At 60.8% G+C, this 57,671-nt stretch carries 37 protein-coding genes (2 of these 37 cut by a window edge); 16 read left to right on the top strand and 21 right to left on the bottom strand.

Annotation, left to right across the window (positions count from 1 at the left end):
• The 3 genes from AC3RLQ_RS08420 to AC3RLQ_RS08410 form a co-directional block, all read left to right on the top strand.
• Positions 1-229: the 3' end of an aspartate aminotransferase family protein gene (locus AC3RLQ_RS08420; RefSeq protein ID WP_493036127.1), read on the top strand. It extends 1,145 nt beyond the left edge of the window; the window shows 229 of its 1,374 coding nt (coding positions 1,146-1,374); the start codon falls outside the window, past its left edge; it ends in the stop codon at positions 227-229.
• 440 nt (positions 230-669) lie between these two features.
• A complete protein-coding gene (locus tag AC3RLQ_RS08415) occupies positions 670-882 on the top strand; it encodes an addiction module protein (RefSeq protein ID WP_493036125.1) in 213 nt (70 codons plus the stop codon).
• Entirely contained in the window at positions 866-1,198 is a 333-nt protein-coding gene (locus AC3RLQ_RS08410; protein WP_493036123.1) for a hypothetical protein, read from the top strand. Before AC3RLQ_RS08415 ends, AC3RLQ_RS08410 begins: the two co-directional genes overlap by 17 nt.
• Before the next feature lie 110 nt (positions 1,199-1,308).
• On the opposite strand, the gene AC3RLQ_RS08405 is transcribed toward AC3RLQ_RS08410, so the two are convergent.
• Together AC3RLQ_RS08405 and AC3RLQ_RS08400 are read right to left on the bottom strand one after the other, a co-directional pair.
• Positions 1,309-10,335, bottom strand: coding sequence for an RCC1 domain-containing protein (locus AC3RLQ_RS08405; protein ID WP_493036121.1), 9,027 nt, complete (start codon positions 10,333-10,335; stop codon positions 1,309-1,311).
• 86 nt (positions 10,336-10,421) lie between these two features.
• The gene (locus AC3RLQ_RS08400; RefSeq protein ID WP_493036119.1) at positions 10,422-11,027 is read right to left on the bottom strand and encodes a hypothetical protein; all 606 of its coding nucleotides are present in this window, start codon (positions 11,025-11,027) and stop codon (positions 10,422-10,424) included.
• 81 nt (positions 11,028-11,108) lie between these two features.
• Here AC3RLQ_RS08400 and AC3RLQ_RS08395 point away from each other — a divergent pair, with 81 nt between their 5' ends.
• A complete protein-coding gene (locus tag AC3RLQ_RS08395) occupies positions 11,109-13,757 on the top strand; it encodes a PSD1 and planctomycete cytochrome C domain-containing protein (protein ID WP_493036117.1) in 2,649 nt (882 codons plus the stop codon).
• 288 nt (positions 13,758-14,045) lie between these two features.
• On the opposite strand, the gene AC3RLQ_RS08390 is transcribed toward AC3RLQ_RS08395, so the two are convergent.
• Positions 14,046-14,759, bottom strand: coding sequence for a hypothetical protein (locus AC3RLQ_RS08390; RefSeq protein ID WP_493036115.1), 714 nt, complete (start codon positions 14,757-14,759; stop codon positions 14,046-14,048).
• Positions 14,760-14,968: 209 nt separating this feature from the next.
• Here AC3RLQ_RS08390 and AC3RLQ_RS08385 point away from each other — a divergent pair, with 209 nt between their 5' ends.
• The 5 genes from AC3RLQ_RS08385 to AC3RLQ_RS08365 all read left to right on the top strand — a co-directional run bounded on the left by AC3RLQ_RS08385 (position 14,969) and on the right by AC3RLQ_RS08365 (position 21,418).
• Positions 14,969-15,241 carry a WXG100 family type VII secretion target gene (locus tag AC3RLQ_RS08385; RefSeq protein ID WP_422318081.1) on the top strand — a complete coding sequence of 91 codons (273 nt, stop codon included), beginning with the start codon at positions 14,969-14,971 and terminating at the stop codon, positions 15,239-15,241.
• Positions 15,242-15,279: 38 nt separating this feature from the next.
• Positions 15,280-15,777 (top strand): hypothetical protein, encoded by a 498-nt coding sequence (locus tag AC3RLQ_RS08380; protein WP_493036113.1) that lies wholly within the window; start codon positions 15,280-15,282, stop codon positions 15,775-15,777.
• 145 nt (positions 15,778-15,922) lie between these two features.
• Positions 15,923-16,123, top strand: coding sequence for a hypothetical protein (locus AC3RLQ_RS08375; RefSeq protein ID WP_395734273.1), 201 nt, complete (start codon positions 15,923-15,925; stop codon positions 16,121-16,123).
• Positions 16,107-19,754 carry an FtsK/SpoIIIE domain-containing protein gene (locus AC3RLQ_RS08370; protein ID WP_493036111.1) on the top strand — a complete coding sequence of 1,216 codons (3,648 nt, stop codon included), beginning with the start codon at positions 16,107-16,109 and terminating at the stop codon, positions 19,752-19,754. Before AC3RLQ_RS08375 ends, AC3RLQ_RS08370 begins: the two co-directional genes overlap by 17 nt.
• Positions 19,755-20,674: 920 nt before the next feature.
• Positions 20,675-21,418, top strand: coding sequence for a hypothetical protein (locus AC3RLQ_RS08365; protein ID WP_493036109.1), 744 nt, complete (start codon positions 20,675-20,677; stop codon positions 21,416-21,418).
• A gap of 113 nt (positions 21,419-21,531) precedes the next feature.
• Here the strand turns inward: AC3RLQ_RS08365 and AC3RLQ_RS08360 are convergent, their stop codons facing one another.
• The 3 genes from AC3RLQ_RS08360 to AC3RLQ_RS08350 form a co-directional block, all read right to left on the bottom strand.
• The gene (locus AC3RLQ_RS08360; protein WP_493036107.1) at positions 21,532-24,477 is read right to left on the bottom strand and encodes a hybrid sensor histidine kinase/response regulator; all 2,946 of its coding nucleotides are present in this window, start codon (positions 24,475-24,477) and stop codon (positions 21,532-21,534) included.
• 381 nt (positions 24,478-24,858) lie between these two features.
• A complete protein-coding gene (locus AC3RLQ_RS08355; RefSeq protein ID WP_493036105.1) occupies positions 24,859-25,950 on the bottom strand; it encodes a PA0069 family radical SAM protein in 1,092 nt (363 codons plus the stop codon).
• A gap of 64 nt (positions 25,951-26,014) precedes the next feature.
• Positions 26,015-26,821: a ParA family protein gene (locus AC3RLQ_RS08350; protein ID WP_493036102.1), complete on the bottom strand. Its 807-nt coding sequence runs from the start codon at positions 26,819-26,821 to the stop codon at positions 26,015-26,017.
• Between the two features lie 52 nt (positions 26,822-26,873).
• Here AC3RLQ_RS08350 and AC3RLQ_RS08345 point away from each other — a divergent pair, with 52 nt between their 5' ends.
• Entirely contained in the window at positions 26,874-30,065 is a 3,192-nt protein-coding gene (locus AC3RLQ_RS08345) for a DEAD/DEAH box helicase (RefSeq protein WP_493036100.1), read from the top strand.
• A gap of 247 nt (positions 30,066-30,312) precedes the next feature.
• Positions 30,313-31,449: a transposase gene (locus AC3RLQ_RS08340; RefSeq protein ID WP_493036098.1), complete on the top strand. Its 1,137-nt coding sequence runs from the start codon at positions 30,313-30,315 to the stop codon at positions 31,447-31,449.
• Positions 31,450-31,565: 116 nt separating this feature from the next.
• Here the strand turns inward: AC3RLQ_RS08340 and AC3RLQ_RS08335 are convergent, their stop codons facing one another.
• From AC3RLQ_RS08335 to AC3RLQ_RS08315, 5 genes are all read right to left on the bottom strand, one after another.
• Entirely contained in the window at positions 31,566-32,468 is a 903-nt protein-coding gene (locus AC3RLQ_RS08335) for an alpha/beta hydrolase family protein (RefSeq protein WP_493036096.1), read from the bottom strand.
• Positions 32,469-32,577: 109 nt separating this feature from the next.
• The gene (locus AC3RLQ_RS08330; RefSeq protein ID WP_493036094.1) at positions 32,578-34,467 is read right to left on the bottom strand and encodes a potassium transporter Kup; all 1,890 of its coding nucleotides are present in this window, start codon (positions 34,465-34,467) and stop codon (positions 32,578-32,580) included.
• Positions 34,468-34,753: 286 nt separating this feature from the next.
• Positions 34,754-36,850 (bottom strand): LamG domain-containing protein, encoded by a 2,097-nt coding sequence (locus tag AC3RLQ_RS08325; RefSeq protein ID WP_493036092.1) that lies wholly within the window; start codon positions 36,848-36,850, stop codon positions 34,754-34,756.
• Positions 36,851-37,087: 237 nt separating this feature from the next.
• Positions 37,088-37,873, bottom strand: a complete 786-nt coding sequence (locus tag AC3RLQ_RS08320) for a sialate O-acetylesterase (protein ID WP_493036090.1) — start codon at positions 37,871-37,873, stop codon at positions 37,088-37,090.
• A gap of 185 nt (positions 37,874-38,058) precedes the next feature.
• A complete protein-coding gene (locus AC3RLQ_RS08315; protein ID WP_493036088.1) occupies positions 38,059-38,889 on the bottom strand; it encodes an alpha/beta hydrolase in 831 nt (276 codons plus the stop codon).
• A gap of 123 nt (positions 38,890-39,012) precedes the next feature.
• Between AC3RLQ_RS08315 and AC3RLQ_RS08310 the strand changes: the two genes are divergently transcribed.
• Entirely contained in the window at positions 39,013-40,251 is a 1,239-nt protein-coding gene (locus AC3RLQ_RS08310) for an NAD(P)/FAD-dependent oxidoreductase (protein ID WP_493036086.1), read from the top strand.
• 451 nt (positions 40,252-40,702) lie between these two features.
• Here the strand turns inward: AC3RLQ_RS08310 and AC3RLQ_RS08305 are convergent, their stop codons facing one another.
• Together AC3RLQ_RS08305 and AC3RLQ_RS08300 are read right to left on the bottom strand one after the other, a co-directional pair.
• Positions 40,703-41,839 (bottom strand): hypothetical protein, encoded by a 1,137-nt coding sequence (locus AC3RLQ_RS08305; protein WP_493036085.1) that lies wholly within the window; start codon positions 41,837-41,839, stop codon positions 40,703-40,705.
• Positions 41,840-41,998: 159 nt separating this feature from the next.
• Complete coding sequence (locus tag AC3RLQ_RS08300) at positions 41,999-42,706, bottom strand: hypothetical protein (RefSeq protein ID WP_493036084.1); 708 nt, start codon at positions 42,704-42,706, stop codon at positions 41,999-42,001.
• A 316-nt stretch (positions 42,707-43,022) separates the two neighbouring features.
• Between AC3RLQ_RS08300 and fusA the strand changes: the two genes are divergently transcribed.
• Together fusA and AC3RLQ_RS08290 are read left to right on the top strand one after the other, a co-directional pair.
• Positions 43,023-45,092: an elongation factor G gene (gene fusA / locus AC3RLQ_RS08295; RefSeq protein ID WP_493036083.1), complete on the top strand. Its 2,070-nt coding sequence runs from the start codon at positions 43,023-43,025 to the stop codon at positions 45,090-45,092.
• Positions 45,093-45,343: 251 nt separating this feature from the next.
• Entirely contained in the window at positions 45,344-45,817 is a 474-nt protein-coding gene (locus tag AC3RLQ_RS08290; RefSeq protein WP_493036082.1) for a nucleotidyltransferase, read from the top strand.
• Between the two features lie 89 nt (positions 45,818-45,906).
• Here the strand turns inward: AC3RLQ_RS08290 and gnd are convergent, their stop codons facing one another.
• Positions 45,907-47,349, bottom strand: a complete 1,443-nt coding sequence (gnd, locus tag AC3RLQ_RS08285) for a decarboxylating NADP(+)-dependent phosphogluconate dehydrogenase (RefSeq protein WP_493036080.1) — start codon at positions 47,347-47,349, stop codon at positions 45,907-45,909.
• A 283-nt stretch (positions 47,350-47,632) separates the two neighbouring features.
• Here gnd and AC3RLQ_RS08280 point away from each other — a divergent pair, with 283 nt between their 5' ends.
• Positions 47,633-48,754, top strand: a complete 1,122-nt coding sequence (locus AC3RLQ_RS08280; protein ID WP_493036078.1) for an amidohydrolase family protein — start codon at positions 47,633-47,635, stop codon at positions 48,752-48,754.
• Positions 48,755-48,804: 50 nt separating this feature from the next.
• On the opposite strand, the gene AC3RLQ_RS08275 is transcribed toward AC3RLQ_RS08280, so the two are convergent.
• The 3 genes from AC3RLQ_RS08275 to AC3RLQ_RS08265 form a co-directional block, all read right to left on the bottom strand.
• The gene (locus tag AC3RLQ_RS08275) at positions 48,805-48,990 is read right to left on the bottom strand and encodes a hypothetical protein (protein WP_493036076.1); all 186 of its coding nucleotides are present in this window, start codon (positions 48,988-48,990) and stop codon (positions 48,805-48,807) included.
• A gap of 75 nt (positions 48,991-49,065) precedes the next feature.
• Positions 49,066-50,358: an outer membrane protein assembly factor BamB family protein gene (locus AC3RLQ_RS08270; RefSeq protein WP_493036074.1), complete on the bottom strand. Its 1,293-nt coding sequence runs from the start codon at positions 50,356-50,358 to the stop codon at positions 49,066-49,068.
• Between the two features lie 72 nt (positions 50,359-50,430).
• Positions 50,431-51,705, bottom strand: a complete 1,275-nt coding sequence (locus tag AC3RLQ_RS08265) for a coiled-coil domain-containing protein (RefSeq protein ID WP_493036072.1) — start codon at positions 51,703-51,705, stop codon at positions 50,431-50,433.
• Between the two features lie 133 nt (positions 51,706-51,838).
• Between AC3RLQ_RS08265 and serA the strand changes: the two genes are divergently transcribed.
• Positions 51,839-53,446 (top strand): phosphoglycerate dehydrogenase, encoded by a 1,608-nt coding sequence (gene serA, locus AC3RLQ_RS08260; protein ID WP_493036070.1) that lies wholly within the window; start codon positions 51,839-51,841, stop codon positions 53,444-53,446.
• A 437-nt stretch (positions 53,447-53,883) separates the two neighbouring features.
• On the opposite strand, the gene AC3RLQ_RS08255 is transcribed toward serA, so the two are convergent.
• The 4 genes from AC3RLQ_RS08255 to AC3RLQ_RS08240 form a co-directional block, all read right to left on the bottom strand.
• The gene (locus AC3RLQ_RS08255) at positions 53,884-55,440 is read right to left on the bottom strand and encodes a hypothetical protein (RefSeq protein ID WP_493036068.1); all 1,557 of its coding nucleotides are present in this window, start codon (positions 55,438-55,440) and stop codon (positions 53,884-53,886) included.
• 218 nt (positions 55,441-55,658) lie between these two features.
• Positions 55,659-56,213 carry a hypothetical protein gene (locus tag AC3RLQ_RS08250; protein WP_493036066.1) on the bottom strand — a complete coding sequence of 185 codons (555 nt, stop codon included), beginning with the start codon at positions 56,211-56,213 and terminating at the stop codon, positions 55,659-55,661.
• Positions 56,214-56,301: 88 nt separating this feature from the next.
• Complete coding sequence (locus AC3RLQ_RS08245; protein WP_493036064.1) at positions 56,302-56,664, bottom strand: DUF1493 family protein; 363 nt, start codon at positions 56,662-56,664, stop codon at positions 56,302-56,304.
• Between the two features lie 9 nt (positions 56,665-56,673).
• Positions 56,674-57,671: the final stretch of an alpha/beta hydrolase family protein gene (locus tag AC3RLQ_RS08240; RefSeq protein WP_493036062.1), read on the bottom strand. Its footprint extends 1,021 nt past the window's final position; the window shows 998 of its 2,019 coding nt (coding positions 1,022-2,019); its start codon lies beyond the right edge, outside the window — the gene reads right to left on this strand; its stop codon occupies positions 56,674-56,676.

Here is a 57,671-nt window from a genome sequence, read left to right as displayed (position 1 = left end):
CGTCGCCGGCATGCAGATCATCCACCCGGACAAAAAGGAGCCGAACCACGATCTCGCCCATCGCATCATCGAGCTCTGCTACCAGCGCGGCCTCCTCCTCTTCGCACCAGTGGGCGCCTGGGGACAGACCGTCAAAATCTGCCCGCCGCTCACCGTCACCGAAGAAGCCCTCATCGAAGCCTGCGACGTGCTGGATGGCGCTGTGGATGATGCTGTGGCCGGGAAGTAGGGCAGGGAAGTCAGTCATCGCTATGAGCTGCGCCATCGGGTCATGCCGGGCGCAGCTCTTTGCTTTGAATACCTCATGGCTGGGAGCGCCGATATTTTATCGGCTCCGGGCGAGCGTCCCTGCATCTTCATCACGGAAAGAAGCTCACACGAAACACGGCGCACGTCCGTGCTGCGGCGCCATACCCAGAGCCGGTTAAAAACCGGCGCTCCCAGCACAGAGTGCCGTGCCATTTGAACATTGAAGGGCCATGCGTTTCTACCGCAGAGGAGCAAAGGAGCAGAGATTGAATCCATTCTCTGCTCCCTCTGCCTCTTTGCCCCTCTGCGGCAAACTCGAACGTTCAAACCGCACCCGATGGGAAATGAGCCCGCCATAGCACCGAACAACAGGTGCAGTGGTGTCTTGACCCTTCCTGGCTCTCGGGATATTCTCGCACCATGCCTGCCGCACCCAAACCTCTCCGAGTTCGCGCTCTCCAACTGCCTGCGAAAAAACGCATGAGCCTGGCAACGCTGCTCCTGGAGAGCTTTGATGACGAACCTGGACTTGACCGCGCCTTGCTGACCGAATTGAAGCAACGCGCCGCCGATCTCCGCAGTGGCAAGGTGAAGGGGCTAAGCACCGAAGCTGCCTATGGCTTTTCGCTATAAGCTGACGCACCACCCCGCTGCTGCTGCGGACTTTCAATGCGCAAAGGATTACTTTGCGGAAATTGATGAGGATCTTGCGGGATTGTTCCAAACGGATTTTCGTGTCGCACTGCGCGGGATCGCGACAGGACGACTTGTCAGTCATCTTTATGCTGCAGGCAATGAGGTTCGCTGGGTGAAGCTCAAACGGTTTTCACACAAAATATTCTTTGTATCTGAAGGCGAAGACGAGCGCTTCATTCTGGATGTGGTCAGTGGTCGAAGGCATCCCACCCGTATTCGGTTCATGCTGAAGGGGCGTCGGAAATCGAAATAGCTTGATCAACATCACTCCCGCAACGTCCCCACACGGTTAAACTTCGCCAGCCCCAGCGCCTTCACCGCCGCCGCCGTGCAGCGCTCAAGAGCCTCGCATCTGCTCGTTCCTCATGGGGCCGTCACCGACAGCCTGGTGAACTTGGCCGTCGTGCCATTGATTGGGATCACCGCTTTGACCTGCTGCGTCGTGCCGTCGTCGCTCAGCACGGTTTGCGTCACGCCGGTGCTGCTCCAGCTTCCCGCCGCCAGCGTGTCGCTCCATTCCACGATGAATGCAGCGCCAGAATTGGCAGCCGCCGTGCTGCGTGAATAGTTGAACTCAAAGTTCGCGCCATTGCGCGCCGTCGTGAAGGGCGCTGTGCTCCGTATGGTGGGATCGAGCAGGCAGGCCCACTCGACCAAGTTGGGGATGCCGTCGTTGTCAAAATCCGCAGCGTCTGCCATGGCTCCGGTGGTGGCCGTGGTGCCAAAGTAAGTCTGCCGCCAGCTTTGGAGGCTGGTGGGTCGTGTCACCGTCACCACATAGGTCTTCGTCGTGCTGCCATCTTGGGCGGTGACCATCGTGGTGATGGAGTTGTCGCCAAAATTCAGCGCGATGGGACTGCTGGCGCTGCCAGAGGCCACGGCTGCACCGCCGACTGTAATCACGGCATGGCTCTCGGCCACCGTGGGTGTCAGCGAGAGGGTGCTCGTGGTGCTGGGCACGCTCATCGTGTAGCTGGTGGTGCCGCTGGCAAAAACAGGGTTCAAGGCACCGCTGTCCACGGTCAGGCTGGCCAGATCAGCATTGCTGCTCAGTGTGGTGAAGCTCAGGTCCCCGCCGCTGCCGCTCCCTGCTGCGTTCACGCCCGTGGCGCGGAAGTGATAAGTCGTGCCGGGATCGAGGCCCGTCACCATCATGCTCACCGCCGTGGCGCTCGCACCCGTCACGGTGGCAGGCGTGGCAGTCACCGTCGTGCCATAAGCCGTGGTGGGGCCGTACTCAAAAGAGACCGTGGTGCTGTTGTTATTGGCAGTCACCGTGCCATTCAGCGTCACACTCGTGGCGGTGATGGACGCTGCCGCGAGGCTTGAGACTTTCGGCACCGGAGGTGCTGCTGCCAAGGCCAGCGTATGCAGGTCAGCGGAACTGCCGAAGAAACCGGTAAACACCTCGGCAGAGGTGAGTCTGGTGCGGTTCACCTCCACGGCCACCAGGTCGTTGTTCGTGGTATTGTCACCGACTTGTCCGCTGCTGTTCAGCCCCCAGCTTGTCAAAGTGTTGTCGGAGGTCTGAGCCAGACTGTGGAAGGCCCCCGCCGCGATGGCAGTCACTGTTTTGCCAAACAGGGCCGAAACGCCACTGGCCGTGTTCACTGGCGTCGGTGCCAGACGGTTGGTCGTGCTGTTGTCGCCTATCTGACCTGAGGCATTGTTTCCCCACGCCGCGAGGCTGCCATCGCTGCAAAGAACCAGACTGTGAGAAAAGCCGGCGGCGAGGCCTGCCACGGTTTTGCCAGCGAGGGATGAAGTCCCGCTCACAGTGTTCACTGCCACTGGGAAGCTGCGGCTGGTAATGCTGTTGTCACCGACTTGACCTGAGGTATTGAGGCCCCACGCGGCCAGCGTGCCGTCAGAGCAGAGTGCCATGCTATGACCGCCACCTGCGGCTATGGCCACCACGGTTTTGCCAAAGAGTATCGAGACGCCGCTCGTGGTGTTCACGGGCACGGGGGTGGTGCGGGTGGCTGTGCCGCCTACGCCCAGCTGGCCATTGTTGTTGTAGCCCCAGGAAGCCAGACTGCCGTCAGAGCACAGCGCCAGGTTATGGGAGTACCCCGCCGACACCGCCACCACCGTCTTGCCAAACAGAAATGAGCCGGACGAGTTGCTTACCTGCACGGGCAAAAACAGCAGGTTCCCCGTGGTGCCATTGCCGAGCTGGCCCAGGCCTCCGCTGCCCCATGCAGCCACCGTGCCATCCGAGCATAAGGCCAGGCTGTGGATAGACCCTGCTGAAATGGCGATCACTCTTTTTCCGAACAACGCGGATCCGCTGGTCGTGTTCACCAGCACCGGCAGAGTGCGCTGAGTGCTTGTGCCATCACCGAGCTGGCCAGAGCCATTGTTACCCCAGGCTGCCAGAGTGCCGTCAGCGCACAGAGCCAGCGTGTGTGATCCCCCCACTGCTATCGACACGATGACCTTGCCAGCCAGCACGCCTCCGGCATACGCGATCACCGGCAGATTGCGTTGGGTGGTGGTCAGGTCTCCCAGTTGCCCGTTGGTGTTCGAGCCCCAGGCGAAAGGCCGGCTGTTTGCCCACACCAGCACCAGATCATTGCCAGTGCCCCCATAGTAGTTGGCCACAAAGTTGTAAGTGATGCCATTGTAGCTCAGCGTCACGGACTGTCCTTGGGACAGATTGCCAAACGTTCCGCTGATGAAGCCCAGTCCCGTGTTGTTCACCACGGTCAGATTAGTGCCCGTAGCGGGCGTGTAGTTGAGCGCAAAATTCACCGTGCCACCTGTCGCGGTAAAGCCGTTGCTGGTCAGCGGCACATCGGTGGCGCTGGAGTAGGCAGCGGTCAGCGGGCGGGAGACCGCCAGCGTGTACGTCCGCGTGCTCACGCCATCAGCTGCGGTGATCACGAGGGCGATCGTGTTGCTGCCATAGTTGAGTGAGATCGGACTGCTGGCAGAGCCTGAGGAAACACTCTGCCCGTTGATCTTCACCGTGGCACTGCTGTCCGTCCAGCCCGGGGTGAGACTCAGGGTGGCCGATGCGCTCGGAACCGTCGCCGTGTAAGCCGTCGTCATGCTTGCAAAGGCAGGGCTCAGCGTGCCGCTGCTCAGGCCCAGGCTGGCAAGGGTGGGCCCAAAGGCGCGCATCACGGTCAGTGTGTAGGTCTGGACCGTGATGCCGTCCTGCGCCGTGACGACGATGCTGACGGTGTTGCTGCCTTCCGCCAGGCTGATGCTCGCACTGGCACTGCCCGAGCTGACCGCCACTCCATTCACTTTGACCTTCGCGTTTGGTTCCGCCACCGTCGGCGTCACTTTGATGGAGGTGGTGAGGTAGGGGACATCGGTTGTGTAACTGAGCGTGCCTGAAACGAGGGCAGGGGACAGCGTTCCCACGCTGGGCACAAGGCCGGCCAGGTCCGCATTGTTGCTCAGAGTCGTGAAGGTCAGGTCATTGCCATTGATCGTGCCGGCGCTGTTCACTCCATTCACGCGGTAATGGTAGGTCGTGCCAGGCTGAAGTCCTGTCAGAGTGGCGCTCACGGAGGTGGGGATGCTATCGCTGACCTGCGCGGGTGTGGCTGCCGCCGTATTTCCGTAGGTGGTCGTGATGCCATATTCAAAGGAAACGGCCATGCTGGTGTCTGCCGCCACCACAGTGCCGTTCAATGTGGCGCTGGTGCCGCTGATGGCCGCAGCCGTCTGAGTGCCCACGGCGGGATAGGCCGGTGCCGCCACCACTGCCAGACTCCACTCATACGCTTCGGAACTGCTGGGCAGAATGGAAAATTGCTGGCCTGCGACCAGAGCGCCGGTGCTGACCAGCACGGGTGCATTGCGCTGCGTCGTGGTGCTGTCTCCCAGTTCACCAAAAGAGTTGTCACCCCAGGCAGCCAGGGTGCCGTCAGAGCACTGCACCATGCTGTGATTCTGGCTCGTGATCAGGTCTACAACGGTCTTGCCATAGAGTGCTGAGACTCCGCTGGCGGTGTTTACGGCGACGGGCACATTGCGCTGTGAAGTGCTGTTGTCCCCCAGCTGGCCCTGACTGTTGTTCCCCCAGCCTGCCACGGTGCCGTCACTGCACAGGACGGTGTTGTGATTGGGGCCCGCTGACACCGCCACCACGGTCTTGCCATAGAGGGCTGAGACGCCGCTGGTGGTATTCACTGCCACAGGCACCTTGCGCGTCGTGGATGTGTTGTCTCCCAGCTGCGTAAAACCATTGTATCCCCAGGTCGTCACTGTCCCGTCGGAGCACAAGGCCATGCTGTGATAACTTCCTCCCGCCACCGCCACCACAGACTTGCCATACAGCGCGGACACGCCGCTGTCCGCATTCACGGCCATGGGCACGAAGCGGGCCGTCGTTGTGTTGTCTCCCAGCTGACCGTAAAAATTGTGCCCCCAGGAAGCCACAGTGCCGTCCGAGCAAACCGCCAGCGCGTGCAGCCCGCCTGCCGCCAATGACACCACGGATTTGCCATACAGGGCGGAGACGCCGCTGTCGGTGTTCACTGCCACGGGCACGTTGCGCTGCGTCGTGCTGCCGTCCCCCAGCTGACCGGAGCTGTTGCTGCCCCACGTGGCCACTGTGCCATCAGAGCAGAGTACCAGGTTCCAGTTGCCGCCAGCCACCACGGACACGACCGTCTTGCCATACAAGGCCGAGATGCCACTGGCGGCGTTGACTGCCACCGGGACAAGGCTTGCCGTTGTGCTGTTGTTGCCGAGCTGGCCGCTGGTGTTGTCTCCCCATGCGGCCACCGTGCCGTCAGAGCACAGCGCCAGGGCATGATTATAACCTTCGCTGACAGCGATCACCGTCTTGCCTGTCAGCACCCCGGCTGCTGAAACCGGCATGGGCAGGGACCGGCTGGTCTTAGTGCCGTCACCCAGCTCACCTTCGTTGTTATAACCCCAGGCAAAGACGCGGTTGTTGGCCCACACCAGCACCAGATCATTGCCCGTGCCGCCATAGTAGTTCGCCACATAGTTGTAAGTCACCCCGTTGTAGCTCAGTGCCACCACCTGCCCCTGCGCCAGATTGTCGAACGTCCCTTGGATGAAAGGCAGCCCGGTATTGTTCACCACCGTCAGGTTCGTGCCGGTGGCCGGGGCGTAATTGAGGGCGAAGTTTACCGTGCTGCCCGTGGCGGTGAATCCATTGACGTTCACCGGCACCTTCCCGGCAGAGGGGAACGTGGCAGCAAGACTGGCTGACAGAGTGCGGTACACACTCAGGAGATAGATCTGCGTCGTCACACCATCTTCGGCTGTGACAACGGTGCGGATCGTGTTGTCGCCATAACCCAAGCTCACGGTTGCTGCACTCCCGGAAGCTACGCTCATGCCATTGACTGTGAAGGACGCGTTACCATCGCTAAGTGTCGGGTTGAGGGTGATGGAATCAGTCTCACTGGAGACATTGGCGGTGGAATAGCTGCGGGTGCCGCCCTCAAAGATTGGGCTGAGTGCGCCTGCGCTCGTCGTCAGATCGGAAAGGCCCGCATCGTTGTTCAGCGTTGTGAAGGTCAGGTCACCGCTGGTGTAGCCTGTGCCGCCAATTCGAAAGTGATAAGTGGTGCCAGGAGTCAATCCCGTGAGCGTGGTGCTGACCGGATTGACAATGCCTCCGGTGACTGCGCTCGGCGTGGCGGCCACCCTGCTGCCGTAGGCCGTGGTGGTGCCATAGTCGAAAAAAGCCGTCACATAGCCATTGTTGGGATTCACCGTTCCATTCACCGTAGCACTGGTTCCACTGACCCCGGTCGCTGCCAAAGCGGCGAGTGTGGGGGGCGGTCCGGCGACCAAGGCGATGGCTTGTGCAGTATTGGAAAGGCTGCCAGGACTGCTCAGTCTCTCGGCAGCAGCAAGCGGGGTAGTCTTCACCGTCACCGCCACATTGCTGTCAGTCGAGCCACCGTTGCCGAGGTCGCTCCAGCCGTTGGACCCCCAGCCCGTCAACGTGCCATCTGCACACAGAGCCATGGAGCAAGTGCCGCTGTAGCCGCCCGCCGCGATGGCCACCACCGTTTTACCGTACAGGGCTGAAACGCCGCTGGTTGTATTGACCAGCACTGGTGAATAGGCGTAATTTGTAATGTTGGTCCCGAGCTGACCGTAGTTGTTGGAGCCCCAGGATATCAGGGTGCCATCGGTGCAAAGCGCCATGGTGTAGCCGTTGGCCGCCGCGAGGGAGGCCACGGTTTTGCCATACAATGCTGAGACGCCAAGCGTTGTATTGATAGCCACTGGAACGCCCCCAAATGAAAATCCCCAGTTCGTCAGCGTGCCATCCGAACATAGTGCAAGAGCATGGTGGTAGCCCGCGCAGATCGACACCACGCTTTTTCCGTAGAGGGCGGAGATGCCGCTGGTCGTATTGACAGCCACTGGCACGGGGCTGTTGGTGCTGCTATTGTTGCCGAGCTGGCTGTAAACATTGTATCCCCATGTGGCCACGGTGCCATCCGTGCACAGCGCCATGCTGTAACCGCTGCCTGCGGCAACGGCGACCACTGATTTGCCGTATAAGGCCGAGATACCGCTGGCCGTGTTGACTGCCACCGGCACCAGGCTGGCTGTGGTACTGTTGATGCCCAGCTCGCCATATCCGTTGGATCCCCAGGCGACCACGGTGCCATCCGAACACAGGGCCAAACTGTGGCTCTCCCCGGCGGTGATCGCCACCACGGTTTTGCCATAGAGGGCGGAGATGCCGCTGGTGGTGTTGACCAGGACAGGTGTGCTGCTGGAAACGTTCGTGTTGTTGCCCAGGTTGGCTCCTGCTCCCCATGAGGCAATCGTTCCGTCTGAGCAGAGTGCCAGGTTAAAGTACCTGCCCTCTGCCAGGGCAATGATTGTCTTTCCCGCCAATACTCCTGTGGCCGTTACCGGCACCATCACGCTGCGTGTTGTGGTGGTTCCATCACCCACTTGACCCGCCAGATTGTTCCCCCAGGTAAACGCACGGTTGTTCGCCCACACCAGCACCAGGTCATTGCCCGTGCCGCCGTAGTAGTTGGCCACGAAGTTATAAGTCACACCATTGTAACTCAAGGCTACCGTCTGCCCCTGCGCCAGGTTGTCGAAGGTGCCGCTAATAAAGGGCAGCCCCGTGTTGTTCACGACCGTCAAATTCGTGCCGGTGGCTGGTGCGTAGTTCAGCGAGAGGTTCACGGTGCGGCCCGTGGCCGTAAAGCCATTGCTGCTCACTGGTACATGGCTGGCTGATGCATAGGCCGCTGGTATGATACCAGGGATGCTTTGCGTCACAGTGAGCGTGTACTCCTGCCTAGTCACTCCATCTTGGGCGGTCACAGCGATGGTAATGACATGGTCACCAATACCCAGACTGATCACTCCGCTGCCACTGCCGGAAGCTACCGCGGTACCATTGACAGTCACTGTAGCATTGCTGTCTGCCAATGTGGGAGTCACGGTGATCGAATCCGTCATGCTGCTCAGGCTGACGACGTACTGTTTGGTTCCAGAGGTGAATGCTGGGCTCAAAGATCCCACGCTCGGCACCAAATCGGTGAGACCGGCATAGTTGTTAAGTGTGGTAAAGGTTTGATCAGCGCCGATGCTGCCTGCAGCCCTGAGACGGTAGTGGTAGGTCGTTGCCGGCGTCAATCCGGTCAGCGTGGCACTTGCTGCCGTATAAGCCCCTCCTGTGATCGTATCGGGCGTGGCGGTAAGGCTGCTGCCGTAGGCAGCGGTGGTGCCGTAGTCAAAGGAAACCATGGTCGTGCCATTGTTTGGATTCACTGTGCCATTCAAAGTAGCACTGGTGACACCAATCGTGGTTGCCGCCAGAGTCACCAGAGAGGGGGACGGTTCGGCGACCAGCATCAAGCACTGCGCCATCGGGCTGCCACGGTAAGGAACGGTTGGCCTCTCGTCAGCACCTAGCGGGCTGGTGTTCACCACCATCGGCACCGGGCTACCTGTGGTGCTGTTATTGCCCAGATCACCGTAAGTATTGTAACCCCAGGTCACCATGCTCCCATCCGAACACAGGGCGCCGGAGCTCGAGCCGCTGCGCCCCCCTACGGCTATGGCCAATGCCGTTTTTCCAAACAGAGCGGAGACACCGCTGGCCATGTTTACAGCCACAGGCGCATTGCGTTGGGTAGTAGTGTTGTCTCCCAACTGGCCGTAAGTGTTGTCGCCCCAGGCCGCTACGGTGCCATCGGAGCACAATGCCATGCTGTGAGATTGGCCGGCAGCCAAAGCTATCACGCTTTTGCCATAAAGAGCGGAGATGCCGCTCGTGGTATTTACGGTCACGGGCGCATAGCGTGTTGTCGTTGTATTGTCCCCGAGTCTGCCAGTGTAGTTCGCCCCCCAGGCGACCACGGTACCATCGGAGCATATCGCCATGCTGTGGGAGAGGCCTGTTGTAAAGCTTGTCACGGTCTTCCCATAAAGGGCGGAGACGCCATTGGCGGTGTTGACTGCCACCGGCACCATGCGTGTTGTCGTCGTGGTGTCCCCCAGTTCGCCATTAAAGTTGGAACCCCAGGAAACCAATGTGCCATCTGAACACAAAGCCATGCTTTGATAGTTGCCTGCCGCGATGGCCACTGCTGTTTTGCCAAAGAGGGCGGAGACGCCACTGGCTGTGTTCACTGCCACGGGCACGCTGCGTGATGTCGTGGTCTTGTCTCCCAGTTCACCATACCAGTTGTAACCCCAGGCGGCAACGGTTCCATCTGAGCACAAGGCCATGCTGTGTGAAACTCCCGCCATCACCGCCACAACGGTCTTGCCATACAAGGCGGAGACACCACTGGCTGTGTTCACTGCCGCCGGCACATAGCTGTCTGTGGTCGTGTTGTTGCCAAGCTGGCCGCTAGAATTGGCCCCCCATGCGGCAACGGTGCCGTCCGAGTATAGCGCGAGACTGTGATAAGGGCTTTGCGACAGAGCCACGATCGTCTTGCCCCCCAACACGCCTGTCACCATAACTGGCACCATCAAACTGCGCGGAGTGGTGGTGCCGTCGCCAATCTGGCCATTGCCATTGTTGCCCCAGCCCAAGAGACGTTGATTCGCCCACACCAGCACCAGATCATTGCCCGTGCCGCCGTAATAGTGGGCCACGTAGTTGTAAGTCACTCCTCCAAAGCTGAGCGCCACAGCCTGCCCCTGAGCCAGATTGTCGAACGTCCCGTTGATGAAGGGCAGCCCGGTGTTGTCCACCACGGTCAGGTTCGTGCCCGTGTCTGGTGCAAAGTTCAGGGTGAAGTCCACCGTGTTGCCCGTGGCCGTGTAGCTGGCCGCCGTCACTGGCACATCGCTGGCGGCATTCCAGGTGGCATTGACTGCCGCAGTTCCTGCCGGGAGGGTGCATGCAAGGAAGATGTAGACCAGGGTTAGATAAAAACTGCGGATGGCGGGCATGAAAAGGTTAGGCTGAGCCTCGCTGATCTCTCATGGAGCTTAGTCCTTTCATCAATCTATTTCCTGAGGCAAAGGTTTTGCCAAAGTCACCCCCGCACCACACCCACGCGGTTAAACTTCGCCAGCCCCAGCGCCTTCACCTCCGCCTCCGTGTAGCTCTCAGCGCCCACGAGTTTGTCACGCAGCCGCTCCCGCAGCGCCTCCATCAGCTCACGCCCATTTTGCATCCACGTAAAGTAGAGGCAGAGCGGCACGTAGCGACGCTCGCCTAAGCGGATGAACAAGGAGTTCGCCCGCATCATGGCAATGAAGTGGTGTGAGCCACGGCTCTGCGGCGCATACCGCATGATGCGAAACCACCACGGCGTATGCACGGGCAAGCCGAAGACGGCGGATTCAATCTCCGCGAGCGGAATCACTGTGGCATGGCGGCCACGTCCGATCCGCAGCGTGGTGTCCGTCAGTTCAAAGTGCGGCTTCCGCCGGTCAACATTCAGCGCAAACAACGTGATCAACGTGGTGACAATGGCCCACGCGCTGAGCATCTCCGGGCGGGTCGGCTTGTGGCCCAGCATCGCGCTGCCGCCCACGACAACGAACGCCGCGAACATGAAACCCGCCAGCGGCATGACCAGGAGATAGCTCAGCCAGTAAGTCGGCTTGGGTCGCGCAAGGAGGGACGGGGCTGGCATAAAAAACGCTCGCTGGCCCCATGACACCCGGTTTGAGACTGGGATGCAAGAGCGAAGCACGCCACCCCGTATTTTCACCACATGATCCGCCGCCCCCATTCACACCTCGCCCTCGTGCTGCTGGCAGCCGCGCCCGCCTGGGCAGCGGCGGCTCCCGTGATGTTTGAAAAAGACGTGCGCCCCATCCTGAAAACGCACTGCTTTCAATGCCACGGCGAAGACGGCGAAATGAAGGGCGGCCTGGATGTGCGCCTCGCACGCTTCATCCTCAAAGGCGGCAAGGACGGCCCCGTGATCGTCCCCGGCAAAGCGGCCGAAAGCCACCTCCTCGACCTCGTCAAAAAAGGCGAGATGCCGAAAGGCAAAACCAAGCTCAAGGATCAGGACATCGCCACGCTCGAAGCCTGGATCGCCCAGGGGGCCAAGACCGCACGCCCGGAGCCGGAGAAGCTCGGGCCGGAGCACGCCTTCACCGATGAAGAGCGCGCCTGGTGGTCGCTGCAGCCCATCCACGCCGTGAAGCCCCCGGTGGAGAAAAAAGGCGCCACGAATATCGACGCCTTCATCGCCGCGAAGCTCACCGAAAAAGGCCTCTCCTTCTCGCCGGAGGCCGACCCCGTCACCTTCATCCGCCGCGCCAGCTTTGATCTCATCGGCCTGCCACCCACGCCTGCCGAAGTGGACGAATTCGTCGCCGCCTACATCAAGAATCCGCAGCTCAGCGTCGAGCGCCTCGTGGACCGCCTCCTTGCCTCACCGCACTACGGTGAACGCTGGGGCCGCCACTGGCTGGACACCGCCGGCTACGCCGACAGCGAAGGCTTTGGCGAGCGCGATCTGGAGCGCCCCTGGTCATGGAAGTACCGCGACTACGTCATCAATGCCTTCAACAAGGACAAGCCCTTCGATCAGTTCGTGCGCGAGCAGCTCGCAGGCGATGAAATGGTGCCGCAGCCGTACAAAGACCTCGCGCCCGATGCCATCGAAAAACTCGCCGCCACCGGCTTCCTCCGCATGTCCCCCAATGGCACCGGCGAGAAGAACGATGCCGCCACGCAAAACGCGAACATCGCCGACACTCTCAAGATGGTGGGCACCTCCCTCTACGGCCTCACCATCGGCTGCGCGCAGTGCCATGATCATCGCTACGATCCCATCTCGCAGGCCGACTACTACCGCCTGCGCGCCGTGTTTGAGCCCGGCTTTGACACCAAGGCCTGGCGCGCACCCGGCGGCCGTCTCGTCTCTCTGCTGACGGAAAAGGAAATCGCCGAATCCGCCAAGATCGAAGCCGAGGCCAAGAAGCTCGACGCCGCACGCCTTGCCAAAGCCGAGGAGTTCATCACCGAAGTGCTGGAGAAAGAGCTCGCCAAAGCCCCCGAGGCAGACCGCGCCCCTCTGCGCACCGCCTACCGCACCGAAGTGAAAAAACGCACCGCAGATCAAACCAAGCTCCTCAAAGCCTGGCCCCGCGTGAACCAGCTCAGCTCCGGCTCGCTCTATCTCTACGACACCACCTACAAAACCAAGCACGCGGATGAACTGAAGAAGATGACCGAGGAAGCGACCGCCGTGCGCGCCACCAAGCCGAAGCAGGAATTCCTCCACGCCTTCACCGAGCTCCCCAAAAAGCCCGAGGCCGTGCCCGCCACCTTCATCTTCAATCGCGGCCAGTTTGACCAGCCCAAGGAGAAGGTGAAGCCCAGCGATCTCACCGTGCTCGCCGCCTTCCGCAAGATCGAGATCCCCGAGAAAAACGCCGCACTGCCCACCACCGGCCGCCGCCTCGCCCTGGCCAATGAACTCACCGATGGCAAGCACCCTCTCGTGGCCCGCGTCATGGTGAACCGCGTGTGGATGCACCACTTCGGCAAAGGCATCGTCGCCAGCCCGGGAGACTTCGGCCTCCTCGGCAGCCTGCCCACCCACCCTGAACTCCTCGACTGGCTTGCCACCGATTTCATGGCACGCGGCTGGAGCTTGAAGCAGCTCCACCGTCAGATCATGACCTCCCGCACCTACCGCCAGACTTCCACGCGGGATGCCACACGCGATCGCATCGATCCCGACAACTCCTACCTCAGCCGCATGAGCGTGCGCCGCCTTGAGGCCGAGATCCTGCGCGACAGCCTCCTCGCCGTCAGCGGCAAGCTCAATCCGAAAGTCGGCGGCGCGCCCGTGCCCGTCATGTTCAATGAAGAAGGGCAGGTGGTCATCGGCATCGACACCACCGACACCGCAGGCCGTCCCTCCGGCAAGATCGTCCCCCTCAATGGCGATGAATTCCGCCGCAGCATTTATGTGCAGGCCCGCCGCTCACGGCAGCTCGAAATGTTCGCCACCTTTGACGCCCCCATCATGGAGCCCAGCTGCGACATCCGCTCCGTCACCACCGTCAGTCCGCAGAGCCTCCTGCTCATGAACAGCACCACCATGCGAGTGCATGCCCAGCAGTTCGCCCAGCGCGTGCAGAGCGAAGGCGGCAAAGACACCGCCGATCAGATCCGCTACGCCTTCAAGCTCATCAGCGGCAAAGCCCCTTCGGAGTCCGATGTGCAGCAGAGCGTCGAGTTTGTGCAGGCCCAGACCGAATTCTACAAGGCCAATCCCACCCCGCTCGAAGTCCAGCTCGGCGCCCCATCCAAGACCCCCGGAGACCCCGCCTTCCTCGGCCTCACCGCCCTCTGCCACGCGCTGCTCAGCTCCAATGCGCTGCTGTATGTGGACTAGGCGCGGAGGTGTTTGATTGAAAGCTGCCCCGCAGCTCCGCACAGCAAGCTCCGTTACTGGGAGCGCCGATATTTTATCGGCCCCGGTCGAGCGTCCCTGAACCATCGCCACGGAAAGAAGCTCACAGCAAACACGGCGCACGTCCTTGCTGCGGAGCCATACCCAGAGCCGGTTAAAAACCGGCGCTCCCAGTACAGAATGTCGCAGCAGCGCTCTGGGAGCTCCGCCGCAAGGCAAGTCCCGCGTTTCCTGTGCGCTTCATTCCGCATCAAAGCCCCCAAGCCCCCCTCACCCATACGGCTTCAGCCACTCCGTGCTCTTCAATTCCAGCGCTGCTGTAAAGCTGGCCGTCGGATAGGGTTGATCTACCTCCGACTTCCAAAAGTTCTCCGGCACTGTGGCAAACTCAAACCCCAGATGCATCTGCCCCTCCCGCGTCAGCGTGATGCCGCTTGGCGTGAAGGTGACCGATTCACAGCCTTCTAAAGGATGCCCCTCCGCCAGCAAGGAGCGTGTGGCGGCGGCGATCAGTTCATCATATTTTCCAATGAACTGCTGCCACAGCGCCGCCTGCGCAGGCGCTGGGCCGCTGCCGTAGGCGCTCAATCTCACCGGCTTGCCCGTCGGCAGCACCGGCTCTGCATGCCAGGTCTTGTAAAACGCCGAGTGTTCATAGCCACCGATGATGGGGTGGTGCCCCGGGATGCGGGCCTCCTGCCGCCTGCGCCGCGCCAGGTCCAGCACCATCACCGTCGCCAGCAAAGCTCCGAAGACCGCCGCGACTTGCAGGATGACGCCTGCGGTGGACAGCACCGTCATATCCCAGTCGGGCAGGGGGATCGCAGGCAGCCGTCTCAAAACTTTGACAATCAGCCACACCGCGATGCAAAACGCCGGCCCGATGATGCACACGGTGAGAAATCCGCACACAAAGACCACCAGCCAGCCCTGCACAGACGGCCGCGCAAACGCCTGGGCCGTGTTGTAGTTGAAGATCTTCATCGCCTTGGTTCCCAGATGGGAAGCATGGCGTGCTGCATCCGCGCCGCTTCCGGTTCAATGGCAGCGTTTTAACATTTCACCTCTGGCGGTGTCGAGATTATTCCGCCGATAGGCAAAAGATGCTGTGTTAGTGGCGGTTACACCAAATGGCCTGCCAAATTCGTAGCAAAACCATTCGTCAATCTTCATTCTCACTTCATCATTGCAGCATGGCCCAGGCAATCATGAATCCCGAGGAAGTCCGGCGCTTCGCGCAGGAGTTGAAACGCTTCAACACGGAAATGCAGCAGCGCTCCGCCTCCCTGCAGAGCCGCTTCACCGCCCTCGGCGAGACCTGGCAGGACGCCGAGCATGAGAAGTTCGCCGCCGAATTCACCACCACCATGAAAGCCATCAAGCGCTTTATGGAGATGTCCGAGCAGCACACGCCCTTCCTCCTCCGCAAGGCCCAGCGCATTGAGGAATACCTCAGCCAGCGCTGATCTGGCATCCAGCATCAAGCATCTAGTACCCAGCACCCATGGCTGACCAGGCACGCATCTCGAATCTCGATTCCATCGAGTCCTTTCGCGTTGCGCTCATTGTCTTCATCAACAAAACCCGCCAGGCGCTCGACAACGTGCAGGACGCGGTGAAAAAAACACGCGGCTGGGTTCAGACGGAGCAGCCTGCCTACTGGCAGCAGCAGATCCGCATGCGGCAGAAGAAGCTCGATCAGGCGCAGCAGGAGCTCATGAGCGCACGCAATTCCGAGTTCATTGACAATCCCACCGTCCAGCAGATGGCCGTGCGGAAAGCCCGCGCCGCGCTCGAGGAGGCCCAGGCCAAGCTCGACCGCACCAAGGCATGGGGGCGTGATTTCGACCGCACCATTGATCCGCTGGCGCGCAAAACCGACTCCCTGCGCGACTACCTCGACAGCGATCTCACCAAGGCTGTGGCCTACCTCGTCGAAATTCAGAAAATACTTCAGGCCTACAACGAAACTCCGGCCCCTCCTGCAAGTTCTCCTTCCTGATCCTCTGACTGCCGCCCCGGGGCTGCCGTCAATCGTCAGCCGTCCGCCTCCTGCTTCCGGCCGTCCACCTCCCGCTCCTGACCGTTCACCACTTACTGCTCCACCGTTTGGCACCTGCTGCTTATCCTCGACTGCTTACCGGCCCATGAATCTCATCCAAAACGCCCGCGAACTCTCCGAGCACTGGCATGCCACCAAGGTGCACTGGCGTGACGCCAAGGCGCTGGAATTTGAAAAAACCTACCTTGAGCAGCTGCCCGGTCTCATGACCAAGACCGGCGCCATGATCAACGAACTCGAAAACCTGCTCCGAAAGATCCGCAAAGACTGTGAACAGCTCCCTTGATCTCCGCTCCTCGCGCATAGCCTCCCTGCACATCTCGCTGCGTGACACCATCGCCGATTTTGCCGCGCGCAGCGAGCAGATCGCCCGCGAAATCCGCTCCAAGCGTTACACCGCCGAACAAAACCACATCCAGCAGCTGGAGCTTTTTGATGCGCAGCACGGCGCCACCGTCACCGAAGTGGAGGCGCAGTGGGATGAGTACGTCAAGACCATCCACGCCCGCCACGCGCTGCGCACCACCTCCTTCAAACGCTACGAGGACCGCATCAAGCGCGACCTCAAAGCCATGGTGCAGAAGGAGCGCGAGCGCTGGCTCGGACGCCAGCAGATGCGCCGCGTGCATGCAGACGCCATGCGCAAACGCGGCCTGCAGCAGCTGGAGCACAACACCGAAGCCCTGCTGGAGCGCCTCACCGCCGCCAAAGATCGCCTGCTGGCCGTGCTGAAGGCCACCGGCGAACGCCTCGGCCGCAAGACCGCCCCCGCACCGAACACCCGTCTCACGCTGGCGGACATCCCCGCCCGCATTGCCGACATTGAAGGGCATGCCCAGGGCCTCGAAGAGCAGCTCGCCGCCGGCAAAAGCACCGGCATGTTCAAGATGTTCTCCAAGCCCCGCGTGGATCTCCAGGAGCTCAGCGCCGCAGTGCTGGATTACGAAACCTGCCTGCAGGAACTGCATGCCGCCAAGGATGCCGCTGCCGCGCAGATTCAGGCAGACTTTGATCATACCGATGCCCTGGTCACCGCCGATTGGAATCGCACGGAAGAAGTCGCGGAGAAATACCGCCTGGCCATGCTGCGCCGGCTTGCCACGCAGATCCCCGCCTGCCTCGCCCGCAACGAGCGCCTCCTCGCCCGCAATTTGCAGCGTTTCGAAGTGCAAAAAGCCGCCGCCGTCGCGCAGGTCAGCGGCCCCCTCATGTCTCAGCGCCAGCAGCTCAATGAGCAGCACGAAGCCGCCATGCACGCCATGCAGGCGGTGGCACAGCAGCGCTGGTTCAAGCTGCAGGCCGAGTGGAATCAAAAAATCCCCCCGCTGCTCGCCTCGGTGGAAGAGATCGAGCAGGATCCCGCCGCTCAGTTGGAAGCCTGGACCGCCACCTACCAGCCGCAGGATCAGTTTCCAAACTCCGTGCGCTTTGGCTCGCTGAAGCTGGACCTCAGCACGCAGGCGGCGCTGTTTGCCAAAGAAACACCCTTCGATCTCCGCGGCCATGAGCGCGTCACCCTGCCTCTCGCGCTCGCCTTCCCACAGGAGGGCTCATTGCTCATCGAAACCGACGACGACGGCGGCAAGTGGGTGGCCGATGTGATGAACGACGTCATCTTCCGCCTCTTCACCCAGGCACCACCCGGAAAAGTCCACTTCACCATCATCGACGCCGTCGGTCTCGGGCAGAACTTCGCCGGACTCATGCACCTGGCCGACTACGAACCCGCCCTCATCAACCGCCGCATCTGGACGCAGCGCGAGCAGATCGAAGAGCGCCTCATCGAGCTCAACGAGCACGTGGAAAAGGTCATCCAGATGTACCTGCGCAACGAGTACGCGACCATCACCGAATACAACGAGCAGGCCGGCAGCGTGGCGGAGAAGTACCACTTCCTCGTCATCGCCGGACTTCCTGCGGGCTTCAATGAATCGTCCATGGCGCGTCTGAAGAGCATTGTCATGAGCGGCGCGCGCTGCGGCGTCTTTGTGCTCATTCATTGGGACAAACGCCAGCCGCTTCCTGAAGGACTCAGCGCCGAAGACCTGCGCAAAAACTGCCTGCGCATCGTGCGGGAAAAAGGCGTCGTCAGCTTCAATGGCATTCGCACCCTGGAGCTCGATGCACCGCCGCCGGATGTCATCGCCGCGGATCTCGCGCATCAGATCGGCCAGGCCAGCATCGACTCCAACCGCGTGCAGGTGCCCTTCAGCGTGGTTGCTCCGAAGGAACTGTGGGCGGAAAGCACCACCAACGAACTCCGCGTGGCCATCGGCCGCACCGGCGCCACGAAGCTGCAATACCTCGCCATCGGCAAAGGCACCAGGCAGCACGCCCTCCTCGCAGGTAAAACCGGTTCCGGTAAATCAACCCTGCTGCACATCATCATCACCAATCTCGCGCTCTCCTGCAGCCCGGACGAAGTCGAATTCTATCTCATCGACTTCAAGAAAGGCGTCGAGTTCAAGTGCTATGCAGACAACAAACTGCCGCACGCCAAAGTCATCGCCATTGAGAGCGATCGCGAATTCGCCTTGAGCGTGCTGCAACGCATCGACGAAGAACTCCGCCGTCGCGGTGAACTCTTCCGCAAGGCCGGCGCGCAGGATCTTGCCGGATACAAGCGTGCCGGCGGCGGCGAACCCATGCCACGCGCCATGCTCATCATCGATGAGTTCCAGGAATACTTCACCGAAGACGACTCCGTCGCCCAGGGCGCCGCGCTGCTGCTGGACCGCATCGTGCGTCAGGGCCGTGCTTTCGGCATCCATGTCTTCCTTGGTTCCCAGACCCTCGGCGGTGCCTACACGCTCGCCCGCACCACGCTGGGGCAGATGGTCATCCGCATCGCTTTGCAGTGTAACGAGGCTGATGCCGCCCTCATCATGGACGACACCAACACCGCGCCGCGCCTCCTCTCGCGCCCCGGCGAAGGCATCTACAACGACGCCGCCGGTGCCGTGGAAGGAAACAGCCCCTTCCAGGTCGTCTGGCTCACCGACGAAGAGAGGGATGCCAACCTCGTCAAAGTCACCCAGCTCTCCAAGGAACGCGGTTTCAGCAACAAGCGCCCCATCGTCTTTGAAGGCAACATGCCCGCCGACGTGCGCGACAACGCCCTGCTCACCACCGCCCTGGAACATCCGCCCGTCAAAGCCCCTGCGGACCCGAAGTGCTGGCTCGGCATGCCCAACGCCATCAAAGGCCCCACGGAAGCCATGTTCCCACGCCAGAGCGGCCGCCATCTGCTTCTCGTCGGTCAGAACGACGAAGCCGTCGCCGCCATCATTGGCCTCGGCATGCTCGCCCTCGCCGCGCAGCACCCACGCGCCACTCCGCCCAAGTTCTACCTCATTCACGGCGCGCTCGCAGACACACCCGACTGCGTATTCCTCGAAAGCATCGCCCAGGGCCACGCCAAGATTTCGCAGGGCCACGAAGCCCCCGAATTCATCGCCGAAATCCACGCCGAAATGAAGCGCCGCAGCGATGAAGGCAGCGCCGGAGATCCGCCCATCTACCTCTTCATCCACGGCCTGCAAAAGTTCCGCAAGCTGCGCTACGAAGAAGACTTCTCCTTCGGCGGCGACGACGCCCCCAAGCCCGGCAGCCAGCTCAACGAGATCATCTCCGAAGGCCCGCCCCTCGGCATCCATCTCATCACCAGCCTCGACACCCTCAACAACGTCAACCGCTCGCTCAGCCGCAAGTCCGTCAGCGAGCTCGGCATGCGCGTCCTCTTCCAGATGAGCGCCAACGACTCCGCCAGCCTCATCGACTCCCCCAAAGCCAGCATGCTCGGCCTCCACCGCGCCCTCTTCTACAGCGAACACGAATCCCGCCTCGAAACCTTCCGCCCCTTCGCCATCCCAGACTCCGGCTGGGTCGCCGAAGCCGTGGCACAGATCGGGAAGTAGGTCCCTGGGCACGCACAGACAGGTTTCCCGCAGAGCGCCTCTGCGGCGGCCGACGCATGCCCGGTATCGAAACGAGATCAGTGCGAACGCCAACGCGCAGCCTCATGGAGTGCGTGCAGCAAGCTCAAGCGCGACCCCGCCTTCGCCGAAAGAACGGTGCGTTGGCCACACAACACGCCTCACCCCGTGAAAGCGGTGCCGCCATCCATACAACGGCGTCCAAAGAACGGAGAGCAAAAAGCCCGCATGAAGGTCGATGTGCAGCCATTGTTGCATATAATGCCAAGCATGAATGGCACTCGGTTAAGGCAGCTTTTCGTTGGTTCACAATGCCAGTAATTCTGCGTTTTTTGGCCGTTCAGCTCTCTTCCACCAGTCCACTCTTGCGCCCACACCAGCCCCAACGGGGCTGCGTAATTCAGCCCAGGGTCAGCCGAGCCTCAGCGAGGCGACCCTGGGTATAGCAATACACGACCGGGAAGCAAACCCAACGCCTTCGCCACACGCCCCGATCGCCAGCAGCGTCTGCAATGAGCGCCGCCGCAGTAGAAGAGTGTGCTACAGCTCCAAAACTCACGATCCATGTCCTTAACCGAGTGCCATTCATGCCAGGCATTTAGTTATATCCCTGTGAATTATGACGGTGGCACCCCCTCGCTTTCCCCTCGCCCATATAAAGCTCTTGAAGGGAAGTGGGGATACCAGTGGATGAACAAGCAACCAAATGAATGGACCGCTAGGCAGCTCGGCTCATTTTCACATGCATTTGTCCAATTTCAGGCTCAGCAATTGGCAGCCTCTGTTTGCGACCTCGAATATGAGGTGCGGCTTTCGAATGACGAGGCTCTTAAAGGCTTTAGCGAAAAAATACCACTTGTGTATGGCCAATACCGAAATGTCGCAAGATAAGGAGGAGTAAAATGAACAAATCCAAACAGAAATATGAAGAGACCATGGATTTAATGAGATCCATGGGATTTTTACCTCCAAAGCTTCAGCCCATCTCCCCAGACGAGAAATATTTGAATGTTGAAGGAATCGAGGTTCCACCCATCATCGCCGAATTTCTTAGCCGTTTCGATTCACACGTCCTGAGTGTCTTAGAGCCGGGTGTACTGCTATGGCAATGCGATATGGATGGCCTGAAGCTTTTAAAAAAAGGCATTCGTTTTATGGATCTTGAGGAGATGTATTTTGATGCAATCGCTCAGGCAGGTGGTGCTTTCATCAATTTTGGGCGACAATATGATCTGATGTTTCCCCGGCGCACTCATCTCATGAGAACGTACTTTGATAAGGTCGGCTTTGGAATAGATGATTTTTTGGATCCGCAGACGGGCCAGCCTTTGATCGAAAACATCAATTCTCCGGAACGAGTCAAGCAGCGTCTGGATGACGCGCTTGCCATCTTTGACGCCATGATGAATGAGTGCCCTATGACTTTACGTGGGATCACCGCGACTCACGCATATCTGAAAACAACAACCCCGCCTGAGGATAAGAAGTGGACAAATGAGTGGGCTCAAAAAATCTGGGATTACTATGTGAAGCACAAATCTTCTGCGATGTACAAGCCAAGACAGGAACCCATGGACTGGTATTCACGCAAGCAGTGTTTCAAAGAAGCTGAATTCGGTTTATTTGACCTTGGAGGTTTCCCGTGAGAGTGGGCGTTCTCTTTGCGTTTGTTGCACTGAGCTTGATTTTTTCTGGAAAATGGGGCAGAGTGGATGGTACTCCTGCTGCAGAGAGCGTGCTCTGAGGCCCTGCGCCCCCCTCACTCAATCTCCTTCGCAAACTCCGCCAGCGCTTCCCTCAACCGCGCGATTTCATCCGTCACCTCCGCGAGCAGCTTGCCCGCCTGCAGCAGATTGCCATTCCGCGTGCATTGAGTCAGAGCCGACACCGCATTGAAGGCCGGTGCGGCGGCATAATTCCCCACCAGTCCCTGCAAAGAATGGGCGGCTTGATGCAGCGCTTCCGCATCCAGCTCATGCAGCGCGAGGCAGGCATGGCCGAGCATGGGCTGCGACTCCTCAAAGAACAGCCGGATCAGCTCCAGCATCAGCGGGCCATCGCCAATGTTGTCACAGAAAGTGTCGGCGTCGAACACCGGCTCGTTGCATGCAGCGCCGCAGGGCAGGGGATCCGCCTGGGGCGTCTCGCTGAGGCTGGCAAACTTTTCCAGCAGGGGATAAAGCTGCGACGAGTGAATGGGCTTGGCGATGTAGTCATCCATTCCTGCAGCCAGGCACTGCTCGCGGTCACCCTTCATCGCATTTGCCGTCATGGCGATGATGGGCACATGCCTGTCGGTGCCGGCCTCGCTTTCGCGGATGGCCAGCGTCGCTTCAAATCCGTTCATCTCAGGCATCTGGATGTCCATGAGGATCGCGTCAAAAGTCTGGCTGGCGAGCAGCTCCAAAGCCTCGCGCCCATTGCAGGCCAGCGTGACCTCATGTCCCCGGTCCTCCAGCATCTTGATGGCCACGAGTTGATTCACCCGGCCATCTTCCGCCAGCAGCAGCTTCATCGGTGCCATGCTCTGCAGCCCCGGCATGTCATAGGCACCGCCCGTTTTGTCATCGGCCATCAGCCCGCCCATCACGCGGCTGATCGTGTCGAAAAGATCCGAATGCTTCACTGGCTTGGTCAGGCAGCGCTCATAGCCCAGATCTTCATCCCCGATCTCGGCGGTCAGATTGCCACCGGAAGACAGGACCAAAATTTTCGGCGCGCTGTCGCCGAAGCGTTCGCGGATCTGGCGGCAAACTTCCGCGCCATCCATCTCCGGCATCATGTAGTCCAGCAGCACCAGCGGGATGGGTGCGCCTTCCCCGTGGGCCTGCTCCAAAATATCCAAGGCCTCGGCGCCGCTGGCGGCAAGCACCGGCCGCAGCTCCCAGGTCTTGAGCATCTCTTCGAGGATCGTGCGGTTCGTCGCATTGTCATCCACCACCAGCACCTGGAAGTCGTGCAGTTTGTCGGGCAGCATGCGCGCGGCATTCGGCTTCTGGGTGCCCAGTTCAAACTGAGCTGTGAAGTGGAAGATGCTGCCCTTGCCCGGCTCGCTCTCCAGCCACATGCGCCCCTGCATCAGCTCCACCAGCTGCCTGGAAATGGTCAGGCCCAGCCCGGTGCCGCCGAAGCGCCGCGTGGTAGAGCTCTCCGCCTGCGTGAAGGATTCAAACACATTCGCCTGCTTGTCCTTGGCGATGCCGATCCCCGTGTCAGACACCTGCACATGCAGGGTCGCCCGGTCCTCGGTCCGGCTCTCCACCCGCAGCTCCACCACGATCTCACCACGCGGCGTGAACTTGATGGCATTTCCTACCAGATTCAAAATGATCTGCCTCAGGCGGCAGATGTCGCCGATCAGGCAGTCCGGCACGTCAGGCTTCACCAGGTAGGCCAGCTCAATGTCCTTTTCCGCCGAGCGTGCCGCCAGTGTTTGCAGGGTGTCCCCGATGGAGTCGCGCAGATCAAACTCATGGCTGTCCAGGTCCATCTTGCCCGCCTCGATCTTGGAGAAATCCAGGATGTCATTGAGCACCGTCATCAGCGAATCCGCCGACTGCCGCACCAGGTTCAAATAACCGCGTTGATCAGGGGTCATGCGCGTGTTCAGCAGCAGCTCCGTCATGCCCAGCACGCCGTTCATCGGCGTGCGAATTTCATGGCTCATGTTCGCCAGGAAGGTGCTCTTGGCCTGGTTCGCCGCCTCGGCCGCCGCACGCGCCATGCGCAGCTCGTCCTCCGTCTGAATCCGCTGCGTGATGTTTCGCGCCGCCGCATAGATTGCCGTTTTGCCGCCGTTCGGCGCCGCAGTCCACTCGATCCAAAGGTAACCACCTTCCTTGTGCTGGTAGCGATTGATGAAATTGACCAGGTTCAGCCCCGCCTCCAGCCGCTCGACTGCCGCCACGGTTTTCGGCCGGTCTTCAGGATGCACAAATTCGAGGAAAGGCCGGCCCAGCATCTCCTTCTCCGTGTAGCCCAGCGTGGTGCAAAAGGCCGGATTGATGCGTTTGAAATAGCCGTCCATGCCCGCGATGCACAGCATGTCCAGCGCCACCTGAAAGAAGGGGCCCAGTCCGCTGCTGGCCTCCTCCGCCTCACGCTTGGCGCGCACCAGTTCATCTTCCACGCGCTCGCGCAGCGCCAGCTGCTGCACCAGTTCCAGCTTCGTCTGCTGCAGCTCCGCCATGGACTGCTCCAGCAGCGCCTTCTGCGAAGCCAGCGCGGCATTGGCCTTGTACAGAGCTTCCTCAGTCTCCTTGAGCGCCGTGATGTCCTTCGAAATCCCGCAGGTGCCGATGATGCCGCCATCCGCATCGCGCAGCGGGATCTTCGTCACCAGCGCCCAGCCCGTGCGTCCGTCCAGCAGCCGCTTTTTCTCCTCCTTGCCGGTGATGGATTTGCCCAGCCGCATCAGCTCCTGCTCATCCTCCAGCGCCGCCTGCGCCAGTGCAGGCTCGAAGTAATCGAAGTCCGTTTTGCCGATCACCTCAGCCGGATCACACGCTCCGAGATACTCAGCTTCGGACCGGCTCACCAGCACAAACGCCCCCTGCTTGTCCTTGAAATAAATGCGGTCAGGAATGTAATCCAGCAGGCAGCTGAGCAGCTTGTAGTGCTCCTCAATGCTCGATAAATTCGGTGCACAGAAAGCCGGAGTGGCTCTGTCCGCCGGTGCATGGGCTGGCTTGGCGACGTCAGGCATTCGCCACCTAATACGCGCCCTCTTTGAAAATGGCAAGGATGCATGCGGGCATCACAAGCCTCAATCACTCAACGCCATGAGGCGCTCAACTTTGCCGCAAGGCCAGGATCATCCCAGCTCTGCGCAGCAGCTCTGTACTGGGAGCGCCGGTTTTCAACCGGCTCTGGAAAGCTCCGCCACACAGCCAAGCACCTCATGCCACATCTGCACCATCCGCGTTCTCCAAAGCCGACCCACTCTACACCCCACGTGCCAGCCTCATCGGCTGTAACTTTAGTCCGCAACAGAATCCATCTCTGCCCCCTCTGCTCCTCCGCCCCTCTGCGGCAAAAACGAACGTCCCATGCATATTCACCTTCAACCATCCCATATCCCTCCCAATCAAAACAACTCCATCTGCCCGCCCGCATCCTTTGGCCGCCGAAATGCCTCCGCGCTCACCTCCGGCCTCCGGTGCAGCATGCCGGCGCGTTTGATCGACACCTTGAACATCGCCGCGATCTGCTCCGACCACACACCCATGCCCTTGAGCCGCTTGCCAAATTCACCGTGAGACATCGTCTTCCCCTGGGTCTCCTCGATGCGGCTGAGAATCTTGTCCCGCATGCCAGGAAAGTGCTGGTCCAGCCACGCACGAAACACATCCTTCACCGCAAAGGGCAGTCGTACCACCGTGTATCCCGCGAACTGCGCCCCCGCAGCGCGCGCGGCCTCAATGAGCGCGGGGATTTCCGAATCGTTCAGTCCGGGGATGATCGGCGCGGTGGAGACCCCCACAGGAATGCCTGCCTCATGCAGCAGGCGGATCGCCTCCAGCCGCATCTTCGGCGATGACGCACGCGGCTCCAGCTTGCGGGCCAGTTCGGAATCCAGCGTCGTGATCGAAATATACACCGCCGTGGCGGAATGCCGCGCCAGCTCAGCCAGCAAATCTATATCCCGCGTGACGAGGTGGTTCTTCGTGATCAGCACCACCGGGTGGCGGCACTCGGCCAGCACTTCCAGGCAGCCTCGCGTGATGCGCAGCTTTTTCTCAATCGGCTGGTAGCAGTCCGTGACACCGCTGAGGGACAGCGTCACCGGCTTGTAGCTCGGCTTCAGCAGTTCGGCGCGCAGCAGGGCAGGGGCGTTCTCCTTGACCATGATGCGAGACTCAAAGTCCACCCCGGCGGAGAAGCCAAGGTACTCATGCGTGGGCCGTGCGTAGCAGTAGGCGCAGCCGTGCTCGCAGCCACGGTAGGGATTCAGACTGGCCTCAAAGGGCAGATCCGGGCTGCTGTTGCGCGAGATGATGCTGGACGAGTGATCGCGCAGAAACTTCGTGGCCACCTTCTCCGGCGCTTCACCGGGATCGTAGTCCACATGCAGCTCTGCGAACCGCTGGTCCGGATTGTGCCCGGCTCCGCGTCCATGGATGCCCTTCGACACGCCCGTAGAGGCGTCATTCCCTTCGCTGTGCAAATGAACAGGCATGTGCTCCTTTTACGCTTCGCGAGCTGCGAAGGCAAGAGGTGCCTGCGGGATCTTGGCAATCGGATTAAGCTGCCGCGACCGCCACTGCGTGGGGAGCTTGTGGCACTCCGCGCCGGGCCAGGAATTCATCCGCCAGCGCCCGGTAGGCCTGTGCACCACGGCCGGAGGGCTCGTACTCGATGATGCTTTTGCCAAAGCTCGGCGCCTCACCCAGGCGCACCGTGCGCGGGATCAACGTCTGGTAGCAGGTCTCGGCGAAGTAATTGCGCACGTCATTGACCACCTGGTTCGCCAGATTGGCGCGGCTGTCATACATCGTCATGACGATGCCTTCCAGCAGCAGGTTTGGATTCGCCCCGCACTCGCGGATTTGCTGCACCACATTCACGATCTTGGAGAGACCTTCGAGGCCAAAGTACTCGCACTGGATGGGCACCAGCAGCTCGTCCGCCGCCGCCAAGGCGCCCGTCATCAGCACGCCGAGGGAGGGCGGGGTGTCCAGAATGGCGTAGTCAAAATGGCCGGAGTCGCGCAGCGGGGCCAGCACCTCGCGCAGGCGGGCCATGTGGTTGCCAGCCTGGGCCAGCTCGATTTCACAACCCGCCAGCTCCTGATGAGAGCGGATGATGGAAAGGTTCGGCAGCCGGGTGCTGCGGATGGCCAGGCGCGGGTCCGTGCCGTCCACCAGTGCGGAGTACAGGCTCCCCCCGTCTTCCTGGGCCAGCCCGAGTCCGCTGGTGGCATTCGCCTGGGGGTCAAGGTCCACCAGCAATACCCGCACCCCGCGCTGGGTGAGGCACGCGGCGAGGTTCAAAGCGGTCGTCGTTTTACCGACACCGCCTTTCTGGTTGGAAATGGCGACAATCCTCATAGGTACTTGGCACTGGACTTTGCAGATAAACCATGGGACACGCCAGCACGAAATGGAAATCACAGAGAAATGGCTCGGAGAAATCGGCGGTTGGGCGGTGATGAAGTCCGCCCGCTCCTTGGTGGATGCAGGTTTGGCCGTCGTCACCAGCAGCAGTGACGGCATGATCCGTGGCACCGCCGGCTCCGGAAAACTGAAATTCACCACGGGTCTGCGCATCCGCACCTCCTCCGATGTGGAAAACCTCTGCACCTGCCCCCACGCCCGCCGCAGCGGCATGATGTGCGAGCACGCCCTGGCCGTGGCCCTGGCCCACGTCCGCGAGCAAAGCGGTGCCAGCAGGCCCTCTTCTGGCCCCACATCGCGTTCTGTAGTCCCGCCTTTAGGCGGTTCCGGCGGTCTACCTCCCTCTTCAGCCGGTTCCGGAGGGCCCGGCGCATCGCATGCTAGCGGAGCCCCCGGACCGGCTAAAGCCGGTACTACAATACCCAGAACTCCGCCCCCCCTGACCCCGCTCAAGATCTCCGGTCACTACTCCCTCTACCTCCCCGAGCCCCTCCTGCAGGGACAGATCCGCGAGCCCTTCGGCGTCTTCGTGAAATACATCCCCGGCGGCGAGGGCGAAACCTCCCTCTTCGCCGCCTGGCTCGCCAGTCAGGGGATCAAGCAACCCCAGAGCCTCCCCATCTCTCTCAAAGGCGCAGGATTGAACACCTTCCTGGAGACGCTGGCCGAGCACCCCCGCGTCTTCGTCGGCAAGCCGAACGGTCAGGAGCGCCTCTTCCAAGTCGCCCCCGAGCGCGTCCGCCTGCCGCTGGTCGTCGAGTCCGTCGATGCCCAAACCGTCCGCCTCAAACTGGAAGGCGGCCACCAGAAGCACGTCATGGGCGCGTGGTGGATCTGCCAAGAAACCGCCTCCCTCTTCCGCCACTTGGCCGACACCCCCGCCCTGGCCGCCCTTGCTGGAGAGTTGAGTCGTTCAAGCGTTACTAAGCCGTTACGTTGGCTGGCAGAACAGGGGGAGTCTTTGGGTGAATGCTTTCAGATGGAACTGCGCGGCGCAGGTCTGGAGAAATTCCACGTCGCCCCGGTGCCATGCCAGTTCGAAATCCAGCTCGACGGCTCGCTACAGGTCGTGGATGCGAAACTTTCTGCCCGTTACAATTCACACACTTGGCCAGTGCGCCATTTCGATGGAGGTCATTCAATCTTCCCACTTCAGGATGAATCGAATGGCTTTGTATTCTACGTTCAAAACATAGAGGCTGAATTCCGTCTTTTACGCCGTTTGGAGGGTCTCGGTTTCAAGCCCGAAGGCCAGGTCTTGCGGTTGCAAGGCAGCGAAAATGTCCTCCGCTTCTACGCTTCCGAACTTCCTCAGCTTCGTAACCTCGCCACCGTTACCGAAGGCGAGCGCTGGCGCTCTGCGACTCGCGGCATCCAGCGCATCGCGCCCAAGACCAAGTTCGTCGCACCCGCCGGCCAGATGGGCGGCGGCGGCGGCGACTGGCTCAGCATGGAGTTCGCCTACGAGTCCACCGATGGCTTCCGCCTCCCCCGCGCCGAAGTCCTGCGGCTGGTCCGCTCCGGCCAAAGTTCGGTCAAAGGAGCCAATGGCAAGCGTTACATCCTCGACATCGCTGCCGTGGATGATTTGGAGGAATCCCTGCGGGATGTTCCCATGGAGCTCACCCCCGAAGGTGCCCGCGTCCACGGAGCCCATGCCGCCTACTTTGGCGATGAAGCCGCAGGTGTAGCTAACGTGCACAGCGTTACAAGCAGTGAGGTGCAGGCCGAGATCGGCGACCTCGCCGGCATGCTCCGCCCTTACCAGATGGAGGGCGTCTGCTGGATGACCTCCCGCATCCTGCGCGGTCGCGGCGGCATCCTGGCCGATGAGATGGGCCTGGGCAAAACCGTCCAGAGCATTGCCGTGGCCCTCTTCCTCAAGCAGCGCAAAGGGGACCAATGCGGCCCGATGATCGTCGTCTGTCCCAAGTCACTCCTCGGCAACTGGCAGGCCGAGTTCGAGCGCTTCGCCCCCGCCCTGAAGGTGCTCCAAATCCATGGCGCTGGCCGCGAAAAAGCGCTCAGCACCATCCCCTCTTTTGACGTGATATTGACCTCTTATCAATTGATCATCAGAGATATTAAACATTACCAAAACATCCGCTTTGGTTTGATTCTTTTGGATGAAGCCAGCTTCATCCGCAACCCCGATACCGACGCCGCCAAGACCCTCCGCAGCCTGAATTGCAGCGGCCGGATCGCCCTCACCGGCACCCCCTTGGAAAACGGTGTGCGCGATTTGTGGTCCATCTTCCACTTCGCCCTGCCGGGTTATTTGGGAAACCAGACATCCTTCAAAGAGCGCTTCGAAAGCCCCATTCAGTCCGGCCTGGACCTCCCCGCAGGCCGCGCCGCCGCCCAGCGCCTGCAAAAACTCACGCTGCCCTACTTCCTCCGCCGCACCAAACGCCAGGTGCTCAAAGACCTGCCCGAGAAGATCGAGCAGGTGCTGTGGTGCACCCCCAGCGCGGCGCAGAGCGAATTCTACCGCAAGATCCTGGAGGAGGGCCGCGAGGAAATCAAAGCCGCCCGCCGCCGCTCCGGCCAGAACGGCGCCAAGATGACCATGTTCACCGTGCTCCTGCGCCTCCGCCAGGTCTGCTGCGATCTCCGCCTCACCGGCGTCCAGCCCGAAGCCCTCAAAGGTCTCGGCCAGGACGACCTCTCCGGCAAATGGCCCGCCCTCCTCGGCCAGATCGAATCCGTCATGGAATCCGGTGGCAAGCTCCTCGTCTTCAGCCAGTTCGTCCGCTTTTTGCACCTCATGCGCGACCACCTGAAAGCCGAAAAACTCGACCACGCCTACCTCGACGGCAGCAGCCAGGACCGCTCCGAGCAGGTAGCCCGCTTCCAGAAAGACCCGAACTGCCGCATCTTCCTCATCAGCCTCAAAGCCGGCGGCTACGGCCTCAACCTCACCGCCGCCGACAACGTCATCCTCGCCGACCCTTGGTGGAACCCCGCCGTCGAATCCCAGGCCATCGACCGCGCCCACCGCATCGGCCAGCAAAAAGTCGTCAACGCCTACCGCCTCGCCATCCGCGGCACCGTCGAAGAACGCATCCTCAAGCTCCAGGCCCAAAAACGCGGTCTCGTCGAAGCCGCCCTCAACGACCAGGCTCCGATGATGGAAGGCCTCACCGAGCAAGACTTGGAAGGTCTCATCGAAGGCTAATCCTCCGAGCCCGCAGCACTCCGCCACACCACAGGCTCCGCTCGTCCCCCTCCTCGCCCAGCCGCACCCACAGCAGGTAGGGCGGCTTGTCCCCAAGCCGCCGTGGTCTATTACATCAAAAGCACCCCGCAGCGTCCATCCGAGCAGCACTCCCGTTCCACGACACCATCGGCTGGCGTGGTGATGCATAAATAATGCCAGGCATTTAGTTGTTGCAACAATTGCCATATCTCGCACCTTCCGCCCCATGAACCACGCCCAACCCTCTGATCCCCAGTCGCTCCCCCTCGAAGAGCAGCTTGTCGGCGTGAATGCGAAAACCGGTATCTATCCCGGCGCGCGTTCGTGGTCTGGCGGGCGGTTCCGTGTGCTCGGCAAGGGGCCGCTGGAGTCTTATTGCTACCACGTCATGTCACGCACCTGCGGCGGCGAGGTGGTCTTTGATGAGGTGGAAAAGGAGGCGCTGCGCCGCGTCATCTGGCGCATGGCCGAATTCTCTGGCATCAAGGTGGTCACCTACTGCATCATGGGCAATCACTTCCACCTCCTCGCCGAGGTCCCCCACCGCGACACCTGGCTGCAGCGCTTCGACGGCCCCGACGGCGAAGCAAAGCTCTTCGATCACCTGCGCACCCTCTACAGCCGCGCCTACCTGGGCCTGCTGCGCGATGAGCTCGCCGACTTCCGCGCGCGCGGCATGGCCGTCCTCGCCGAACAGCGGATCGCCGCGCTCAAGAAGCGCTTCTGCGATCTCTCCCTCTTCGTCAAGGAGGTCAAAGAGCGCTTCAGCCGCTGGTTCAACAAACGCCGTGGCCGCCGTGGCACGCTCTGGATGGATCGCTTCAAGAGCGTCCTCGTCGAAGGCAAAGGTGAGCCCCTGCGCACCATGGCAGCCTACATCGATCTCAATCCCGTGCGCGCCGGCCTCGTGAAAGATCCGAAGGACTATCGCTGGTGCGGCTACGCCGAGGCCCTCGGCGGCAGTCGCAGAGCCCAGCGCGGCCTGTGCAAGGCCCAGGGCAAGCCGGTGGACGGCTGGAAGAGCGCCGGTGCTGCAGCCGCGTACCGCTGCCTCCTCCATGCCGAGGGGCGCGAGGTCAAAGACGCGCAGAATGAGAAGGTGGTATCTCGTGGCATCACCGCCGAGTCCGCACGCACCGTGCTGGCGGAAAAAGGCAAACTCAGCCCCGCCGAACTCGTGCGCCTGCGCGTGCGCTACTTCTCCGACGGCGTGGCACTGGGCAGCAAGGAATTCGTCGAAGGCATTTTCGAGGCACAGCGAGATCTCTTCGGGCCAAAGCGCAAGCAGGGAGCCCGCCGCATGCCTGAGTCAGACGCCCCCTTCTACACCCTGCGCCAGCTCCGCCTTCGCCCCTTGAGTTGATTGCAGAAAGCAAAACAATGCAGCAGGAACGGCAGGCCGTTCAGATGTCCAACGGACCAGCTAAACTTTTCCACATCGCCGGAAAGGGAAGGTTCCGCCGCTCCCGCGGCCACCCCTTACTTCCCCAGCTTCTCCTTCAAAAACCCAAACAGATCCGGGTACTTCATGTGCCCGTAATCATTGTTGTAATTGATCTCGTGCTCAATGCCCACCGCCTTCAGCTTTTCAGCGATGCCTGCGCCGTAGTTGCCGGAGTGCACCGGGTCCTTCGCGGGTGGCTTGCCCAGGTTCGGAGTGCTGTCGTAAAACAGCAGCACCGGCGGGTCGTCCGCACTGGCCAGAGCGTAGGGCGAGAAGCGCTCGATCCACGGCATGAGGCTGTCCCGTTTGGCCAGAAACTCCTGCATGCTGCCGAGCCCAAAGGCATGGCTGCCATAGTCGTTGTTCGGGATCCACGCCTTCATCTGCTTCGGGTCCAGCGAAGTCTGCGGCACAAAGGCCAGCACACAGCGCAGCCGCGTGGATTCGTGCTCGATGGGATCGACGCTTTTAGGATTCGCCATGTCGGGGCTGAAGGCCAGCCACAGCACGGTGAACCCGCCCGCTGATCCGCCACAGCCGCCGATGCGTTCTTTGTCGATGTGCCACTCGACGGCCTTGCTGCGGACAAACTGCAGCGCACGCGCCGAATCATCCAGGCAGGCCTTCACTGGCGGCGTGATCTGATCCGCCTGCGCCTCAGGAATGAAGCGGTAGTTGATCGAAACCACCGAGATGCCGTTCTCCAGGCATTTGGCGAGGAAGTCGGGATTCGCCTTGTCCCCCGTCATCCAACCACCGCCGTGGACAAAGAAGAGCAGCGGCGTCGGCTGTTCAGCCTTCGCCTGGTAAAAATCGAGCACCTGCTTTTCATGCTCCCCGTAGTGGACATTCGCTTGAGTGGGAGCCGGCGTCTGGGCGAAAGCGGTGACACCTGCCAGCAGGCAGAGCGGGGCAATGAGGAATCGAAGGGCGCGCATGGTTGAGGTGTGCCGCACCGGCACGGAACTGCAACCCTCAAAAACATCATGAAGCCGGGTATTTCAGAATGGCCTCCAGGCGATTCCTCAGATCACTCCGAGCCTGCCGCTACACCTCCAGCTGAATGCCCAGCTCAATGACCTGCCGTGGGGGAAGATCAAAGTAACCCGTCGCAGGGCGGGACATGCGCGAGAGCATCACAAAGAGCTTCTTCCGCCACGCCGCCATCTTGCCGGGGCCGTTAGTCAGCAGCACCTCGCGGCTCTGGTAGAAGGTGATGCCGTTGCGCTTCACCTTCGTTTTCTCAGACATCGCCGTGCAGAGGTCATTGAAAACATCGGGCGATTCGGCAAAGCCATAGCGCAGCACCACGCGGTAAAACTCCTCGTGATACTCGCTGATCTCATGGCGGGTGACTCCGTCACAGACATACGGCACATTCTCAAACTTCACACTCAGCAGCACCACCTGCTTGTGCAGCGCCTTGTTGTGCTTCAGATGATGCAGCAGCGCCAGCGGCAGGCCGTCGGCGCTGGCGGACATGAAGACCGCCGTGCCGGGCACGCGGATGATGCGGTCTTTTTTGATTTCATCGATCAGATGCACCACGGGCAGGCGTCCACGCTGCATGGCTTGGAAGAGGATGGCGCGGCCATCCGTCCACGTTTTCATGATGACCCAGATGCACGCCGCCACAGCCAGCGGGAACCACGCACCCTGCATGAATTTGATCAGGCTGCCGGACACGTAGCCCAGCTCAATGATGGTGAAGACCAGCACTGGCAGGAAGGCCTTCCAAAACGACCAGTTCCAGATGCGGCGGGCCACAAAGAAGAACAAGATGCTGGTCAGAAACATCTCCATCGAAACCGAAAGCCCGTAGGCAGAAGCAAGATTGCTCGATGTCTCAAAGCCGATCACCAGCGCGATGCAGGCCACCATCAGCAGGAAGTTCACCTGCGGCATGTAGATCTGCCCGCGCACATCCGGATTGGTGTGGATGATCTTCAGACGCGGCAGATAACCGAGCTGCACCGCCTGCTGCGTGAGCGAGTAAACCCCAGTGATCATCGCCTGCGATGCGATGATCGTCGCCGCCGTCGCCAGGATGATCATTGGCACCAGCAGCGGCTGCGGCACCAGTTTGAAAAACGGATGCTCCAGCGCCGCCGGATCGCTGATGACCAGCGCCCCTTGGCCGAGGTAGTTCAAAATGAGCGAAGGATAAACGAGCATGAACCACGCACGCTTCAGCGGCTTGGACCCAAAGTGACCGATGTCCGCATACAGCGCCTCACACCCCGTCACCGCCAGCAGCACCATGCCCATGATGACGATCCCATGATACCCATGATGCATCAGGTAATAAATCCCCCAGTGCGGAGACAGCGCCACGATGACCTCCGGATGCTCAATGAAACGATAAAATCCCAGTGACGCCAGCGCGGTGAACCACAGGATCATGATCGGCCCAAAAGCCACGCCAATCCGTGCCGTGCCGTGCTTCTGCACCATGAACAAACCAAAGATGATCGCCACGGAAATGTACACGATCACGTGCTGGGGCAGGGAGGCGCTGATCTGCTTCATCCCTTCCACGGCGGAAAGCACCGAGATGGCCGGGGTGATCATGCCATCCCCGTACAGCAGCGCCGCACCAAACAGCACCACCAGCACCACAAAGGCGCTGGACTTGGGGCTCAGGGCCTCCTTTTTCGAGCGCAGCAGGGACAGCAAGGCAAACATCCCGCCCTCTCCCTGCGCTGTCGCCTGGCTGAGCAGCCCCAGATATTTGATCGAAACCATCAGCGTCAGCGACCAGACCATCAGCGAGATCGGCCCGTAGATCATGTCCACTCCATCACGTCCCGGAACGTAACCCGCATGAGTGAGGCATTCACGCAGCGCATAGAGCGGACTGGTGCCGATGTCCCCGAATACCACACCCAAGGCGACTAAGGCCAGGGTCCAACTGTTTGAGTTTTTGTGTTCTGACATGAGGTATCTTCGGGACGTTCCCGAAGCCCTGTTTGAATCAGGGACTGCTGCTGTTAGCCAGCGGGGACTCAGATGCAAGAGACAGTTCGGCGCACAGGGCTGTGTGTATGAACAGTGGCATGCACAAAGTACCCACAAGTTTCACCTCGCGGCTGCGCAGCACTGGGAGCGCGGGTCTCCGAACCCGCAGCAGGTCGACATCACTCAGAGCCTGATCCTTCATCCCAAACGTCTCCAGCACAAACCGCTCTGGCAGAGAGTAAAAGCCAGCGTCAGGAACTCTTCCTCAATTCACCCCCAGCTGCGCGATGTCCTCCTTCTTCAGCGCCCGGTCAAACACCGCGATCTCATCAATCCGCCCCTCCCAGTTCGAATCATTGTCGCTGCGCCCGCCGAAGAAGCACTCATGCGGCGCTTTGGCCGCCTCCACGGCGCTCTCCGTCTCAAATTCCAGCGCCCCATTGAGGTAGCCACGCACCTGGTTCTTGTCGCGCACCAGCACCAGATGCTGCCACTGCCAGCGTGGGATCTCGCTCTTGCCTGCCACGGGGCTCTTGTCGTTCGTGCCGCTGAAGAAGATCAGCTTGCCGGTGTTGCCACTCTTCCCGCCGATGCCGAGGTGATCACTGAAAACCCCCAGCCCATGGTCCTCGCCACGGGAAAACAGCCAGCCGCTCGTATCCCGCCCGTCATTCGGCATGCCATTCCAAAACCAGAGCGAGATAGAGTACTGGCTCCCCAGCCCAGCAAGGCGTGACCGAATGCGTGCGCCCACCAGATGCGGTGCGCGGTTCACATCACCCGCGCAAAAGCTCGCCGACTTGGGCCCTTCAAGATAGTAGGCCACATCACGCTCATACACCGCATCATGCGCATGAGCACTCGCATCCGCCGCCACTGGACCTGTGAACTCATTCAGTCTCCAGTAAGCCGTCGGTTTCATCGCCAGCACCGCCTTGGCTGCCGTGCCATCGCTTAGCTTCCATTCGGCGCGCGGTTTATCGGCCACGCGTTCCAGCGCCGCGATGGCTGCCCCCGCAATCTTCGGTTCCGCATTCACTTCCAGCCCGGCGGAGCGCGCCGCCCAGGTGTTGTAGCCGCCCCACGCATGCATCTCCGGCGGCGGGATGTAGCCGTCGCCACCATTCGCCAGCTCGATCACCATCGTGTGGGGCAGGGGGCTCGCTGCTTTGATCTTCAATCCCGTGATCGCATAGGTTTCATTCGGTGTCGTGGCGATGCCGATGTCTCCGAGTCGCAGCCCCTGCACCACGATCTCCGTCTGCTGCCGCTCATTCAAAAGGATTTGTTCCCGCGCATACACTTCCGTCGGTGTCTTCGCCAGCCGGTCGCCCACCTCCGTCATCACACGCTGCGCCCATTCCAGGCGCTGCTTGTCCGGCGTACGGTACTTCATGATCATGCGCGTCTCTGTCATCGCCACGCTGGGCAGGTCTTCATACTTGATGCTGGCATAAGCTTTCATCGCGATGTCGAGCAGGCCGTTCGCATACTCATCCATGGTCGGCTTCGGCCGGTCCTTCTCCGGCACCGTGTAATCCACGCGGTAAATGTCCCCGCTGCAGCCGTGAGACATCATGCCCACCATCTTGCCTTCCGGATCGATGCGTTTTTGCAAACCATCCGAAAACAGGCCGAAGTAATCCGCGCCGATGTCCTTGTCGCCAAAGTAGTGCATCGAAAAATTCGCCAGCACCGCCAGCGGTTTGCCGTCCTTCGTTTGAATCGAGATCAGAGAGAGATCAGGATCTTCCGGGCCGGACTCGCCCGTCACATTATCCCAGTTGCTTCCGGCATGCATGTTGGCCCGCACCGATTTGTTGCCAAAGGGATCTTCCACCACGCGGTCCGGCCGGCGAATCCACTGCCGCAGCGCCGTGAACTCCGCCGCATTCGCTTTGGCAAAGCCGATGCGCGCAGGCACCATCGCCGCCTGCGCCGCCGCGATGGCCTCCACAAGTTTCTCCTTCAAAAACGGCACATAATTCGGATCCGGATCCGTGCCCAGGCATCCCATGGAAGCCGGAGCGGAATGCGCATGCGTGGCAGAAATCAGCATGCGGTCTGCCGGGATGCCCGTCTTCGCCGCCGCCATCTTCTTCGCGTCATCCAGCACCTCGCGGCTCATCATGCAGCTGTCCGCCACCACGAGCGCGATCTCCGTCTTGCCATCCGTCGCCACGATGGCACGCGCATGCACACGACTGGTGATCTTGTCCACATAGCGGCTCAGCATCCCCCCATTCACCAGCACCGGCAGCTTCGGCGGCGTGATGTCGATGACAGCAGCCCCCGCTTTGAATTCAGCATGCAGTGAAGTCGTGATCAGCAGGACAGAGAGCGGAAAAATAAAACGCATCATGGTGCGCAGAGTACGGCCACCAGCCCAAGCCTTTTCCACCAAGTCGCCACTGGGTCACATGAGTACCAAAGGCCAGTCGTTCCGTACTGGGAGCGCTGGTTTTTAACCGGCTCTGGGCGAATGACCCTGCGCTCTCTCTCAATAGCAAATGGCAGCGCGTCGCAAACCCAGCGCGGCGTGGTCCGCACTCTCCGAGTGCGGTCTGGAACTCAGCCCCACACTCCACCACAGCACCCCTCACTTCGTCATCTTCAAAAACGCCGCCGCATACCGCTTGCCCAGCTCACGATACGCCGCCGAATCAAAATGCACCTTGTCACCCTTGTGGTTCAGTCCTTCCGCCGTCACAAAAGCCGTGTGCGGCACCTCCTTCGGCATCTCACGCTGTGCTTGATCCACCACCTTTTTCTCAGGCGTCCACGGCACCCCCTCAAACACGCCCATCTGCCCCGCAATGAATGGCACATCTGGCGCTTTCACCAGCTCGCGCAGGCGCTTCACCAGATCCTGCAGCTTGCCCGCATATGTCTCCGCCAGCCCCGGCAGTGAATCGCTCTCGCCTTGGTGCCAGAGAATGCCTTTCAGTGTGCCCGCAGGCAGCGCCAGCTCCACGCGCTTCACCATGTCATCCCAAGGATGGCTCTTCGTCGCAGGATAAAACACGCCCGGCTTCCACGTGTCGATCGGCGATCCACCCACCGCGCACGGAATCAAACCAATCGTCACCCCCGGATTAGCCTCGGCAATGATCTGGCCAAACGTCTTGCCCAAACCCACACCCGCCGAGGGCTTGTCGAAATGCATCGGATCTACCGCCGGCACCCACTTGCCCTCTTTGCTCAGCATCAGCACCCGCGGATTGACCGCCGTATCCTGCGCCTCCACCACCCCACGCCCCGCCATGTTCGACTGCCCCACGAGCAGAAAAAGATGAAACTTATCCTTGGAGGGCAGGGGAGCATCTTCAGCAGCAGCGAAGACAGTGACAAAGAGAGCCAGCAGGCAGATGAGTGGACGGATCATGGTTGGAAATAGAGAGAAGGGGAACGCTCACACGAATCTCTTTTTGCAGATTATGTGTCTTGGATAGGCATGCGAAGATGGCCGCATTTCTTCAACCACTGAATACACGGAATGGATCCATCGACTCAGGTTTCCGTGTACTCAGTGTATTCCGTGGTTCAATTCAGACTCCCAGGAATGGCCCCTCACTTCAGCGTCTTCCGCAGCCACTCAATCAGCTGCTTCTGATAATCCGCCCCCAGCTTCTCCCAGCCGCCCATCCCATGGCTGCCCCCGGGAACCACGATGGTCTCGCAGCGGTTCCCCGCCGCCTTCGTCTTCGCCTCAAAATTCACACTCTGTGACAGCGGCACCGTCTCGTCCTTGTCCCCATGGATTTGCAGAAAAGGCGGCAGCCCGCCCTGAATGTGATTCAGCGGCGAAATCTCCGCCAGCTTCTTCCGCGACTCATCATTCAGCTCCTCCATGCCGATGAGTCCACCCAGTCCGCCCAGCGCCTTGCGCCGCACTGCCTGCACCACCAGATCATGCGGCGCATAAAACGGCACCACCGCCGCCACCCGCGTCTCACCCTTGCCCGTGACCCCGGCCCAGGAAACAAGATGTCCCCCCGCCGATTCACCAATGAGCGCGATCCGCTTCACATCCACCTTGTACTCCGCCGCATGCGCCTTCACCCACTTGATGGCGCTGGCCACATCAGTCACACACGCCGGCCACGCATGCTCAGGCGCCAGTCGGTAGTTGATCGTGAACCACGTGAAGCCCGCTTTCGACAGCGGCTCAAACAGCGGCTTGATGAACGAATGCTTGTCACCCTTCGTGAAGCCCCCGCCATGCACCAGAATGCACGTCGCAAACGGCCCCTCTCCCTCCGGCACATACGCATCCAGCGTCAGCGACACATCGCCCGCCTTCGCAAACTCGATGTCCTGCTTCAGTCCCGGCATCGTGAAGGTGTCGGCTGCAGGAAGAGCGGTGGTCAGAAGCAGGGCAAAAAGCAGGGCGGATTTCATGGTGAGTAACTAACGCCACTTGCAGCGGCGCTTATCGTCAATTCCTCCAACTTCCCGCTGCCGAATTTGTGCGAAAGAAAGCCCCCGGGTTTGCTGTCTGTCAGGCGTATGCTCTAATGAAATATGAAACAACAGCGTGTCTTGATTCTCGGAGGTGGGTTTGCTGGTCTGGCTTGTGCCAAAGGATTCCCCGAAGAACGCTTCGCCGTCACACTCGTGGACCGCTGGAATCATCATCTCTTCCAGCCGCTGCTCTATCAGGTGGCCACCGGCGGCCTCGCCATGACCGACATCGCTCAGCCGCTCCGCTCCATTCTCTCCGATTATAAAAACGTCACCACCTTGATGGACGAGGTGCGCCGCATTGATCTCGATGCCAAACAGGTCCACCTCAAGGAGCAGGTGCTGGATTACGACTACCTCGTCATCGCTCTCGGCGCCAAGACCGGCTACTTCGGCCATGACGAATGGGCTGCGCACACGCTCGGCCTGAAGAGCCTGGATGATGCCATGAAAATTCGCAAACAGGTGCTGCTCGCCTTTGAGCAGGCGGAGTGCTCGAATGATCCGCAGACCACCGCGCGCTTGCTGACGATGGTCATCGTCGGCGGTGGTCCCACCGGAGTGGAAATGGCGGGCTCGCTCGCCGAACTCGCGCAGCAAGTGCTCAAAGAAGACTTCCGGCGCATTGATCCCAGCTTGGCCAAAGTCCATCTCATCGAGGCCGGCCCCAAGCTGCTCGCCACTTTCCCCGGCGGACTGCCAGACTACGCCTGCAAGCATCTCGAGCACCTGGGCGTGACGGTGCATCTGAACTCCCCCGTCAAAGAAGTCGGCGCAGGCTATGTCATCACCGGCGATCAGCGCATCGAGACAGACACCGTCATCTGGGCCGCAGGCGTGGAGGCCAGCGGGCTCACACGCACTCTCGCAGGCGTGCCGTTGGATCGCGCCGGTCGCATCCAGGTTCTGCCAGACCTGAGCCTGCCCGGTCATCCCGAAGTCTTCGCTGCAGGCGATCTCGTGGCATTGACCGACACCAAAGGCGTCCGCGTACCCGGCGTCAGCCCGGCCGCCATTCAGATGGGCCACTTCATCTCCAAGACCATTCTCAATGAAGGCATGTCCGTGCCCCGCTCATCCTTCACTTATCTCGACAAAGGCACCATGGCCACCATTGGCCGCAGCGCCGCCGTCGTCAGCTTTGCCGGCATGCACCTCCGCGGCATGCTCGCCTGGCTCATGTGGCTCTTCGTCCACCTCCTCTTCCTCATGGGCATGCGCAATCGCGCCATCGTCTTCCTCCACTGGGTCTGGTCCTACATCACCTGGCAGCGCGGCGCGCGCATCATTCAGCCGTGAGCATGACCTGTCTGCGAGCCACGCTTCCGATATGGACTGCGGTCGCGGAGTGAGGAACGAACGCAGATGCCCCCTCTTCCGCCGGTCGATGAATAACTTTGGAAACAGTAAAGCTACCGCTTTCGCCGTCCTCGGTGACTTTCTCATACCCGCAACCACCGAAGGCGGCAGCCGGTGAATCTTCGCAAGCCTCATCACCCCACGCCCACCACGAGCCGCTCGAAAGCGGCAGCTCATCGCAACCGCACTCCAAACCAGAGCCTCCTCGCATGCCCGTCCCCATTTGGACTGCGGTCGCGGAGTGAGGAACGAACGCAGCTACCGCTTTCGTCGGGCCGGTAAGCACACGCATACCACACAATGCTCAAAAGCGGCAGCCGGTGCTTCTTCACCAGCCGGTCACCTCACGCCTACCACGAGACACTCGAAAGCGGCCGATCATCTCAGCCCCTCACTTCACCTCAAACACCTTCGTATCCAGCACCTTCCCATCCTGCACCAGATCCACACGATACTTCCCGCGCGGCAGGCCATTCTTCGTCGTGAGCGAAGAGTCAATTTCATCATTCACGCCAGCCTCCACATCCGCCGTCGCCAGCACCTGTTCTTTCTCGCCTGCAGACTCCAGCAGCCTCCAGACCAGTTGCACCCCTTTGACCAGCGCCACCTCCTTCAGCTTCCACCGCGCATGCAGTTTGATGTCGTCAGTGGTAAAAGACTTCACTTCCTTGCCGGGCTCGCTCTTGCCGTCGTCACGAAAAAGCTGCGATGAATCAATGCTGAGCTTCGTCTTACCGGCCATCGGCGCGCCCATCTTCACCGTGAACTTCTCATGCGCCACCTCCTGTCCGTCGAGCTGCAGCGAGACCTCATGCGTTCCCGCAGGCCATCCGCCGGCGGGGATGAAGGCAAAATGGAAAGGCACGTTTTCCTTGTTCTCCTCCATGGTGAAACTCCGCGTGCCCTCGTCATCCACCTTGCCATTCACCAGCCACGTGGCTTCCAGCCATGACGACAGGCCCAGGTTGCCCGCTCCCGCCAGGAAGACCTTGTCCATGCCGTCAAACTCATGCGTCTCATTCACCGGCTTGTGGTCTTCGTCTGCGCCTTTGGCCAGCGCCGCTTTCAGCAGCTTGCTCGGAATCGCCTCCTTCGGCGGCGCGACACGGAAGGGGAACTGCCCCAGCGGCTTTCTATCCAGGGTCACATCCGCCCGGTAGCACGCACCCACCGGCATCGGTTGCTTCGTCTTCATGTCAAAGCTCACAAACGTGTCCTCCCCAAACGAGAAGAGCACCCCCTTGTTCACCGTCGCCACATCCACCTTCGCCTCGGCCATCAGATCCTCACGAAACATAAACTTCGCAGCCACCACCCCGGCCTTCGGCCGCCCCTTCAGCTCGATCGAAAGATACACCGTCTCATCCGGCTTAAAAAACTCCGCCACATCCTTCGGCGACCGATCATCCTCCTTGAACCCATGGCAATAAACCGCCTTCTTCAAATCCCCCTCCGCCGCTCGAAGCGGGATATCCTCAACTGCCAGATTGAAACTCAACACCAACAGCGGAACAAGAGACGTTTTCATGTCCGCACCCAACCACAGTTCATGACGATGGCAAGATTCATGGCGCATCATGCGGCACCACGAGCCCGCAGTTCTTCCACAGCGCGATGACCGCAGCTTCATCAGCAGGCTGAAAAGAGCGTATCTGCATAAGAGGAGCGGTCACTGCCGCAGGCTTTATTAAACAGCGCCCTGGCTCAAAAGCCGCAAACACGTCAGCGGATTCCAGACTTTCTTCAAGGCAATTCGCATGCGCTTGCCACCGATGGTAAAGTGCAAATCACCTGCTTTCAACTCAGGTGCCATCGCCAATGGAATCTCTGCCTGACGCCCTTTGCAGGTGACGCTGCTTTTCTGGAATTCAAAAGGCGGCAGCAGCACTTTTTCGCCAGATTGCAGGCGTTTCAGTGTGGCCGGCATGAGGGTTTCAGATTCGAAGGCAATGAGCGCCTCGCGCAGCTTGCTGATGCCCTTCAGGGAGCTGCCGACTTTCACCTGCTGAGCACCATGACGAATGGTGATCTGCATATGCGTGGTGGACTCCTGGCTCAGCACGCCCGCGAGCATCGTGGACAAGTCCATTCCCTCCAGAACGATGTTCTCAGCCCTGTGGCGGATCAGTGTCTTGCCATCCAGCACGACCGTTGTGGTGCGCAGCCAGGAAGACTTGATCAGGCGGCCTTCTTCAAGCGTCACGCGCAAGGTGAGAAAGTAGATCCACATCAGGACAAACCACACGCAGACGACCAGCAGGATGAGCGAAAAGAAGACATCGTCATTCCAAATGAACAAGGCCGGTAGACAGACCAAAGCCGCCACCCCAGAGCCCAGGGTGGGAATGAGCAAGGTCCACGTGATGGGGCTGACGATGCTGGCTCGAAATGTCATGATTTGTAGTGTCGTCCTGGAGTTGTTTGCTTGGCCCGGGGTGCAAGCCGCCGCACTGAGCTTGACCCGCGAGGCTTGTGCAGCCATTGACTTTTTCAAGCCGTATGTTATGTAACCACCGCGTCTTATGACACCCCGCGTTCTCAAAATAGTTCATTCAGCCCGGCTGCGGCCAGGGCTCGGGATGACTATGTCATAGAGGACAGAAGTCAGATATCGCTGCTATCCCCGGGAGCCCTGATTGCCGCCAGTCTGCATCAGGGCCTTTTCATATCCTTCCGGGGAGCAGCACGTTCACATCGAACATCTGACTCTTATGAAACTCAATACGACTGACTCGGGCCGCATCCGCAACATTGGCATCGCAGCCCACATTGACGCTGGCAAAACCACGCTCACCGAACGCATCCTATTCTACGCAGGCGCCATCCATGCCTGCGGAGACGTGCATGAAGGCAACACCACCACCGATTTCTCGGACATCGAACGCGAGAAGGGGATCACCATCTCCTCCGCCGCGGCTCCATGCTCGTGGACTCAGCAGCCCGTCGCAGGCCTCACCCGCCTCTTCACCGGGCAGCCCCATCGCCTCAACATCATCGACACCCCCGGCCACGTCGATTTCACCGCCGAAGTCGAACGCTCCCTCCGCGTGCTCGACGGCGCGGTCGCCGTCTTCTGCGGCGTCGGTGGCGTACAGCCACAAAGCGAAACCGTCTGGCGTCAGATGGATCGCTATCGCGTACCCCGCGTCGCCTTTATCAACAAGATGGACCGCCTCGGCGCGGACTTCTCCCGCGTCGTCAACGAACTCCAGACCAAGCTCGGCGCACCCGCCTGGCCCGTCCTCCTGCCCTGGGGTGCCGAATCCGCACTGCTCGGCCAGCTCGATGTCATCGAAGAGCGCGCCCTGCATACAAATGCCGACTCGCCCACCGGCTTCACCGTGGAATCCATTCCCTCCGAATGGCTCACCGCCGTCGAATCCGCACGTCGTGATCTCATCCAGGCTCTCGCCAGCCTCGACGATGAAATCGCCGAACTGTGGATCGAAAACCTCCCCGTGCCCGCGCAGACACTCCGCGCCGCGATCCGTCGTCAGACCCTCGCAGGCCGCTTTGTGCCCGTCATCGGCGGCAGTGCCTACAAACACATCGGCGTCTCCGCGTTGGTGGATGCCATCGTGGATTTCCTCCCTGCACCTGAAGAAGTGCAGCGCGTGAACGCCATCGATGCGCCACTTGCTGCGCTCGCCTTCAAAATCGTGCGCCATCCACAGGCAGGCCGCTTGGTCTATGTCCGCGTCTATTCCGGCACCCTCCAAAAAGGCACGCCACTCCTCAATCCGCGCCTCGGCAAAACCGAGCGCTGCGGCAGGCTGCTCCGTGTCTTCGCAAACCGCCGCGATGAACTCGAAAGCGTCCAGGCAGGCGACATCTGCGCCGTCACCGGCCTGAACAACTTCAGCACAGGCGATACCCTGTGTCTGGTAGATCATGCCATCATGCTTGAGCCGCCCGTGTTCCCCGAACCCGTCGTCAGCATGGCCATCGAGCCCGCGAAGTCCGCCGACCAGTCACGTCTGGCCACCGCCCTCTCACGCCTCAGCGATGAAGACCCCACCTTCCGCGTTCGCACCCATGAGGAGACCGGCCAGTGCCTCATCTCCGGCATGGGCGAGCTCCACCTCGAAGTGATCCGCGAAAAACTCCTGCGCGAGCATGGCGTCGAAACCATCGCTGGCGCACCGGAGATCGCCTGCCGTGAAACCATCACGCAGCAGGCCGAGGCCGATCATTTGCTCAAAAAGCAAAGCGGAGGCTCCGGCATGTATGCGCGGGTCAAACTCGCCGTGCAGCCCCTGCAGCGCGGTGGCGGCTTCATTATCGAAGACGCTATCGTCGGCGGCAGCATTCCCTCCCAGTTCATGGGCGCGGTGCGCCGTGGCATCACCGAAGCCGCTGTCTCAGGCCCTCTGCGTGGCAGCCCGCTGGTCGATGTCCGCGTCCGCATCATCGACGGTGCCTCTCACAGCAAGGACTCCAACGACCAGGCCTTCCGTCTGGCCGCTGGCGAAGCCCTCCGCGAAGCCGTGCGCCTCGCCGCCCCCGTGCTGCTGGAGCCCGTCATGCAGGTCGAATGCACCGTCACCGACGAACACCAGGGCGACATCCTCGGCGATCTCAACCGTCGCCGCGCCCGCATCACCGGCATCGACCACCGCGGCACCGAATCCGGCATCCTCGCCGAGGTCCCCCTCGCCGAAATGTTCGGCTACGCCGGAGCCATTCGCAGCCTCTCACGCGGTCGCGCCAGCTACTCCATGGTCCCCACCAGCTATGAAGTAGTCCCCGCCTCCGTCCTCCCCCGCATGCTCAAAGCATGATACAGCCCAACCACGCGGAGCCCGTCTCGAAAGAGGCGGGCTTCGTTTTTGTTGCTAAAGCCTGGCCACTTCTCCGATCTTGCCTTCCAGGCCTGAGAACGTAAAGTCCTCCATGGTAAATGACCTGACGGAGCCTCTAAAAAAGCGCGTGGGCGGCAGTCTGTCGCGCGTGCCGCCATTGCAGCGGCTGGAGATGCTTCGGCGCAATGCGCTGTTGCTGCGCGGCGGGAAATGGTCACCACCCCCAAACGATGGAACCCTCGTTCGAAAAGTTGTTGGTCTTGCTCGCTGAGCGAGGCGTTAAGTTTATTGTGGTGGGTGGCATTGCTGTCACTCTGCAAGGGTACGTCCGCTTCACAGAAGATGTGGATCTGCTGATCGAGGACAGTGCTGAAAATATCGGTCTTCTGCTCGCCACCCTCAGCGGCTACGGAGAAGGTTTTGCTTCTGAACTCACACCGGCTGACTTTTACGAAGGTGAAGGTGCGATCCGCATCGTGGAAGAGACTGAGCAATGTCAGATCGACATCTTCACGCGCATGACTGGACGACGTTACGCAGATGTGATCGTCGACGCCGATACATGGATGCTGCGTGAGCTATCGATTCGGTATGCGTCAAAAGCATCTTTAATAGGCTGGAAAGAAAACTCAGTGCGCGAGAAGGACAAGCTGGATGCCATGGCCCTGCGCAAGTTGCAAAGCGATCCTCATTCACTGGACTGATCCGCGCAGGATACAAAAAAAGCGGCCGGGTCACCCCCAGCCGCCTTCAAAGTAGCCCAGTTGCGCCGCAACTGGAGTCATAAAGTACCTCAGCCAATCACCTCAGGCCATTCCGTATGGAACATCTGGCCTTCAGGCTTGTCCGTGCGCTCATAAGTATGAGCACCGAAGAAGTCGCGCTGCGCCTGCAGCAAATTAGCAGGCAGACGTGCCGCGCGGTAGCTGTCGTAGTAGCCGAGGCTGGCGCTGAACGCAGGGACGGGGATGCCGTTCAGCGTTGCGATGCTGACCACTTCACGCCAGTTCTGCTGCGTGCTGCTGAGCACGTCCTTGAAGAACGGATCCAGCATCAGGTTGGCCAGGCTGGCGTTCGTGCGATACGCATCCGTGATGCGGTTCAGGAAGCGGGCGCGGATGATGCAACCCCCGCGCCAGATGGCGGCGATGCGACCCAGATCCAGCTTCCAGTCCTTCTTCGCACCCATCGTCTGGATAAGGTCGAGACCCTGGGCGTAGCTGATGATCTTGGAGGCGTAGAGGGCGTCGTGCACCTTCTTCACCAGTTCGGCCTTGTCCGTCGTGATGTTAACGGTCGGTCCGGTGAGCTGCGTGCTGGCAGCCACGCGCTGCTTCTTCTGTGAGGAAAGAATGCGGGCTTCCACAGCGGCGTTGATGGTGCTGATCACCACGGCGTTTTCAGCGGCGTTCATCAGAGTCCACTGGCCCGTGCCCTTCTGGCCGGCCTTGTCCACGATGAGTTCCACGATCGGCTTGCCAGTCTCAGGATCCTTCTGCTCCAGCGCTTTGCCGGAGATCTGGATCAGGTAGCTCTGCATGTCGCCTTCGTTCCACTCGTTGAAGATGGCGGCCATCTCGTCGGTGGTGAATCCCGCGTGCTTGAAGATGTTGTAGGCTTCGCAGATGAGCTGCATGTCGCCGTACTCGATGCCGTTGTGAATCATCTTCACATAGTGACCCGCGCCGCCAGGGCCGATGTGGATCACGCAAGGCTCGCCGTCCACTTTCGCGGCGATGCTTTCAAAGATCGGCTTCATCACTTCCCAGGTGGAGGCAGGGCCGCCGGGCATGATGGAGGGGCCTTTGCGTGCACCTTCTTCACCACCGGAAACACCCGCGCCGATGAAGCGCAGTCCCTTGCCAGCGAGGTAGGCGTCACGGCGCTCCGTGGTCTGGTAGAAGCTGTTGCCGCCGTCGATGATGATGTCGTCCTTGTCGAGAAGGGGGAGGAGCTGCTCGATCACCGCGTCCACGGCGTCACGGTCGGTGTCCTTCACGGCGGTGGATTTCACCATGATGTGAATCTTGCGCGGCAGGGCGAGGCTCTGCACGAATTCTTCCAGCGTGTGGCAGCCCACGAGGGCCTTGCCGGGGTGTTTGGAGACGAACTCATCCGTCACGCTGGTGGTGCGGTTAAAGACGCTCACCTGAAAGCCGCGGCTCTCCACGTTGAGAACGAGGTTTTGGCCCATCACAGCGAGGCCGATCAATCCGAAGTCACTTTTTTTGCTCATATTTAGGGGCCGCAGACATACCCGCCCCCTCCGGCTTGGCAAAGGGGATTTTCCTCATGCCTGGCATGAGCCGGATTGATGGGAATCGGCACGTTTTTACGGTTGTGCCCTCACCGCGCCTTCGTTTATCCCTGCGCACCTCGCGTTTCACCCTGCATCCGCATGCACTGCCACGTCGCCCCAAAGAGAGAGAAATCCGGCCCTTATGCCGGGATGACTCTGCCGCCTCCGGCTCAAAGGGCACGAATTTCTGCTGCGCAACATCCGCGGTCCCCCTGACTCCATGAAAATCACCCTCGTTCTCCCCATTGTGCTCAGTCTGGCTGTCACCGCACTCCTTGCCCGGGATCTGCAAAAAAAGCCTGCCAGCCCCACTCCCGCCCAGCCCCCCGCTGCGGTCCCCGTGGAGCCTGAACCCGTCCGCTACACCATGGCAGACTGCCACCTGCACCTGGTCGATTTCCTCCAGCGCACCGACGGCGCCGCCGCCGCGCTCCGGGCCATGACAAAATCTGGCGTCACCGATGCCGTCGTCAGCGGCATGCCCGTGGTGAAGCAGTGGTCCGAATCCGAGCCCCAGCAGCCCCAATACTACCTGGAGGACGACGCCCGCTGCTACTGGTACTCCGCGACCGACATGCTCGTCGCGCGCGAGATCCAGGCCCTCCCCGAAGCCGACCGCAAACACTTCCACCCCATCATCTGCGGTTTCAACGGTGCCGACCGCAACGCCGTCGATCACGTCCGCCGCATGATCGAATGGAACCCCGGCTTCTGGCAGGGCATCGGCGAGGTGATGACCCGCCATGACGACCTCTCCGCCCTCACCTACGGCGAAACGGCGCAGGCCAACAACGCCTCCCTCCACCGCATCTACGAGCTCGCCGCCGAGCTCGATCTCCCCGTCTTCGTCCACTCCAATGCCTCCTCCGTCTGGAAGCGCGAACCCATCTACCTGCACGAGTTCGAGGAAGCCGTCACGACGCACCCCAAAACCAAATTCGTCTGGTGCCACGCCGGCATCAGCCGCCGCGTGGACGTCCCCACCCTCATGCAGGAAATCGACCGCATGCTGGCCACCTACTCAAACCTCAGCATCGACATCTCTTGGGTCCTCTATGACACCTGCCTCGTCAAAGACGGCAAACCCGTCGCCGAGTGGCTCGCCCTCTTCGAAAAATACCCCGCACGCTTCATCATCGGCTCCGACAAAGTCGGCCGCTTCCACGACTACGCCCCCGTCATGCAGCGCTACTACGTTCTGTTGGATGCCATGAAGCCGGAAACCGCCAAACGCATTGCCCACGACAACATCCTCGCCATCCTGCCCAAACAGGGCGCGGTGCTGAAGGCCGAGGCGTCACCTGCCGAAGTGCGGCAATCTGTGCCGGTGCTGACTCGCTGAAGAGGCATGCGTTGTCGATTCGCTTCTTAGTGACTTACTGGGCCATGCACTTAGCGCGGCTTTTGCGCTTCTTCCTCATTATGCAAATTATAGACATGGCCCTTGCCGTATTTTTTCTCCAGCAGCCTTTTGGCCTCTGTTGAATCTTTTGCAAAAATGGTAACGCGCTCGCCTTGCTGATCCGGACCTTCGCGCCACACGATGGCATGGTAAAGCATCTGATCATTGTCTGGCATGATCTTATTGGAATAGAGAGCTGCTGACAGGGTTCAGCGTAAGGCAGGAATCGGACTTGCCTTATCAGATGTGACTCAAGGCACCGGCTGCCCCTTGGCCCCGATGCTGTACAGCGAGTTCGCCGTGCGCACGTAGATCCGCTTGTCACCGATCGCAGGCACGGAATTCACCGGGCCGTCCAGCTTGCTCGCCGCGATCTTCTCAAACTTCGGCCCCGCCTTGATCACGATCAGATCGCCCTGCTGGCTGGCGCAGAAAATCTTGCCGTCGCCCGCCACCGGGCTGCTGAAGAACTTGGCGCTGCCTGCGGTGCCTTCGATGCGTTCCTCATAGATCACCTTGCCCGTCTTGAACTCCACGCAGCGCATGATGCCGCCGTCTCCCAGCAGGTACATGTACTCGCCAATCACGAGAGGGGAGGGGACATACGGCAGGCCCTTCGGAATGTCGAAAGGGACAGACACCGGCTTGCCGCTCTTGAGGTCCAGCGCCGCGATCTCCTTCACACCGCCGCCGGTGCCGAAGGTGCAGAAGTAGAAATCATCGCTGATCACCCCGGAGCCCAGGCTGCGCTGCTTGTAGCCCGGATTGTGCTGCCAGTTGATCTTGCCCGTCTTCAGCGCGATGCCCATCACCCCGCTGGTCGTGTCCGCGCAGATGAGTTCCTTCGCGCCGCCCTTCAGCTCATGCACCACCGGCGTGGAGAAAGTGTTCAGGCAGTTCGGGATGTCCAGCTTCCACGCCTGCTTGCCCGTCTTCACGTCCAGCGCCACGATGCAGCTCTGCCACTTCTGCTGCGCAGGATCTTCGGTGTACACCTTGCCATCGCGCTGCCAGTCGAATTCGCTGCGCACAATCATAAGGCCGTCCACCACGACCGGAGAGATCCCCGTGCCGTGCTCATGGATGTAATCCGCCACATGGTCATTGCGCCACAGCAGCTTGCCCGTGTGATCCAGCGCCAGCGCCTGGATGTTCGTGCCGCTGCTCCAGTTGATGTAAATGCGCTCCGCATCCACAAAGGCGGAGCTGCTCGCATAGGTGTTGTAGGTCTTGTGAATCGGGTGCGGGACAAACTCCTCCTCATGCTTCCACAGCTCCTTACCGTCCTTCGCGGAAATAGCGATCACCGCACGCTTTGTCGGGCCGGTTTCCGCCGTCACGATCACCATGTCCTGCCACAGCACCGGCGAAGACCAGCCTTTGCCCACCGGCACTTTCCACACCGTCGTGCTGTCATCCACCACCGCAGGCAGGCCGGTCGTGTTGGCAATTCCGGTGCCGTTCGGGCCGCGAAAACGCGACCAGTCCGCAGCCGAAAGTGCAGTGACAGAAAACAGGGTGATGAATGCGAGAGTGAATTTCATGCGAGCGGATAGAACGTGGCTGGTTGGAAAAAAATTGCCCCAAGAGGCCCCACTAAATGGGAGAAGTGCGAATTAAACAGGTGTGTCCGTCGCGGCAGGCGGCGGAACTTCCGGAGCGTGGGTCTCTGCCACAGGAATCTCTGCCATCAGGATGCCAGTCTCGGGCGCCGGGGTCATCGGTATGCCTGCCTCGTGGGAAACGGCCATCGGTAAATCTGTCACGGAAGCTTCCACAACCGGCACCTCTGCCACAGGTGCATCCACCACCGCAGCCTCATCCTTGGCCACCTCGCTGCTCGCAGGCTCCACCTTCGGGGCCTCATTCACTACCACGGCGGGCGGCGGCACGGGCTCCGCCACGGGCGCAGCTTGCTCCACCACCGGCGGCGCTGGTTCTACCACCTTGGACTTGGCATCCACCAGCGCATTCTTCACCGCCTCCAGCGCCTCGCTCAGGCGATACTCCAGCTCCGCGATCTTGTACCCATCTTCACGTGCACGCTTGCGCGATTCAGCCTCCAGTTGGGCCAGCTTTTCTTCCTGCTCGCGCAGTTTTTTGTCGCTGGCACTCGCAGACGTATTCGGGCTCGGGGCGGTCGAAAGGCCCACCGCATTCATGAATTCCTTCTGCACCATCTCCACCCGCGCCTCCGCCGCCTTCAGCGCGCGCTGCAGATTGGTGATCTTCCCCTCGGCCACCTGGGTGGCCTCGCGAGCCTTGGTCAGCTCCGCCTCGGCACCACCAGCGGCGGCGTAGGCCGCCTGCTCATCACGGACTTTCTTCAATTCCACCAGGTAGGACTGCATCTCCGCCTTGTGCTTGATCACCAGTTCCTGGGCCTCGATCATCCGTTTTTCAAAGTCAGCCGCCCGCGCATTCGTCGCCGCGATGGCCTGCTCCTGCGCCTGCATCCGACCCTGCTCGGCCGCCAGCGCTGTTTCCAGATCCTTGATGCGGCTCTGCGTGGGCACCAGCTGGGCCGCCACCTCCCGCGTCGCCGCCAGATCCGCCTCCAGGCGCGTGATCTGCTGGGAGGCATCGTTCGCACGGCGCTCCGCCACCTCCCGGTGCGTGCTAAAGCGCTGCTGCAGATCCGCAAAGCTCGCTGCGGCCGCAGAGCTGTTTCGGGCATATTCCGCAGCCTCGGCGGCCGCTTTGGCCTGCGCCGCCTGCAGCGCCGCCCCGGATTCCGTGCGCAGTTGCTCCAGTGCTGCGCTCGATTCGCGCTCCAAACGCTTCAGTTTGCCCCTCATCACCAGCCAAGTAACCAGCATCGGCAGCAGGACGGCGGCGGCAGCCACGGCATAAAATGTCGTCTCAGGGACAATGGGGCCGGTGCCGAGCATTGCTTTTTCTAACGTAGTTCCTGCAAACATAGCACTATATGAACGCTCACACTCTATTCTGTCCAGCACGCATTGCTCCTTGAGCGGCGGATAAAGGTGGCTAGTTTGCGCCCCCTTTCCCCCCAACCCCAACATGTCCAAGTTCAACATCCTCATCGCCGGCAACAACGACCCCATTTCGAGCAAAGGCATCGACCTGCTCAAAGCGGAGCCGTCCTTCTCTGTTGAGGTGAACATGAATCTCAAGGCCGAGGACGCCATGATCGAGGCCTCCCGCAATGCCCACGCCATCATCGTCCGCAGCGGCGCCAAAGTCACCGCCAAGGTCCTCGAAGCCGCCCCCAACCTCAAGGTCGTGGGCCGCGCGGGCGTCGGCGTGGACAACATCGACGTCCCCGTCGCCTCGAAGCGCGGCGTCGTCGTCATGAACACCCCCGGCGGCAACACCATTTCCACCGCAGAGCAGGCCTTCACCCTCATGATGGCCCTCTCCCGCAAGACCCCCCAGGCCCACGCCACCATCGTCAGCGGCAAATGGGACCGCGCCAAGTTCAAGGGCACCGAAGTGTTTGAAAAGACCCTCGTCGTCCTCGGCATGGGCCGCATCGGCGCCGAGTTCGCCAAGCGCGCCAAGGCCTTCGGCATGAGCGTCGTCGCCTACGATCCCTACCTCTCCAAGAACCGCGCCGAAAGCCTCGGAGTCACCCTCTGCGAGGACCTCGATGCCGCCATCGTGCAGGCTGATTACATCACCATGCACATGCCGCTCACGCCGGAGACGAAGCACATGATCAATGCCAAGCGTCTCGCCTCCCTCAAGAAGACCTGCCGCATCATCAACTGCGCCCGCGGCGGCCTCATCGACGACGCCGCACTCGCCCAGGCTCTCACCGACGGCACCATCGCCGGCGCCGCCCTCGACGTCTTCGAAGTCGAGCCCCCACCGGCCGATTACCCCCTCCTCAGCGCCCCAAACACCGTCTTTACCCCCCACCTCGGTGCCTCCACCGAAGAAGCCCAGGAAAACGTCGGCATCGAAATCGCCGAAGTCATCAAGGCCCACCTCCTCCAGGGCACCGTCGTCAACGCGGTGAACATGCCGAACGTCGATCCCAAGGTGCTCGCCGAAATCGGCCCCTTCCTCAAGTTTGGTGAGCTCCTCGGCCGCCTCGTCTCCCAGTTTGCCCCTTCCCGCGCCAACGTCGTCCGCATCAATTACAGCGGCAAAGTCGGCGGTGGCGACACCACCCTCATCTCCCGCGCCGTGCTCAAAGGCTTCCTCGAGCGCGCCGTCGGTGCCGAGCAGGTGAACTACATCAACGCCAACGGCGTCGCCGACAACCTCGGCCTCCGCTTCACCGAAAGCCGCCTGCCAGATGCCAGCGAATTCACCGACCTCATCGAAGTCATCGCCAAAAACGACACCGAGACCGCCAGCATCGCCGGCACCTTCTTCGGCAACGAGCCCCGCATCGTGAAGGTGAACACCCACCGCATCGAAGCCCGTCCCGAAGGCACGCTCCTCTTCATCGAGAACATCGACCGCCCCGGCATGATCGCCGCCTACAGCACCACGCTCGGCAAAAACAACGTCAACATCGCCGACATGAGCCTCAGCCGCGACAAGGAATCCGGCAAAGCCTTCACGCTCCTTACCCTCGATTCCACCCCTAGCGCCGAAGTCCTCGCCGAACTGGAAAAAATCCAGGGCATCAGCAAGGTCCACTGCGTGGCCGTCTAAGCACCAGCGAATCGTCCTCCTACTCGTCCTCGATGCTGCAGTGCCGCATCGGGGACTGAAGGGAGCATTCGTATATTCACGGAGTCGCGCCTCATCAAGCGCCTTTGAGTGCCCATGCAAACGCCTCCCGGGTCCGGTTGATGGCGGAGCCATCAAAGCCTGTAGCGAGGGGTTGAGCGCAGCGACACCCCTCGTTCACCGACATAGCTTTCCTATCGATCAAGGCATCGCGTAGCGATGCCAGCCCTTGCGTCGCCTTCGCGTCGCACCTCCAACGCGTCAGCCCTCCAAAGGAGAGGGATCGTCCCGATCCCTCCACGCCCACGCAACATCCAGTGGCTCCGAGCAACCCTCAAACACGCTCCACTTGGGCCGCCGGATACACCGTGTTTCGTTCCACCTGGGCAAAGAGCTGCGTTTCTTCCCACGTGCAGCTTTTAATCAATCACGTAGCTGTACAAATCCCCATTCTCCAAATGGAACCTCAGCCGAATAGGAACTCCCGCCGGCAGGCCCTCCGCACCCTTCCATCGCATTGGCAACTTCACCCCATCCTGCTTCTCGATCACGCCGGACTCCTTGTCATACCCTTCGATGACATTCCCTCCAACGTCCAAAACCTCCACGCTCAGCCTGCCGCCTTTGACATCCGCATTCACAAAGAGCGCCTTTCCTGTCGGCACAAACGCATGCGTTTCCACGGTCCCTTCCTTCTCCTTCGCTTGCAGAGAAGCCAGCCCGTCCAGCCGCCATGCAGCCCGCGCAATCGACTGCGATTTCTCCGGTGCCAGCCCGCCATGAGGCGTCGTCACCGCCGTGTAGTACATCCACATCTCATCGCCGACGATGACCGGCGAGTTGCACAGGCCAAAGATGCTCCCGGCATCATACGCATGCGGTCCCAGAGCGATCACCGGACTCCGGTCTGAGCACCGGTGCCAGTGCCGGCCATCACGGCTGTGCACCAGCTGCACATCGATGATGCCCGTGGCCGATCGCTTGTGTCCATTCACCTCGTCATTGCCAAACAAAGCCGAAGGCGGCTCCACCCGGCGGAACGGCGTGGCGAATCCCAGCCACTGCCCGCCATAGGCAAACGCAGACAGATTGTAGAACTCGGAATAGGTGCCGCCCTTGAGCTTCCTGGCGGCCTTGTTGTCGATCTCATCCGCCACCATGACGGGCTGCGGCTCCGACCAGTGCTGCATGTCCTTGCTCACCGACAAAAACACCTGCCGTATCCCGACCACCCGCGGATCACCCTGTCGTTTATGAAAGGCCAGGTACTCACCCGTCACTGGATCCTGCGACAGCGTGATGGTATCGCAACCCAGCAAAATCGGCTCGGGGGCCAGCGTCCAGCGCAGGCCGTCCGGTGAATGCGCCGCATAATACAGGCGATGCGTCTTGTCCCGGTACCAATCCACCAGTTCAAACTTGTCTTTGAGCCTCTGTAGCTTGGCCGCATCCACCCCTTTACTGGCATTGCCGACCGCCTTGTATCTCTTTTGCGGGTCGGTCTCAAACTTGTCTTCAATGATGCTCGGGCTGTGCAGATTCAGGTTCGTGACATTCGTCTTGCCTGCGATCTTGAGAATCGGCCGCTCCCAGTGAATGCCGTCCTTGGAAGTCGCATAGAGCACGCTGCCCGGATCCGCATACCACATCCTGAACCCGCCTGTGGCCTCATCACGCAGCACCGTGCCATAGATGTTCACGCGCTTGTCCACAATGCCGCCCTCCTCAATCACCTCCCACGGCATCTCAGCTTCCAGCACCGGATGTTCGAGCTTCTTCGCCGGGTACACCACCCGCGTGAGCCCCCGCTTGGCCAGGATCATTTCATCATCCACAAACAGCTGCTTCTCTCCCTTCTTCAATGCAGGCGCGGCCGGGCGTTCCAGCGGCGCCTTTTGCGCCAGCAGCAGCGCCGGGAATGCGATCACGAAGCCAAGGCACGGCAGCAAGCTTTTGGCCAGTGAGAGCCGTCGCATGGACATGGGTGATTTTCGCGAATTGAGCCAGCTGGGATGCTTCATCCCCCTATACACGTCGCTTTCAGCCCCAGATTGCAGGTAAAAGCAGATGACCATGGCTCCTACTTTCCGCCACCCGTGGTGGCAGCACGCTCATCTTCTCCAAGGTGCAGGTCCCCAAAGTGCAGGTCCCCAAAGTGCAGATCCCACCTCCAGCAGCCACCGCGCTCCTGCCTTCACTTCTTCCCAACCTGCCCCTGTTCCACCTGAGGCACCCCGGACTGACCCGGCAGAACCTGTGGCCCCGAAAGCTTCGGTGGTGTCGGCAGAACCGTGCCGTCCGGCGCACGATCCAGCACAAAACCGCTGAAGTCCGCAGGCAGCGGCAGCAGCCGGCCATCCGCCGCCAGCACCTTGCCCTCCGGCACCACCTTGGCGCTCACTTTCGTCATCCGGCCATCGCGAATCAAATACGCCTGCCCACCAATGGCAAAAAGCCCCTCCCGTACCGTCGGGCTGATATCCTCCACGAAGTCCGTCGGCAAGGTCACCAGCCGCCCCTCCGGCGTCAGCACCTGCCCCTCAGGCACCAGGATCGCATCCACCAAAGCCGCCCGCCCATTGCGAATCAGGTACGTATGGCCGAGATAAAACACAACGCCATCAGGCACCACATTGATCCCCAGAGCATTCGTCGTGACCTCCTTGGCCGGAGGGCTGCCCGTTTGAGCAGACACAGAAAAACAACAAGCCAGCGTTGCCGCAAAAAGGAAGAAGGGGAGGGGTTTCATGGTGAGCACAGCCTAAAAAGCGCCCCCTCCATCCGCCATGGGGTCTCCACCCCAGGCCTAGGTCACATCATCAGCGGCAGTTGCATCTTCAATCTGCTTTGACCATCCAGCGTCCGGCGCGTGCGAATGTGATCAGGTCACGAATCCGAACGGCCTGCAAGTTTGACTCCTCTTCTGGAGAACGCTTCTCACGAAACGGATGGCTAAGGATCATCCATAGCAGGCTAAGCGGCGCTAGGATGCTCACTCCTTCGCTGCCAAAATGGTGTTCGGACTGGAACTCCGTCAAATCCACTTGGAATTTCTTCCCATAGGCTTGGATCAAATCCCATCCATCATCGCCAGCGACACCGAGATCGCCGTACAACGTTGTCTGGAGGTGGCTGCGCTCAGCCTTGGATCCCGTGAAGGAGGCCACAAACTCAATGACGCTTTCTTCCAAATTTTGCATGAGCCCCGGCTACTTCAGCAGCCACTCCACCAGCCCTGCCTCCGGATCCTTGCCCTCACCACGCACCCAGCTCAGGTAAGGCCCCTGCACTTTGATCATCCCTGGCAGATCCAGATACTTCGCACCACCCGGCAGAAACATCGGATCACGGTAATCAAGAATCTTCCCAAAGCGGAAGCCATGCGTGTCATACGCAGCCCGGTCGATCGCCTCACCCGCCACCGCACGCGCAGCCAGCGCGATCGGCCCCGTCTGTTCACCCAGCGCCGCGATGCACACCGACTTCGGACTCGGGTGCGTTCCCACCTTCGTGTTCCGCAGGAAGCTCGTCAGCGTCAGCACATCATGCGCACGCTGCGCAAACAGCGCGCTGTTGTAGCCATACGTGTATCCCGCAAACTCACGCGGATTCGCCACCAGCCGGTTCTGCTTCGCCAGTTCGGTGCCTTGAAACAGCAGATCCACCCCCAGCACCGCCGCGCCACCCTTCACCAGTTCCTTCACCTGCGCGTTCGCGATGCCGGCCTTGCCCGCGTCATCCAGCCAGATCACCACCCGCCCGTTCCACTCCTTTGGGTACAGCCACGTCACGCTCAGCTCCTCGTTGTAGGTCTTGTTCGTTAGTGTGCCCGTCATTTCCAGGTGGTCCCCACGGTCCTGCTTGTCCTTCAGCGTCCACTCCACCTCGCCCGCCTTGTCATACGTCCGGCCGATCACCACTTCGATGCCCTCGCGCAGCACCTTCGGGTCCGCCTCACGCAGCAGCTTCTCCGCATCCGCAGTCATATACTTCAGCAGCTTTCGCTCAAACTCCGGATCCGCCGCCTTCGGGGCAGGGTGCTTCTCATCCCAAACCGTCAGCTGCTCCTTCGTCAGCGGCTCATAGTCCTTCTCGATCACCGGCGCTTCCAGCCCCAGGCTGAAATGCTTGTTCACAAACGTGTAAAACGCAGAGCGCGTCACCGCGTTGTAGTTGTGTGGAAAATGCTCCCCGCGCAGCAGGAACA

The organism is Prosthecobacter sp. GW821-HT29F12 (assembly GCF_058803405.1).
The sequence above is the reverse complement of the archived record's forward strand: the minus strand, read 5'-3'. Positions and strand labels throughout refer to the sequence as shown.

What these genes read in the sequence shown, in the direction of transcription:
- AC3RLQ_RS08355 (WP_493036105.1), bottom strand. Translation starts at nt 25,950, where the DNA reads ATGCCTGTTCATTTGCACAGCGAAGGGAATGACGCCTCTACGGGCGTG.
- AC3RLQ_RS08385 (WP_422318081.1), top strand. Translation starts at nt 14,969, where the DNA reads ATGGCCCAGGCAATCATGAATCCCGAGGAAGTCCGGCGCTTCGCGCAG.
- AC3RLQ_RS08275 (WP_493036076.1), bottom strand. Translation starts at nt 48,990, where the DNA reads ATGCCAGACAATGATCAGATGCTTTACCATGCCATCGTGTGGCGCGAA.
- AC3RLQ_RS08265 (WP_493036072.1), bottom strand. Translation starts at nt 51,705, where the DNA reads ATGCTCGGCACCGGCCCCATTGTCCCTGAGACGACATTTTATGCCGTG.
- AC3RLQ_RS08305 (WP_493036085.1), bottom strand. Translation starts at nt 41,839, where the DNA reads ATGAAAACGTCTCTTGTTCCGCTGTTGGTGTTGAGTTTCAATCTGGCA.
- AC3RLQ_RS08300 (WP_493036084.1), bottom strand. Translation starts at nt 42,706, where the DNA reads ATGACATTTCGAGCCAGCATCGTCAGCCCCATCACGTGGACCTTGCTC.
- AC3RLQ_RS08410 (WP_493036123.1), top strand. Translation starts at nt 866, where the DNA reads ATGGCTTTTCGCTATAAGCTGACGCACCACCCCGCTGCTGCTGCGGAC.
- gnd (WP_493036080.1), bottom strand. Translation starts at nt 47,349, where the DNA reads ATGAGCAAAAAAAGTGACTTCGGATTGATCGGCCTCGCTGTGATGGGC.
- AC3RLQ_RS08380 (WP_493036113.1), top strand. Translation starts at nt 15,280, where the DNA reads ATGGCTGACCAGGCACGCATCTCGAATCTCGATTCCATCGAGTCCTTT.
- AC3RLQ_RS08360 (WP_493036107.1), bottom strand. Translation starts at nt 24,477, where the DNA reads ATGCCTGACGTCGCCAAGCCAGCCCATGCACCGGCGGACAGAGCCACT.
- AC3RLQ_RS08250 (WP_493036066.1), bottom strand. Translation starts at nt 56,213, where the DNA reads ATGAAACCCCTCCCCTTCTTCCTTTTTGCGGCAACGCTGGCTTGTTGT.
- AC3RLQ_RS08255 (WP_493036068.1), bottom strand. Translation starts at nt 55,440, where the DNA reads ATGCGACGGCTCTCACTGGCCAAAAGCTTGCTGCCGTGCCTTGGCTTC.
- AC3RLQ_RS08340 (WP_493036098.1), top strand. Translation starts at nt 30,313, where the DNA reads ATGAACCACGCCCAACCCTCTGATCCCCAGTCGCTCCCCCTCGAAGAG.
- AC3RLQ_RS08315 (WP_493036088.1), bottom strand. Translation starts at nt 38,889, where the DNA reads ATGAAATCCGCCCTGCTTTTTGCCCTGCTTCTGACCACCGCTCTTCCT.
- AC3RLQ_RS08400 (WP_493036119.1), bottom strand. Translation starts at nt 11,027, where the DNA reads ATGCCAGCCCCGTCCCTCCTTGCGCGACCCAAGCCGACTTACTGGCTG.
- AC3RLQ_RS08395 (WP_493036117.1), top strand. Translation starts at nt 11,109, where the DNA reads ATGATCCGCCGCCCCCATTCACACCTCGCCCTCGTGCTGCTGGCAGCC.
- AC3RLQ_RS08365 (WP_493036109.1), top strand. Translation starts at nt 20,675, where the DNA reads ATGAACAAATCCAAACAGAAATATGAAGAGACCATGGATTTAATGAGA.
- AC3RLQ_RS08390 (WP_493036115.1), bottom strand. Translation starts at nt 14,759, where the DNA reads ATGAAGATCTTCAACTACAACACGGCCCAGGCGTTTGCGCGGCCGTCT.
- AC3RLQ_RS08345 (WP_493036100.1), top strand. Translation starts at nt 26,874, where the DNA reads ATGGAAATCACAGAGAAATGGCTCGGAGAAATCGGCGGTTGGGCGGTG.
- AC3RLQ_RS08280 (WP_493036078.1), top strand. Translation starts at nt 47,633, where the DNA reads ATGAAAATCACCCTCGTTCTCCCCATTGTGCTCAGTCTGGCTGTCACC.
- AC3RLQ_RS08290 (WP_493036082.1), top strand. Translation starts at nt 45,344, where the DNA reads ATGGAACCCTCGTTCGAAAAGTTGTTGGTCTTGCTCGCTGAGCGAGGC.
- AC3RLQ_RS08375 (WP_395734273.1), top strand. Translation starts at nt 15,923, where the DNA reads ATGAATCTCATCCAAAACGCCCGCGAACTCTCCGAGCACTGGCATGCC.
- fusA (WP_493036083.1), top strand. Translation starts at nt 43,023, where the DNA reads ATGAAACTCAATACGACTGACTCGGGCCGCATCCGCAACATTGGCATC.
- AC3RLQ_RS08320 (WP_493036090.1), bottom strand. Translation starts at nt 37,873, where the DNA reads ATGATCCGTCCACTCATCTGCCTGCTGGCTCTCTTTGTCACTGTCTTC.
- AC3RLQ_RS08310 (WP_493036086.1), top strand. Translation starts at nt 39,013, where the DNA reads ATGAAACAACAGCGTGTCTTGATTCTCGGAGGTGGGTTTGCTGGTCTG.
- AC3RLQ_RS08270 (WP_493036074.1), bottom strand. Translation starts at nt 50,358, where the DNA reads ATGAAATTCACTCTCGCATTCATCACCCTGTTTTCTGTCACTGCACTT.
- AC3RLQ_RS08245 (WP_493036064.1), bottom strand. Translation starts at nt 56,664, where the DNA reads ATGCAAAATTTGGAAGAAAGCGTCATTGAGTTTGTGGCCTCCTTCACG.
- AC3RLQ_RS08335 (WP_493036096.1), bottom strand. Translation starts at nt 32,468, where the DNA reads ATGCGCGCCCTTCGATTCCTCATTGCCCCGCTCTGCCTGCTGGCAGGT.
- AC3RLQ_RS08405 (WP_493036121.1), bottom strand. Translation starts at nt 10,335, where the DNA reads ATGCCCGCCATCCGCAGTTTTTATCTAACCCTGGTCTACATCTTCCTT.
- AC3RLQ_RS08350 (WP_493036102.1), bottom strand. Translation starts at nt 26,821, where the DNA reads ATGAGGATTGTCGCCATTTCCAACCAGAAAGGCGGTGTCGGTAAAACG.
- AC3RLQ_RS08330 (WP_493036094.1), bottom strand. Translation starts at nt 34,467, where the DNA reads ATGTCAGAACACAAAAACTCAAACAGTTGGACCCTGGCCTTAGTCGCC.
- serA (WP_493036070.1), top strand. Translation starts at nt 51,839, where the DNA reads ATGTCCAAGTTCAACATCCTCATCGCCGGCAACAACGACCCCATTTCG.
- AC3RLQ_RS08325 (WP_493036092.1), bottom strand. Translation starts at nt 36,850, where the DNA reads ATGATGCGTTTTATTTTTCCGCTCTCTGTCCTGCTGATCACGACTTCA.
- AC3RLQ_RS08415 (WP_493036125.1), top strand. Translation starts at nt 670, where the DNA reads ATGCCTGCCGCACCCAAACCTCTCCGAGTTCGCGCTCTCCAACTGCCT.